Below are 54,678 nucleotides of genomic sequence, written 5' to 3' on the forward strand. Positions count from 1 at the left end.
GTGGTCGCTCTCCAGCACCCGCGAACGGCCCTTGCGCAATTCATCGAGCTTGCTGTCGACGCCGGCGCTGAGCACGCCGATGAGGGCCGACACGACGAAGATGCCGGCGAGCGTGACAAAGAGCATGACGAGACGAAAGGCCCAGCCGGTGTCGCCGCCCATCGTGCCGGAATCGAGCGTGCGCATCAGCGATTCCCAGAACGCTTCGAAGAAGTTCAGCGGTTCGCCGCCCTCCGGCGCGATGCGGGTCACCGCAAGGAAAGCCGCGGCGGCGATGATGATCAGCAGCGAAGCGACGGCGAGCCAGCCGATCAGCGCGATCGGCCCGGCCGCCATGCTCTTGTCAAACCCATAGCGCAGCCGGGTTCGCAGCGAGTCTCGTTTCTTCATGTCGCCGGCGACCCCCGCGCGCGGCCTCAAGGGCGTCGAGTTGGTTGTGTCCGACGATCACGCCGGCCTGGTGGCAGCGACCGGCGAGGTGATCCCCGAAGCCGCCTGGCAACGCTGCTACGTGCACTTCCTCAGGAACGCGCTCGATCATCTGCCGAGGAAGCACGGCGACGACTGCCTGCAGGAATTGCGCTGGCTCTACGACCGGCGCGATCTCGCAGAGGCCAGGGCTGATCTTGCCGCATGGCTTGCCAAATGGTCGGCCCGCTATCCGCGCCTGACAGGCTGGGCCGAGGATGCCATCGAACAAACCCTGACCTTCTTCAGGCTGCCGAGACAGCACCACAAGCATCTCAAATCCACCAACATGCTGGAGCGGCTCAACGAGGAAATCCGCCGGCGCACCTATGTCGTGCGCATCTTCCCCAATACCGAAAGCTGCCTGCGCCTGGTCAGGGCCTTGGCCGTCGAGACCAATGAAAACTGGATGGAGGCCAACCGATACATCAACATGGACGACCTGCGCGAGCACAAGAAGCTCGCTCTGCGCCAAGCCGCATGACCAGCATCATGGCCGCCCCATTTTGCAGAACTTGACGCACACAACCGCGAAGGGCCGGTGCATGTGTCCTCTGGCGAGACGTGAAACGGACTGCATCCGCAGTAATGGCCAGTCTGTCGCCAGACTAGCTGCGAGGTCACCGCTCATGCTACTTTGGGGCCTTCTCGTTGATGTGGGAAGAGGCAGGCCTTGCTTGGCGACGTATTCATCAACTACCGACGGCAGACCGATTCCGGCGTGGCGGGCCGCGTCTACGATAATCTGAACCGCGCGCTTCCTGATGCATCCATCTTCATGGACGTCGACAAGCTCAACCCCGGCGATGACTTTGAGGTGGCGCTTGCCCGCAGTTTGGCCAGCTGCAAAATCATGCTGGCGATCGTGGGGCCGCAGTGGGCCGCGCTTACCGATGAGCAGGGCCAGGTTCGGCTGGAGTCCCCCGACGACTTCGTGCGCAAGGAGATCCGTACGGCACTCCAGGCTGGGGTGCGCGTCATCCCCGTGCTCGTCAACGGCGCCAGCATGCCAAAGAAAAGCGCCTTGCCACCCGATCTGCAGGACTTGGCCAAGCGTCAAGCCATGGAGGTCCGCCACGAGCGCTTCAACGACGATATGGCGGCGATTGCGTCGGCGATAGCGAGCCAGCGGCGCGGCGGCCGAGGCTCTGGCTGCTGTACGGGCTGGTCGCGATGATCGCGCTCGGCATCGGCGGGACAACGGTGGCGTTGTGGCCGAGGCCCTCCCCTTTGCCGTCGCCTATCGAGCCCGCAGCGATCGAGGCCAAAGGGTGCAAGGAAGGATTCGTCTGGCGATCGGCGATCTTCGGCGACAGCGTGTGCGTGAGTCCTGCCGACTACGGCGAGGTGCAGGCGCAGAATGCCAATGCCCGCAACAATCGTTCGCCGACCGGCGGACCTTACGGCGACAGCACCTGCCGCGACGGCTACGTCTGGCGTGAAGCGTTCGAGAGCGACTTGGTCTGCGTCACCCCTTTCGAACGCGACAAGGCCAGGAAGCAGAATGCCGACAACGCATACAACCGGATATGAGACCGTAACTCCGGGCAAGCACCGATTTATCAAGAAATTGAGTGGTGGGCGATGACGGGCTCGAACCGCCGACATCTTCGGTGTAAACGAAGCGCTCTACCAACTGAGCTAATCGCCCGCTCCGGCCGGACCTTTAAGCGGTCGGAACCGGCTTCGCAAGGCCAAATGAACAGCCGCGAGCTTAGCCGCACAGTGGTTTTCGCAGGCAAAGTGCCGCCCGTCAAAAAACCTTCTCCTGTTTGCGTTTATGCTGTCCAGCTGCGCTTGACACCCGGTGGCGAACCCCTTATCCACCGCCCCAACGACGAACACGGCTGACACGTGCTCGTCCAATGCGCGGGTGTAGCTCAGTTGGTTAGAGTGCCGGCCTGTCACGCCGGAGGTCGCGGGTTCGAGCCCCGTCACTCGCGCCATTAATTTCAAGGGGTTAGCTACCGCCCCTTGAAAAGTTTCAACTCTCATTCTGCGGAGAGTTTCAACTTTCTGTATTCGTTCCGTTCCAGGCCAAGCAGCTTTCTGCCCTTGCGGCGGCTGGCATCGGCTGAGCGGACGGCGGCCAGATTGACCGGCATATAGGTCTTCTGCAGCCCCTTGTTCCCGTCGATCGAATTGCCCATCTTGGCCGAGATTGCCTCGACCGACGCGCCTCCGGCATTCGCCTCGACCGCGCCGGAACGCCGCATGTCCATCAGCCGCCGCTTCTCCGATGTCCCGAACACCAGCGTGCGCAGATCGGCAAAGTCGTCGACCAGAGAATCCTTCGTGTAAGGCACGCCGGCGCGCGGCCGGCCGCCCTTCGGGCCCGGCGCGAAACCGCGCGAGCGAAAGATCGGCGCATCGTCAAGCAGGGTGACGCCTAGTGATTCGACATAGGCCAGCACCAGGCGCTGCGTGCGTGACGACAGCGTGCCGACAGCCGCCTCGCCACTCTTGCTGCGTGCAATCAGAAAACCCCATTCCTGTGCTGTCTGCATTGCCTGCGCCGGTGTGAGCGTGCGCACGTCGACGGGTGAGAAGCTCGTGTCCCACGCAACGGCGATGATGCAGGCCAGTCCGCGGTAGCCGGCGCGCCAGGCGCCCTTGACCATGCGCACCGCCTCGCCTGCCGTCCAGGTCTGGTGGCGCGGTGGTGGCGTCTGGCGGCGGATCGCCTGCGATGGGTCGGAGCCGGGCGGGCATAGCTTCATGCCGGCCATGACATTATAGAGCGAACGCCACGTCTTTACGGCACGGTAGGCGATGTCGACACCTTTGACCCGCAGCAGACGGCCATACCAGTCGTCGAGCAGCTCGAGGGTGATGTCGGCTGGCGGCAGGTCGGCGAAGTACGGCTCGATGAAGGTCCAGCCGCGCTCCCGATCCTCGCGGGTGCGCGGTGGCTTGCGCTTCCATGCATCCATGCGGCGATAGCGTGCAAAGGCGTCTCCGATGGAATCCTTTGGCCATACATGCAGGCGCGACGGCTCCCTGCCCTTGCGGAGTTCCTGCCAGCGGTCTTCCCACTCCCGGGCTATCGTCCAAGCCTCAGGCCCGTCGATTCCACAGGAAATGCATCTGAAGCCAGCTTCGACCATCTTCGGCGTCGGCAGCGAGTAGCCGTATTTGCCCTTACGGATGACGTAGTGCTTCAATTTGATCTTACCCAAGGATCGCCAGCCTCGCTCTTGCAATGTCAATGCTAGACTGCGCGCCGGATCCTGATCCTGCAAGACCCGAGCGTTAATCGAGCCAGGCGTCGATCGCAACCATGTCGTAGTTGCCGGTGATTGGGCAGGCCTTGGGAAAGCCTTGATCCTGCAACGCGGGCAGAAATTCCATGAATTCCCGCAGCGTCAGGTGGAGATGACGCGCCGCCTTGATCGCCGGCACCAGCCGTGGTTGTACCGGGAAGCGGATAGATGACGGTTGTAATGTGTGGGTTTGGCTCATGGCACCAAAACTCTATCCACCGTCCATCGGGCAGCGGATGGGCGCCTTGTCGTTGGGCGGGTGTGAATCTCGCCCGTGTAAGCACCTCCGCCGCATAGCATGAGATTTTCCTACTCCATGATCTCGTTATTCCTGCATCGAGGGGGAATGAGGCTTAGAATAGCGGCCTTTCTCCCCCATGCCTATTCATCGAATCCTTAATCGCAGAATCGGCAGCCACAGAGCGAGAATACTTGTAATCGGCGGCTTCGAAGCCGCTACGCCCGGCCAACCCAGCATCGCCATGACAGCGTCTGGCTTGTGCGTAGTCAGAATCGCACCCTGTGCTCTGGCGAAATCACCAGCCTTCAAACGGCACCCTCGTTTGGGGCGGCGGCCCGGCGTCTCGCCTGCGGCGTCGCCATGCTGACGCTCCTTCGGCGCCGGTTAGCTGATTTCACGGTCACGAACTTGCTTCGGCAACGAAATGGACACCGCGCCGAAGCGGGAGTTCGAAGCTCTAAGCGCCATACAGCGGGCTCGTGATGCCGACGATTGCGACATCACCGAATTTGCCGTTCCTCTCCGACCCGCCCGCCCGATCGACACCCAAGCACACTGCCTTGTGACGTCACCTCAGGGCATACCTTGATCTTTTCAGCGATTACCCGTCGGCCAAGGCATCTGTTTTGAAATTCGCTTGATGGCGTCCCTGCCCTTGCCGTTCGACTCCGTCCAGTCCTTGTCTGTCAATTTGTTGCGACGAGAGCTAGTCCCCCTGTCGTGCTGGTCGGTCTCGTCTCATCTCGTGGCTCTGCAAAAACCGTAGCAGCATGTTCGCAACCTGTTCACCCATGTTGATTTCACGAGTTTCCGACTGTCGGCATATAAGAGGGAGAGGTCCGATGGATTTCATGTTGATGGTGAACATTGCCGGCGGCATCCTTCTGGCCATCGCAATCCCCTCGGTGTGTCTCGTCGGATGGCTGTTTTACCGTTCGGGATCGGGACAATTGAGAGGCGAAAGCTGTGACAATGAAAAGCCCGCCACCGTGAGCCAGACCAGAAAACTCGTATTTTAGCACCGACGAAACAAAGCTCGCTATTCTGCGTTGAGGCTCGTCGAACAACGGAGCTTCACGAATGGATCCGGCAACTGCAGCTGTGATGATTTTGCTTTCTTGCAGTCCCGCCCAGGGAGTCTGCAAGCCACTCGATACATCACCGGCCATGTTCGGATCCCTTGACACATGCCAGTTGGCGTTAGCCGTGAGGCTCGAGGGCGCTCCCAACGGGGAGATCGTCGGGCGATGCAGTTCGATCGACCCCTCCGCTACAGGTTCCGTTCCAGCCGGGTATAGCACGATTGTCGTCACGCGGGGCACAGGGGCGGGTGCGGTGAGCAGTCGCTACATCGTGCCGCACAAAAACTGAAGCCAGTCCACCGTGAGGCAGCGGGCTATTCATTCTCGACCGGACAATTATAGGCCTTGCCCTCCCTCTATGAAGCCATAATCGGCATCGTTGGCTTCGCGCTCGTCGTCCGCTTCGCCATCGTCGTCGCCTTTCCTGTCATTGGTCCCGGTGACTTCGATGCCACTGGCCAGACAGGGTTCGAGATCCGGGTCGGGCTCTACGAAGTCGAGCAGCTACATCAGGCGTTCTTCATCATCGATCGAGCGACGGACCGCCATGTCCGAAAGGCAGAGGTTCGTGGCTGGATAGCGAAGAATCGCACACGGCTTTCCCTCATTCGCATGGTTCGCAGAGATTAGCATGATCGCCTACTCTCATCTCGTCCGGCGTCGTCTGCCTCAAAGCAGCGCCGGTAAGGCTCGGCGCCCTTCTTGGTTTCTCCCCGTATGTCAAAAGGAGGTCGCCGGGCCTTACCAGGCCCCGCTGCTCATCGCTTGCGGGGTGTCCTGATGGCTGAGCTTGGCCCGTGGCCTAACGGCCAGAACCAAACGTTCCGAAAAGCTTTCCCAGGCTGGCGGCAGCCGAAGGGCTGCACAAGAGGGATCGTCAGACCGCTCCTGGCGCACCACAGCGACACCACCAAGCTGTAAGTCAGGTCCATCGGCGCTGCTGATGAGTGCCCTCAGATGGATTGCGTTTGCCACGAAAAAGGAATCGTACCGGCCCGTTCTCAGCACGTCAGCCGGAACGGGCCATGGGCAGAAGCAGCCGACTAGCTAAAATCGCAAGACGACCGAAGGACCACGTCGGCGATAGCACCGGACCCGACGGCGCCCGTGTCGCCAGTAACTACGGCAGACTCTTCTCCAGCCCCGCCGGCGGCGGCGCCGGTGGTAGTAATCTGGGTCGTAGTCTGGGTCGTAATCTTGGTCGTAGTAGCGCCGATGGTTGACCGGCTCCACTTCCGCGTGAGTACCTTCGTTGTCGAAGGCGTCTGGCGCGTCGAGTTCTTCGAGAATGCCGCTTTTGGCCGCTGGAACACCGGCCAATGCGTTGATAGGCCGGACCGCGCTTGCAAAGGCTGCTGCCCCTGCAACGCCAAACATCGCTGTCAAAAAGGATCGCCGATCCATAGTAAACCTCCCAACTTACATGAGCTGAACGAAGCGCCCCGCCTGCTGAAGGAGCAGGCCCAGCGCACGGTAAAATAGAGGATTCGCCAGCCGCTCAAGCAACTCGCGAATCCTATCAGCGCAGGAAGGGACCTGGCTGCGCCGATCCAAGACATGTCAGCTAAGGACGACCGCCATTACCAGAAAGGTAACGGCTGTTGCAAAAATCGGTGCGAGCAACCATCGCGCCTGGCCAACACTTTGATCCATTTGTTCTCTCCCGTTGTGGAGAACCAACAACCTGAAGCCCTAATCCGTTCCGCCTAGTCCAAAGGTAAGACCATTGCGTTGTACGGTCGGACTTTAGACCAATCGGATTAGACAAAGGTGCGTAGGCGGGAACGTTTACCCCGGTTCAAAGTTGGTTGCCGGGCAGTGCGGGACGATGATCGTCGTGTGCCGGTCCTTGCAGGAGAGAAGATATGAAGATGCACTTTGTGAACACCGCCGCAGCCATGTTGCTCTTGGCGGGGATCGGCTCCGCCGCCGCTGACGACATTATCATCCAGCCGGAACAGGACACGGTCATCCGTGAGTATGTCAAGAAGCAGCCCTTGGCTTCGGTGAACCTTCCCGGCGTGGAATTGAACGTCGGGACAGCTCTGCCGGAAACTGTGGAGATCCACGAGGTCCCGAACGTCAAATACCGTTACGTGGTGGTCGACAACCGCACGGTCCTGGTCGATCCGGGCACCCGCAAGATCGTGAAAGTTTACGACTGAGATTTCGAACGAACCCACGCTCGCCACCCTTGGGTGGCGAGTGTGTGCATTCAAACGCTACTCAGCCGGACAAATTCAAATTGCCACTCAGCTGGACAATGAACATGACGAACCCTGAACTCGAGAGGACGCAAGCCCTGGTTGCCCGCTTGGCTGATCTCCAAGCAAGAATGCAGGCAGCACGTCTTGTTGGAGCCGAGGTAACAACCGTCCGAAAGGTTGCAGCCATAATCGATGACGGCTTGCGACAGGCCGGCCTCACACCGTTAGAAATCGCAGAAGGTCAAGAGGAACAGTTTAGCGATACTAAATGTTCGACTGGCTATGGACAGCCGAACCCTACTCTCAGCAGATCAAGTCAGAGCAGCACGAGCCCTATTGAACTGGCCGCGTGTGCGACTTGCCGCCAAGGCCAATCTTAGCGAGATGGTGATCAGCGCTTTTGAGAACGGATACAGGAAACCGCGTCCCCACAACATCGCCGCCATCCGCAAAGCGTTTGAGGATGCCGGAATCGTTTTCACCGTCCAAGGCACTCCATCGTTAACCCGCTCAGAAGGTGATAGCGGACTAGCCGCCGATAATAGACGGTGGCGCGGCCGGGAGAAAAAAGGATAAAGGGGGAAAAGCCCGTGTACCCTCTGCACCCGATCTCTAAAGCGGCCGCTAACCACCCATTATGTCGCTCTACGGGATTGCTTTGGCGGACTGGCCACGTCACTTCCGCCATACCCAATGCAAAGCGATCCCGGCAGAGCTTGGTTACTGCTTCTGCACACGCGGCAGAAAAAGATGGACGCTTGTTCCTTCACCAGCTTCGCTCTCGATCCGAATGTGCCCGCCGGATTGTTGGACGAAGCCATAAACCTGGCTAAGTCCAAGTCCAGTCCCGCGTCCATCGGGTTTGGTGGTGAAGAACGGCTCGAAGACCTGCGCCAGAATCTCCTTGTTCATGCCGCAACCGGCATCGCGCACGGTCATACGAACGCACGAACCCGCCAGTGAATGCACGTCGTCGATGTCGTCAGGGACATCGCTAGTCTCGATTGTGAGCGTTCCCACGCCGGCCATGGCGTCCTTGGCGTTCATCGAGATTGAGCATGGCGACATCGAGCTGGTTGGGGTCGACCAGAACAGGGCCAAGCGCCGCTTCCAAGTTGCGTTCAATTTTGATTGCACTCCCGAGCGTTCGTTCCAGCAGCATCGAAAGCTGTTCGATCCGTCCGTTCAGATCAATGCCTTCGGGCGTAAGCGACTGGCGCCGAGAAAACGCAAGCAATTGCTGCGTAAGTGCCCCGCCGTTCTGTGTTCGTTTGAGCAGTTCGTCGATCAGGATGGCTGATTTCGGATCGCCGGGATTTTCGGCGAGTTGCTTTTGCAGGAGCCGCAGGCCCGAGTCGAACGCTGCTATCAGATTGTTGATATCGTGAACTATGCCGGCTGCGAGGCGGCCAATTGCTCCGAGCTTCTGGGATTGACGTCGACGTTCCTCCTGCGCACGCTGCGAGGAAACGTTCCGAAGGCTGGCAAGGAGAGCAGGTGTCCCGTCCCAGTTAACCTCCACGACCCAGACGGCCATACGGATAGTCAACGCCCGTGTGGGCCGGTAAGCATTCGAATGCACTCTGCGCGCAAGTGAACCCCTTGCGCTAACGCTTCGACGCGCCATCAAAGCATTGACCGCGCGGTAAAAGGAGCGTGCACCAAGTGAGGCCGGTTTCGTTTGGGGCCTGCGTTTGGCCTGGGGCAAGGCGGCCCCGCCTCCCGCATCAAAAAGAAGCAAGCCAGACAGGCTTGGTATCAACCTGCTGATCATTTCCGCCGCGCCACCATGGCAAAACATGTTTGGGGGGCGATCGCACCGCTGATGGTCAGCGAAGGCCAACAAGTGGTCCGGCTACCCTTGGAGCCAATCCGCATTTCTGGCGATTTTCCCCTGGAGCAATCAGTGCATTGACATGAACTCGGCCGTTTTATTGGTCCTTGCTGAGTGCAGGTAATCGTGCCGGAACTCAGCAAGAAAGGCCAGTCCTTCCCAATCATGGATGGTCAATTGGCCATTCACAAGTGATGTAAGGCGCTTCTCCCGAAGAGACTTGAGCGTGCGGTTGATGTGGACTGCCGACAGCCCTGTCGCCTCGCCAAGGTCAGCTTGAGTCACAGCAAAAGCGCAGGTTTGATCGGACGCGAGTCCGGCGTCTTCCATACGTAGCATGATTTCACAGAGAAGGTGGGCCACTCGGCCAAGCGCTTGGCGCTTCCCGACATTGACCACCCATTCGCGGAAAATCGATGCATCAACCAGTGTCGTTCGCCAAAGATTTGCCGCCAGCCTGGGGTGGCGTTCGCAGAGCAGCCGTATAGCCGAGTGATCTATGAAGCCAACACTGCAAGCGCTCACCGTTCGAACGTCGCTATCCAACAGATCGAGGTGCAGGCTCAACAGATCGGGCATGTCGCCAGGCACATGATAAGCAGTGACCTGACGCTTCCCGTCTCCTGTTACCTTCGAGGTGCTGGCTAAGCCAGCCAGGACCATTATGCACCGGGACGGCTGGTCGCCTTCGCGAACCAAGTTCTGGTTTGCGCCAATCGCAACGATCCTTATTCTTACCGCGTCGAGAGCTTGACGCTCACCTGACGTGAGGGTGAAGGCACGATGGAACTTGGCGGTTAATGGGCTTTGATAAAGCATGTCGGCTCTCCGTTTGGGCGGGAGCGCTATGGTCTCTCAGTCACCCGCGGCCAGCAGAACGCGAATGATGCCCGACCTTATATCATAAACACCGGACCGACTTAACCTGTGATAAGTCTGGCACTGCTTCGGATGGTCCTTTCCTCCATCGGCAAACACAGGCTCAACAGGATTACGAGGGAAGCGGCCCATCATCGGGCCTCGAGTTGCGCAGCTGCGGCAGCAGCTATAATAGATCGTTCTCAAATTCGAGGACTCACACCATGACCGACGCCCCCGACCACGCCCCTGAACTGGTAGAACTCACGGCGGATGTGGTATCGGCGTACGTCAGCAACAATCCCGTGCCGGTCGCGGGTTTGGCGGACCTGATAGCCTCAGTGCACGCGTCGCTGTCTGGGATTGGCCATCGCGTGGCTGCCGCGACCGAAGAACCAGTGCCTGCGGTAAATCCGAAGAAGTCAGTATTTCCCGATTACATCATCTGTCTTGAAGATGGTAAGCGGTTCAAAACCCTTCGGCGACATCTGCGCGTGGATTTCGGTCTCACTCCTGACGCGTATCGAACAAAGTGGAACTTGCCATCCACTTATCCGATGGTCGCTCCCAACTATGCGGCCTCACGGTCTGCCATGGCGAAGTCGATCGGTCTGGGTAGGAAGGCACCGCAGCCCACGGCAACTGTAACGGGCAAGGCAAGGCCGGCGGCTAAGGCTAAAGCGTAGCTTCCGCGATCACACCATTACCACTGCGGCACCAATCGACGATGTATGCATCGCGGCGGACCTGTCCGCTCTTGGCCGGTGCCCACCCAGGTTCCCCAACCCATGGCGCCGGCCATTTGTGGCCCACACCTCAGTTTCGTATTGCTGCCCAAACTCTTCTTGTTGAAGACCGCTTACGACGTTACAATCCCGTTTGGCCTGATTGCTGGGAGGCAACGCCCTGGCTGATATAATTCCAATTCGCAAAGCACGCCCTTGTGTCGAAGTTGGCGAAGCCTGTGGCGAGTGGTTTGTTCGCGTGGTCGAGGAAGACCAGGAACTCACCCGATCATTCAAGCTCGAATCCTATGCTTTGGCCTTTGCAGAAGGCCAAAGGTCGCGTCTGCATCTCAACACGTTTTCCCGGCTGTAGAGTAGCGCGATGCAGATGTCCGCAGGGTTACTGGCGAATTTGGGCGATAGCATCGAAGCCATTGCCGCCCACATTGCGACCATGGAAACGCGACAACTGCACCAATTGCTCAAGTCGTTGCCATCGAGATCGGAAATCGCCAGCGCGGAAATGGTGATGGGCACCCTGGTCTATCGCGAGATTGAACTGCGCCGCCGGCGGGGGACGGGCGGCAACGTGTTGCCCTTTCCGGGTCTCGTGACTCCACCTATTCAGCAGTAGATAGCGGCGCCGGACCTGTAAAGGCCGCCGCAATTAAGCAACGGGCCTGATGGCGGGGTAGCGTCTTGATGCCAAGAAACCCCGCCGCGCGCGCAACAGCGGGTTTTCGTAGTCACGGCTACATCCGAGGAATCGACCGCTTAAGGCAGAATTGCTTGTTGTCGTCGCGTTTCCATACCATTAGATCAACTGTGCCAGATGAAGACGTAAAAAAACCCGTTGCCAATTACGGCAACGGGCTTGAGCTACCGGGTAGGGTCAGGAAGGCAATATGTAGACCCAACAACACGATGCGCCACGCCTCATGATCGAGGTCTTAACCGAACCGCGACAATTCTAATCATCTTGTCGACGTGTGAATAACTTTGCTGACTCCAGATCATCGGCAGGGAAGACGTGATTTGACCTTGGCGGAACAGCCGCTCACGATGAGACGGCTTGGGAAGGCGCGAGATGCAAGTATGCAAAGACATGATTGTGGTGCCGCCGATCGGCGCACAGTTCGAGACGCCTGAATTCCTCGCCGAGATCAGCGCCCTGCTTGATGAGGCCTATCCCGACTACGATTTCACGATCACCACCATAAGCAAGTTTCGGGATGACAGCTTCGTGTTGATCCCGCTGCTCGGCAGCGTCGGTGGTGAAGGCTCCGTTTTAGCGGCTTACCCGGATATGACGGCAATGCAGGAGATGGGCAATCTCCTGTTCAAGCACATCATCGGCCATCACCATCGCGACATTAGGTGCCGCACGTGGCCCCAATCCGTTCCCGGACCTCCGTCTCACATCTGCCCTGGCGGCTAATCCTTTAGCGCATCCGCGCCGCTATCGTCGTCGCGATGACGTTGACGAAGGCGCTTCAGCAGATCGCGTGAGGCTTGGATCGCCCTGCGCGATTGATCCATGTTCTGGCGAAACGTGGCGCGTTCCTCCATGGACTTCTGCCACTTCAGCAAGGTGGCCGTAGTCGCAGTGGCCGCTTGAGCGATATCTATGGGCGTTGCAACCATCGCATCCTCCCAAAAAGGCAATGGTAAACGCAATCTTTATAGGCCCAACGAAACCCATTCTTCAATCAAAAACGAACATACGGCACATGGCAAAATGGCTATTCGTCGGGCCGCTCGACGGCGGCTTCGTCGACCTCGGCTTCCATCTCGTCGTTGACGGTCTTGGTCTATCCAAAACCAGCCATCGGCACACCGTCAAAACCCTGCAGCCACCCGTCGGCATGTTCCTGCCAGTAATGGCACCTCACGCTCCTTGCCATCCTTGCACGCTTGGGCGCCGTACATCCAGGCGTAGGTGGCGCGCTCCTGATCTTTCTTAGGCACGGCGATTTGTGTCATCCTCAGCGAACGCCGGCTTGCCCGCTTCACGCTCGACGCCGAGCAGATCGAACTCGTCGTTCGCAAAGCACTTGGCCTTCAGCCAGTTGGTCGACGGTATTTGCTGTCCTTGCGCTTCGACACCTTGCATTCAAGTCCGGCCTTGTCGAGCAAGTGAAAGATGGTCTTGGCTTCCCCCCGGCAGAGGCTCGCTGAACTGAATACGCCCGCCGGGCGCGATATAGCGCGGCCTCGGTCAGTCAGCCAAGCGGCATCGCGGTGCACGATAGCACCGAGAATCGCCGCGTACACGCTGCCGACCTCCTCTGCGCAGGATATGCCCAGCTTGTCCGCGCGGTCTTCCATCGCTTGCTCGGCCAGGTCGCTGATGCCAAGCGCGATTGTCTGCTGCGGATGGAAGGACGCTGACTGTAAAAGCCCGCCCAACCTTTCGGCGGGCGGGCTTCCACTGTCGGAACTGGAGAGTGTCATGTCGACAGCCCCGACAGGTCGGAAAGGGGTCGCTGGTTAGCGGCGCGAGATCAGCAGGCAGAACCGGCGCAGGTCACGATCATAGGTGTCTTCGTTGCTAAGCACTTCGACGCAGCGCTTCTTCATCCGAGTGACCTGGGCGTTCGACATATCGCCGACAACGCTAGCCAGATTCGGGTTGCTCGAAGCGGTCGGGTTGCTGGGGTTGGCGGCTGGATTGGTTCCAACGCCGACATTTACGTCGGTACCAACCCCGGTGACGACACCGACATTGGCGCTGCCGGTTCCGATGGAAGCAGTCGCTCCGCCAGTGTCGCCGACGGAGGCTGCGGCATTTGCCCCAGAACCGCCTAGGGACACGCTAGCCGTAGCGCCGCTGTTGCCGCCCACATTAGCGCTGGCGCCTCCGCTGCCGACGGATACCCCGCCGACGCCTCCGACACTAATTCCAGCTGCTGTCGCTGGCATGCAAAGAATTGCGAGAACAGATCCGGCAGTCAGACTGCCCATAAGAATTTCAAAAATTCTTGCCATAGTACGCCTCCTTGTTGCCCTTCAAAGGATGGGACATTTTTGGGCATTTACGGACCCGATAGTGACGCACTAAAGTTTAAAAACAAGCTAACGGCCCGCGAAAGATGCGTCTTGGGTCATTACTTGGTAATTAGCAAGAGTCAGATATAATAAAATTTTACTTTGACTCGGACGTGATTCCTCTACTTGTCATTCAATATCCTTGCCTAAGCACCCCATCGTCAATAATATTGTGCGGTGCAACAAGATTCAGAGATGGACCATGCGACGTCAGTAAGCGGCTAATACCGCCGATCTGACATACAATGCTATATTAGCTCCTCTTGACGAACCCGACCGGCGGGCCGAATCAGAATCCCGTCAGCGCAACCCTGCAAAATCGCACTGGTCTGCCTGAAGCATCGCGACGATGGCCGACGATTTCTTTAGGAGATTTGAATGTCGCACAACGTGCTGCCCACCAAGCCGACGGCCGCGCTGAGCTCCGCGCAGTCACCGGTCTTGGCTACGGCCGGATCTATGATCAAAGCCCTGAGCCGGAGCCATCCGGGGTCCACGCCTGCCGCCCCGTATTTATTGTCACCAAAAGGGGAACAACGGCAGCTCGGCCGTGTTGGGCCAGTTAAGCAATATTGCAGGAGCACAACATGCATTTCGTCAAAGCGCTTTTAGCTGCGATCGCCATCGGTCTCATCAGCCCGGGGGCAATGGCTCAGACCGCGACGACGTCCCCGCAGGAATTTGTCAAAGCAGCTGCGAGCTCAGATATGTTCGAGATCCAGTCGAGTGAATTGGCACTGCGGAAATCGAAGACATCACGAGTGAAGGAATTCGCTCGCATGATGATCAAGGACCACACGACCTCTTCCAAGCGGCTCATTGCGGGGCAAAGAAGGACGACGTCGCAGTGGCGCCGGAGATGACAAGCAAGCATGCTGCCCAATTGGAAGCGTTGAGCAACGACAGCAGCGGGGCGTTCGATAACGCCTATATCGACGCCCAGGTGGCAGCGCACCAGGAAGCCCTGACGCTGATGACCTCCTATGCAGAAAACGGTCAGGCAAAACATCTGGCGGCCCATGCGAAAAAGACCGCGCCGGTCATCCGGCAGCATTTCAAACTTGCCCAGCAACTGAGCAAGAGCGGTTCTCAGTGCTGAGTGGATCTGGCCACGACGTTGGTTCTTCGCGGCGATGTGGAGTCTGTGGCCAACACTGCCTCCGCCCTCAGGGACGCTGCAACCTTTAAGCGGTGGTCGATGCAGGAACTCTAAAGGTACGTCGCTCAGGTAGTCCGGCGTGCAAGCACCAGCGTCGTCGAAGTTGCCAAACGAACAGGAGACCTGACATGCCAAAGCAAAACGAGACCTCGCATTCGAGACGAAGTGACTTCGCCAATGATGAACCCATTCGCCCGGAGGATGCCGCCGTGTTGGACAGCCCCGTGGGCCACGAAGACAGGCACGGCGCGGAGCCAGGTTTCGTGGGAGCCGACGATGTCGACCAGTCGATCGGCGCAAGGCCCCGCAGCGAAATTACCGGTCGTCATGATGAAGGGGCAGGCGCCAATGAGACGATGGACGGCTTAAGCGAAACCGAGGAACTGACCCGCAGCTACGCCGAGGACATACCAAACGGTGACAATGATGAGGACGAAGAAGACATCCCTGTCTTCGAAAGAGGCCGAAGCAACACCGACCTCTGAGCGGCGCCAAGTTTGAACCCACGGTGAGGAACATGACAATGAGCACATTCGGACTTCGGATTGTGTCTTTGGGGCTCCGGGCTTTTTTGGGGCTGGGGGCCTCGCTGATTTTGGGCGCCCAGGCATCTGCGCAGACAAGTCAGCCGGCTCAACAATCCGGCGACTCATCGCAAACAGGCAAGCACGATCGTCTGCCGGCGCAAGGATCGTCGCCGACCGCCAAGGATGATGTCGGCGTTGACGTCTCGCTCGGCCGGCCGGAGGTGAAGCAACAGGTTGCAAGACATCTAGGAGTGGCTGAGACCGAGTTACCACTGGCGGTGCATGTGCCGATCGCGCTCGCTTCGCAAGTCTGCGGGCAAGAGGTATTTACCGCCCACGACAATGTAAACCGAAGCTGCACCGCGACGAAGTTCATTCCGGAAATCGCCGAGGCGGCACGCAACCATCCACAAACCTCCGCGGTACCGGAGCAGTAGCATCGAAATGTCCGAACCCGGCGCGACGGTCGCGCCATGCTTACCCTAGGATAGCGCTCCAACCCGGCGTAAATCAGCCCCACCGCCGTCTGTTGGCGGCATGCATGATGGCGTTCGCCGCCGTCTCTTAACCAATGTGAATGCTGTCGCTCCGCAGCCACGCTACGAGATCCTGTCCGAAGCGGAGGCAGGCAGATGCCACTGGAGTGCCTGATCGATCAATATGTGAGCAGCCGCAAGCGGCGGGGTCTTTTGTCGACACGGCATGCTCTCGAGGCGTTGAAAGAGGCCCTTCCGGCGCTGTCGATCGGCGAAAGCCATCTTGTCAATATGATCGCCGAGCGAGCGCTCGCCTTTGGCCTCGCCATCCACTTCGATCATTCCGGCGAGAATGCCGGGTAAGACATCCACGAGAGCGTCTGCTGATGCCACAGGACGAGGAACTCGGTGTCGCGTAGTTCCATCTTCATTGCCTGGCGGTCGGGCAAATCATTCCGAGGCTGCTCCCGTCCGTGTTCTGGGCGGGTGGTGAAGGTCGCCGACGCGATGCCACGGCGTGCGCCGACCTCACCCCGGCATTCGACAACCCTCCAGCTTTGGCCAGTTGGAGCTTTCGTCTACTTGCAGCAGCCCTAGCGAGGCTCGATCAGCCTCCGCGTTCGGCGGTTTCGGAAGTTTTGCTCCAGCGGGCGGTTCGGGCCGACGAATTGAGGTTGAAGGAGAAGATGATGACGGACAACAAAAGCGAGCGTGATTTTGGCGACAGGAACCGGGTCTCGTCCAACGAACGCAACGAACACTTCCATTTTGCCCAGCAGAACGGCATAACGCCTGAGCAGGCGATGGAGTTCATCATAGCCGCCGGGAATGACCGCGCCTCGTTGCGGCTGCGAAGGAATTGAAGTCAGTTTCCCGGGGCGGCTCGCTTACGGCATGTCGCTATCGAGGAGGACCTTGAGCCGTGGTGAGAATTTGAGTGTATCGTCATGCTGACGCACACGCGGGCAGGTCGAGCGTGAAAGTGACAATTGTACCCTGCCCAACATGCGGCAAGCACTGGAGGTTCGAGGCTGCGCAGATCTCCTATCGTGACCCCGAACCATAATCCACTCCAACCCGAGTCCTGGACGCACGGCGTAGCAACGAGCCTACTTCCTGCCGTCGTTCAACAATAATCCCGCGCCGCAGTCAGCCACGAGATCACCGTCGTCTGCCGGACGCGTGTCGGCTTCCAAACTGACAAACGCACCGCCTTTGTAGCGACGCTTTCCAGCCACGATCACCTGCGCAGCTTTGCCGCGCTCGCTGCGCACCAATAATTTCCATCTCCTTCCCTCAAACTGATCTTGCGCAGGCGGTCGTTTTGCCGCTGGCAGGCGCTGTCCTTCCGCTTCGATCGCGGTAGCGCCCAGTATCAACGCTGGCGGATCAAACCGCACAATCAGCACCTCAAAGCTGATCAGCAGAAGCAGCAGTGAATCAGGATCTTGTCGATCAGGGTCCAAAGGGGCCGAGCACATATGTCTGGGCACGGTGACCGTGGCATAGCCGGCGCTGCAATGACGGCGTCGGCGCCCGGAGCCGGAAAGCCCAACTAAGAAAATCGTCGGCGGTGCCGATCTCGAAGAAATTCTAGCCCGGCACGGTGAACAGGCTGGGGGCCGCATCGCGATATAGGGTTCAGCACAGCTCTGGCGGCACCGAGTTGATCGACCCACTCCCGCTCGACGGCCCCGACTACGTCCATGGTCAGCACGCGCAGCATGGTCAGCTGGCGCTTCATCGCGCGCAGATCGCGACGGTCGGCCTCTTTCGGCTCATGAAAACGTCACTCTGTGTTTGCTAGACGCGGTGCTGGATCGGTTACCACGCGTCAGATCTGGATCATCACGTTGCCGGCCTCGATTCTCACCGGATAGATCGCGAGATTGACGCAGACCGGCGCGCCCTGGCCTGGCCGGTGTTGTAATTGAAGCGGCCATTGTGCTTCGGGCATCGATGACGTCGTCGATCACCAGCTTTCGGCTAGATGCGCCTTCTCATGCGTCCAATATCCGTCGGTGGCGAAGAACTCGTCATCGGGCGAGCGGCAAACCGGGAGGATCGAAGCAGATGACATCCTCTTTGGAGATGTCGTCCACCGCGCACGCTTCGATCCAGTCAGCAATCTCCGGCTCCGGCAAAATTCGCTGTCGCTATTCAGCGGCCGCCGACATATCCACCTGGTGAAATTCGCCGCGATAGGGTCTGGCTGTCGGCGGCAATTTCCGCTTAAGATAGAAATCCTCATATTTCAGCTGTCGAAGCAGCACCGGCCAGACCTCGCGATAGGCATGCCACATCGACGGGTTCGCCACCGGCAGGTCGTGCTTGATCAGCTCGTGCAGTCTTGGCAGCGCATGATAGGGCACCATCGGGAACATATGGTGTTCGACGTGATAATTCATGTTCCAGTAGATGAAGCGGCTGACCGGGTTCATGTAGACGGTGCGCGTGTTCAGCCGGTGGTCGACGACATTGTCGGCCAGGCCGATATGCTGCAGCAACCCTGTCAGCACCATGTGCCAGCTGCCATAGAGGCGCGGCAGGCCGATCAGCACCAGCGGCAGCAGCGACCACGTGAACAACGCCAGCCCGACTGTCGCCGCATAGATGGCGACATGCCAGCGCGCAGCGATCACCGCCTTGTGCTGCTCCATCTCGGGGATATAGCTCTTCTCTTCATCGGACAGCTTGCCGAACGCCTGGCGCACCAGCGTCGGCAGCGAATAGCGGAAATCGAGAATACCGGTGAAGGCGAGCGCCGCCCGCAGCAGATCTGGGGGGCGCATGACGGCGATTTCGGCATCGCGGCCGACGATGATGGTATCGGTGTGATGGCGGGCATGGCTCCAGCGCCATTGCACTGGGTTGCGCATCAGCATGAAGCTTGAGATCTGGTAGACGACATCGTTCATCCAGCGCGTCCGGAACGCGGTGCCGTGGCCGCATTCGTGCCAGCGCGAGTCGCTCGACGAGCCGTAAAGCACGCCATAGACGAACAGGAACGGCACCACCCACCACGTGCCCCAGAACCATACGATGCCGGCGGCCGACACCAGGATCGCCGCGACCCAGATGATCGTGTCGCGGATCGCCGGCCCGTCGGAGCGTTGCATCAACTCCTTGATCGCCTTGCGCGGGACATCGGTGTGATACCATTCGGCCGAAGCCAATCCGGTCTCGATGGCGCGCTTGGTGCTTTCACCGACCAGGCTGTAGTCGCGCTTCCTGCTTGCCGTCATCGTCATCTCCGTTTCCCGCCTGCGCTCCGCAAGGGCCGCCTGGGGTCGGCCGGGCCGCGCCTGCTTCCGTATTCCGGCGCACTTCCCGCCCGCCGCGGCAACCGATCGTGTGTTTCAAGCCGGTCACGCCTGCAGTCTCGCAAAAGCGCCCGACGGCGCAGGGTAATCCTGTTGCGGCTGCCGGGCGATCGACCCTATCCTCGCTTCCGCTTGGGCGATCTGACCGGCACCGTCGAGCACCCGGAACACGGCGTCATAGGAGCGGCTTTCGCCATGGTCCAGCCAGATCATCTCGCCCCGTTCGCGCGCGGCGAGATTGCCCAGAACATGATGCGTCGAGGGTTCGATTCCCAACGCATATAGGCCGGCCTGGAAGTTCTGCCACTGATAGGTGCAGGGCAGCTGATCCTTGCGGGTAACGACCTCGAAGCCGAGGCCCAGGTGATCATTGACGACGGCCACCGGCACCTCGCCCGCCGCATCGGCGCCAAGCTCGTGCTCCCAGACCTGCTCACTGAATCCCAGCTGCGGCGCCGGCACGGTTCGGTAGCCGACCTTCTGAGCCTCGTAACGATCGCCGGCGTGCGCCGCCCAGACGACATCCCGGATCGGCGCCAGGTAGCGCGAACCCTCGTCGAGCAAGGGATGGCTGACGTTGACGTGATAGAAATACATGTGCGGCGTGCGGCTGAAACCATGATTGACGACGCGGTCCGACAGCCGGATCTCGCTGCCGCCGACATCGGCCTCGATGCGGCGCAGCAAATGGAGATCCTCGCCGAACACGGTTGCCTGCTGGACGATGCCTTCCGCCCACAGCACGCAGCGGTCGCCGTCCCAGGCCTCGCCGTAGCCGGTCAGCCGCGCCGGCACGGTGCCGATGCGGCCATGCAGCGAATGCAATACCCGCTTGCGCCCCGGATAATTGTAGCTTTCGGCCGGCACGTCTTCCCGGCCCAGTATATGGTCGAGGCCGCAGGTGACGAGCAGCCCCGAGAACGACCGGCCAAAGGCGAAGCCGTCCTCCCCTTCATGCTCGTGCAGTCCGGGGTGGCGAAAGCCGCTCGGCGAATGCCAGCCGATCGCCTGGCCCCGGAAGTCGCAATCGGCGATATCGAGCGCCCGGTCGACCAGCGCCGTGAAGCGCAGGCCGGAGCCGGTGCGGAACTCGAGCATCCGGATGCCGCGCTCCACGCCGTCGCCGAGCGTCATCAGCCGCACGCCGGCGAACTGCGACAGCATGCCGGACCGCTCGGCCACCTGCCTTCGCGACAGCGTCTTGCCGTAAAGCTCTACCATGCGACGTCCTTCACTTTGCCCTCGCCTCCTTGAGCAAGGCCGACATGTCGGCGCCGGTGATGATGCTTTCCACCGTCAACAGGTCGGTGTCGGCGACCGTCTGTTCCGCGACGATTTCGCCGCGGCGCATGACGATGATGCGGTCGGCGACCTGGAACACGTGGTGGATGTTGTGGGTGATGAGCAGCACCGAGTGGCCGGCGTCGCGCACCTCCTTGACGAAGCGCAGCACGCCGTGGGTTTCCTCGACGCCAAGATTGTTGGTCGGCTCGTCGAGTATGATCACCTTGGCGGCGAACTGCATGGCGCGCGAGATCGCGATCGATTGCCGCTCACCGCCCGAGAGCGTGCTCACCAGCGCATCTGCATCGAGCTTTTTCGAAATGCCGACCCGCTTCAGCAGCGCCGAGGCGGCGTTGCGAAGCTTGGCGAGGTCGAGGGGCGCGAACACGCCGAGCCAGCCGAAATTGACCGGCTCCCGACCCAAGAAAAGATTGCGCGCGATGCTGAGGTCCGGCGCGAGCGATGTGTCCTGATGGATAGTCTCGATGCCGAGGTCCATTGCGTCGCGCGTCGAGCGGATCGACGCCTTCTCGCCGCGCACGAAGATGTCGCCGTGGTCGGCCGGGAAGACGCCGGAGATCGCTTTGATCAGCGTCGACTTGCCGGCGCCATTGTCGCCAAGCAGGGCAACCACCTCGCCTTCGTTGAGGGTGAACGAGGCGTTCTTCAGCGCACGCACGTTGCCGAAGGACTTTTGCAGGTCTTGCAGACGCAGCACTTCCATCGTCAGCTCCTTGCGGCGTTCTTCTGCAGCAAAGCGTGCAGGATGAGCATGGCGAGGATGATGACGCCGACGAAGATGTTGTATGCCAAGCCCGGCACGCCGATCAGCACGATGCCGTTGCGGATGGCGCGCAGCATCAGCGCGCCGACGATGGTGCCGAGGATGGTGCCGCGCCCGCCAGTGAGCGCCGTGCCGCCGACCACCACCATGGCGATCACTTCGAGTTCGTAGCCGGTGCCGGCCACCGGCGAGGCGGCCGAAATCCGGAACGCGCTGATCATGCCGGCCAGCCCGGCCACCACCGAGGTCAGGATGAACAGCCAGATCTTGACCGCGTCGGCCGGCACGCCGCGCGCCACCGCTGCGTTGCGGTTGCTGCCGATGGCGCTGATCCAGTTGCCGAGCTTCGCGTAGCGCAGGATGTAAATCGCCAGCAGCGACAGGCCGATGAACCACCAGAGCGAGGTGTAGAACCGGAACGAGCCTACATTGAAGCTGCCGGCAAGCAGCGTGACGAAGAAGCCGGGCTGGTCCCACGACTTCAGGGGGAATCCCTGCGTGATGTAGAGCGCCGCGCCGCGCACGACGAGCAGCATCGACAGCGTGACCAGGAACGAGGAAATGCCGATCTTGGTGACGATCAGCCCGTTGATGGCGCCGATCGCGATGCACAGCACAAGCCCGGCCAGGAGGGCGACGCCGATGTCGATACCGCCATTCTGCACCAGCAGCATCACCACCACGGGCGCAAGGCCGAACACGGCGCCGACCGACAGATCGAACTCGCCCGCCGTCAGCAGCAGCGTCATGCCGAGCGCGATGATGCCGAGCTCGGGCAGGAACGCCATCATGTTGGATATGTTGAGCGGCGACAGGAAGTTGCCGTCGGCGATGGCGAACACCACGAGCAGCACGATGAGGATGACGAGCGAGGAGAATTGCGGCGAACGCAGCAGCGCAGACCTGCCCTTCGCTCGCTGCGTGTCGTCGTCTGCTGTGATTGCCATATCTGTCAGGACCATGCGTTTCGTCCGGCGCCCGCCATTTCGGGGCGGGCGCCGATTGTCGTCACTTGTTGTAGAGTTTCAGGATCGGCTCGACGCTCGAGGCGTCGTAGAGGCTGAATGTGTGAATGTCGTAGCCGATCGGCTCGCCAGAGGCCGCAAGCCCGAGCAGCGCCACCGGCATGAAGCCCTGCGCCGACGGGTACTGCCAGGCCGCAGCATTGACGAAGCCGGACTTGACCGCCTCGGCCGTCTCCTTTGAGTTGCCCCAGCCGACGACCGGGACCTTGCCGGCCGACACACCGGCCCCGTCGAAGACGCGTTTGATGCTTGCTGCCACGGAATCGCCCAGTGCAATGATTGCCGGCGGATTGTTGGCGACCATGTAGTCGGTCATCTTGGCGATGATGCCGGCTGGGTCGGTGCCGCAATCGACCACGTCGTACTTGATGCCGAGCGGATCGAAGACGCTGGCGATGCCCTCGGTCTCGAGCTGCTGGTAGCTGGCGCCCGGCACTTCGACCGGCAGGAACACCTTGTCGCCCTGCTTCACCATCTTGTGGTCGACGAGATACTTGGCCCAGATGACGCCCGCTTCCCTGAGGTCGGCCCCGACATAGGCCTGCCGCCCGGTCGCCGGATCGTCGGTGTTGAAGAACACGATCGGTATGCCGGCGGCCTTGGCGGCCTTCACCTCCTCCGTCCACAGGCCGGGCTGAGCCGAGGTGGTAGCGATGCCGTCCGGCTTGGCGGCGAGCGCCGAGTTGAAAGCCTCCTTCTGCGCCGCCATGTCGCCGCCGCTGAACGAGATCTTGCAGGTCACCTTGAGCTGGTCGCAGGCCTTGGTCGCGCCGGCATTCCAGTCGATCCAGAACGCGTCCGAAGGGCCACCATGCGACAGCAGATAGAAGGTCTTCTGGCCGTCCTGCGCGAATGCCGGCAGGCTCAAGGAGACCCCGGCTACCAGCGTTGCCGCGGCAGCCACTTTCAATGCGAATTTCAACATTCATTCCTCCCTTGGTTGGAGCTGCGCCGCCATGCTCCGGCGGCGCAACCGGCACTCACAGGCCGTTGGCGCGGAACTTCCCGTCGAGGAATTTCTTCGCGCGCGGCACGTCGTCTTCCGAGAGATGCTCGATGATGACCGGGATGTTTGGGTGCTTTTCCGCCAGCCGCTGCAGATAGAGATCGTAATTCAGCGATCCCAGCCCGGGCGCCGGCAGCTCGATCTCGCCGACGCCGCGGAACGTGTGGCTCTCCATCGCATCCTCGTCGCCGATGTCGGCATGCTTTTCCGACTTGTCGCTGCCGGAGCGTTTCACATCCTTGGCATGCGCGATCCGGATCTTGTCGGTCAGCGTGTCGAACACCTGGTTGAGGATCTGGTCCATTTTGTCGATATTGTGGATCTCGAAATAGTTGGTCGGATCCATCAACAGGCCGAGGCCGGGATGGTCGACCTGGGCGAACATCTTCACCGTCTCCTCGACCGAGCCCACGACGTTGTTGACGTAAGTCTCGAGGAGGAAGACCGCGCCGTGGTCGTAGGCGGTCTGGGCAAGCTCGGCGATCACCTTGCGGCATTCCTCGAAGCCTTCCTCGGTCTTGTTCTTCGGGTGATGCACCCAGTCGGATTCGGTGTTGTAGGTACCGGTCTCGGAGATCACGTAGGGCGAGCCGAAGCTGCGCGCATTGCGGATGATTTCCTTGAGATACCCGACGCGCTTATCGCGCTCGGCCTTGTCGGGATGAATGATGTTGGTGTAGCCCGACACGCAGCAGATCGGCAGGTTGTTGTCGCGGAAGACGTCGCGCACCTGCTTGGCCTTTTCCTCAGTGATCTGCCCGGCCGACAGATCGATATCCCTAAAATGCAGGTCGAGCTGCACCGTGTTGAAACCGAGCCCGCGGATCTTCTTTGCCGTCTCTTCGAGGCCGTACGGGAAATAGCCCGTGAAAATACCTGCCTGCATCATGATGTGAATTCCTCCCTGTAAGCGATTCAGTTGGCTGATTTTATCGAGATTTCGGACAGCTTGACGGTGCGGACTTGCGCCATCGAGCGATAGCCGGCCTCGACCAGCGCCATGGTCTTGACGTTGTCGGCCACCGATAATGCCGGCGGCGCGCCTGTCTTCACCGCATGCTGCAATTGCTCCATCACGCCGATGAAGGCATGCGGGAACCACATCGTGTCCCAGCTCGGGCTGACCCACTTGCCATCCGTCGTCTCGGTCGAGGCATAGGTCAGCGTCGAGGCCACGCCTTTCGGCCAGCCGATCGTGCCTTTGGCGACACCGTTGGTGCCGTCGACGCGCCAGTTGATGTGCTGGTCGTCCAGATAGCCCTCCTGACGTGGGCCGGACCAGACATCCTCCAGCGACACGGCGAGCACGCCGGAGGGAAAGCGCAGCGTCGAGACGGTGATGCCGTCGGTATGTTCGAATGTCGTGCGCGGGTCCTTGCGTGTCAGCGTGGTGATTTCCGAGGGATCGCCGAACAGGAAGCGCAGCACGTCGAGATGATGCACGCTCATATTGGCCAGCGTCAGCCGGTCGTAGTCCTGAAGGAAGGTCTGCCAGTGCGGGATCGCATGCATGTCGATCTGCGCAAAGACGATGTCGCCCAGCGCGCCGCTCTCGATGATCTGCTTCAGCACACGCATCGATTGGTCGTAGCGCATGTTCTGATTCACCGAGAGGATCTTGCCGGACCTGGCCGTTTCGTCGCGCAGCTTCACGGCTTCATCGACCGACAGCGCCAGTGGCTTCTGAGCCAGGATCGCTTTGATGTGAGGCTGCTTCAGCGCATGGCGGATCAATGCCGGCTGCTGGTCGGGCGGAAAGGCAAGGTCGACGATCTCAATCTCGGGATTCTCGATCAGTTGTTCCGGCGTGTCGTGGACGGTCGGGATGTCCCAACGCTTGGCGACCTTCTGCGCATTGGGACGGGTCCGCGAGGCGATCGCCATCACGTTGAACCCCGCTTCGCGATAGGCTGCCAGATGGCACTCGGCCATGATCATGCCGGCGCCGATGCAGCCGATACGGTATTCTTTCGTGCGGACCTTCACGTCCGGCTCGAAGCCTTCGCTCGCCATGTCTTCCTCCCGCAATTCTGTTTTCGCAGCCGCGATCATCTCGCCAACGCGCCTCCGTCCTGCCCGAAATAATGCACCCGGGCCGGCTCGCAGGATATCGCTACCACCGCATCCGGCCTGATGTCGGGCTGGCCGCGCAGCAGCGCCTTCAGCCGCGCCTCTCCGGCGGCGAGCGTTACCACCGTGTAACCGCCAAGTGGCTCGACCTCGAATACGCGCGCCGGGCGGCCAGCGCCCCCGTCGACCCAGGGCCGGACCTTGATGTCCTCCGGCCTCAGCCCGATTTCGATCGCGTCGGCCGGAGCAGCGCGATCGTCGATGCTGACCGTGCCTTCGGCGGCCTCGACGCCATCTTCGCCGCGAACGGATTTAAGGATGTTCATCATCGGCGAACCAAGCAGTCGCGCCACATAGGTGTTCGCCGGGCGGTCGTAGATCTCGGACGGGGCGCCGATCTGTCGGATCCTCCCATTCTCCAGAATCGCGATGCGGTCGGCGATCGACATCGCCTCTTCCTGGTCATGGGTGACGTAGATCAGCGTCTTGCCGAGTTCGCGCTGGATGCGCTTGAGCTCGACGCGCGTTTCCTCGCGCAGCCGCGCATCGAGCGCAGAGATCGGGTCGTCCATCAGATAGGCGTTCGGGTCGCGCACCAGGGCCCGGGCTATGGCCACGCGTTGCCGCTCGCCACCGGAAAGCTGCGCCGGCGGCTTGTGAAGGATGTGGCCGATATGCAGCTTGGCGGCCACATCGGCGACACGCTTCTCGATCTGGGCCTCGGCGACCTTGCGCTCGACCAGCGGGAAACGCACATTGTCGCGCGCGCTCATATGCGGGAACAGCGCCAGGTTCTGGAACACCATGGCGACATTGCGCTCGGCCGGAGAGACGGTGTTGACCGGTTTGCCGCCGATCAGGATCTCTCCGGCGTCAGGCGTCTCCAGCCCGAGCACCAGGCGCAGGATTGTCGATTTGCCCGCCAGCGGCGGCCCGAAGAAGCAGAAGAATTCATTGTCATTGACGGTGAACGAGGCGTCGTCGACGGCGAGCGTCGTGCCGTAACGCTTGCTGACATTGCGAAAGACGATATCGGCCATGTCAACCTGCCTGCATCGCGATGCCGCTGCGGGCATCGAAGACACGCACGGACGATGCCAAGGGGGCGACGACGGCAAGCTCGCCGATCGACAGTCCGACAGCATTGTCGAACACCGCCTTCACGGCGGTCTCGCCATCGCCGAGATGGACGATGGTCCTCGCGCCGATCCGCTCGACGAAGCTCACCGGCATGGCGAGGCCCTGCCCGCTCTGCACCAGCGACACCTGTTCGGGCCGGAAGCCGTAAAGCACCTCGGAGCGCGATCCGCGCAAGGTGGCGGCCAGCGCATCCGGCAGCGTCGGCGTGACCCCCAGTGGCCCGAGATCGACCACCAGGCCCCGGTCGCTCTCCGCCGGCCTTCCCTTCAGCAGGTTCATGCCCGGAGCGCCGATGAAGCGGGCGACGAAGACATTGGCTGGATTGTTGTAGACTTCCAGCGGCGTTCCCACCTGCTGCAGCACGCCGTGATCCATGACGGCAATGCGGTCGGCCATGGTCATGGCCTCGAGCTGGTCATGGGTGACGTAGACCATCGTCTGCCTGAACTGGCGCTGCAGCTGCTTGAGCTCGGTCCGCATTACCGCCCGGAAGGCGGCGTCTACATTGGACAGCGGCTCGTCGAGCAGGAAGATCGCCGGCTCCATGATCGCCGAGCGTCCGATTGCCACCCGCTGCAGGATGTTGACCGAGAGCCGGTCGGCCTTGCGGTCGAGCAGCGGCGTCAACTGCAGCAGCTCGGCGATGGCGCCGACGCGGCGGTCGATCTCGGCTGTCGCCGCACCGCGCATCCGCGGCCCGTAGGCAAGGTTCTGGCGCACCGTCATGTGGGTGAAGATGGCGTAGTTCTGGAAAACGAAGCCGACGCCGCGGCGGCCCATGGGCACGCCGGCCATGTCGCGATCGCCGAACAGGATCTTGCCGCTGGTCGGCTCTTCCATGCCGGCGATCATGTTCATCGTCGTCGACTTGCCGCAGCCCGAAGGCCCGAGCAGCGCCATGAACTCGCCATCGGCGATGTCGAGGTCCATGGTCTTCAGCGCCGTGAACTCGCCAAAGGTCTTGACCAGGTTGCGCAGCTGGATCGCGCTCATGCCGGCACCAGCCTTGCGCGCGCCATGCGCTTCATGGCCAATACCGCAACGATCGAAAGCACGACCAGGATGGCCAGCGCGATCGCCGCCACATAGCCCCAGATCAGGTCCTGCGTCGTGACCTTGTAGATGTAGACGGAGATCGTCTCCGTGGCGACGCCGGGGCCGCCGCCGGTCATGATGTAGAGCGTGTCGAAGATCTTGAAGTTCTCGATGACACGGATCGCCAGCGCGATGATGATGATCGTCTTCATCTTCGGCAGCACGATGGTGACGAAGCGCTGCCACGGGTTGGCGCCGAGCAGGGTCGCCGCCTTGATCTGGTCCTGCGGCACGCCGACCAGGCCGGCAAGCAGGATCAGGAACATCAGCGGCGTCCATTGCCAGATGTCGGCGATGATCACCGCGATCAGCGCCAGCGTCGGGTCAGACAGCCAGGCGATGGTGACGCGGGAACCGCTGAGTGCCGACAGGATGTCGTTCAGCGGCCCGCCCGACTGGAACAGCATGAAGAACATGTAGCCGGCCACCGCCGGAACCACCATCATCGGCATCAGCAGGATCGAATAGAAGATCCGCTTGCCCGGAAAATCGTCCGCGAACAGCGTCGCCAATGCCAGGCCAAGCAGGAATTCGACAGGCACGCACAAGACCATGACGATGGCCGTGCGCCTCAGCGCGCTCCAGAAGCGCGCATCGGCGGCAAGGTCGGTGTAGTTGGCGAAGCTGTTCCACATCTCCCATGCGTTCCACCAGCCCAGGCCGGATAGCGGCGACCAGTCGGTGACGCTGATGTAGAGCTGCATCAGCAGCGGGAAGACGGAGATGAAGAGCACCAGGATCTGCGCCGGCAGCGTCAGCCGGAATCCCAGCCGCGCTCCCTCGTCCCGCAGCGCGGGCTTGCCAAGCGCGGCCTTTGCGTCCTTCGAGACAGTCACGGTCACCGCGCTCATTGCTTGAGCGCGCCGAACGTCAGCCCGCGCACCAGATGGCGCTGGATGGCAATGCCCATGATGACCGGCGGCACCGCGGCGATAACACCGAGCGCGGCCTTGGCGCCATAGAGTTGACCGGTCATCGAGGAGGACAGCGAGGCCATGTAGATGGGGATCGTCACCCATTCGCGCGTCGTCAGCAGCAGCGCGATCAGATAGTCCGACCAGTTGAGGATGAAGACGAAGAGGGCGGCGCTGGCCAGCGGTGCGCGCATCATCGGCAGCGTGATGCGCGTGAAGACGCGCAGCCGCGAACAACCTTCGACAAGCGCCGCTTCCTCGATCTCGCGCGGCATGTCGTCGAAGAAGGTCTTCATGAGCCAGAAAGCGAATGGCAGGGTGACGATGCCGTAGATCAGCGCCAGGCCAAACCAGCTGTCGGTGAAGTTCAGGAAGGCCCACATGATCATGACCGGGATCATCACCGCCATTGGCGGAAACAGCCTGAGCTGGATCAGCGCCAGCGGCAGGTTCTGGCCCGAGCCGAAACGCGACAGCCCGTAGGCCGCAGCCGTGCCCGCCGACATCGCGATCGCCGTGCCGAACACCGCCGACAGCAGCGACGACAGGATCGGCTTCAGCGCGGTGCGGTCGAGCGCCACGATCAGATTGTTGTTGGATTCACCGAAGACGAACTGGAAATTGCCGAGCGTCGGGTTCTTCGGCCACCATGTCAGGTCGGCGCCGGTCGCCGACCATTCGGCGATCGGCTTGAAGGCCATCGACACCATCCACAGGATCGGCACCAGCGTCACCGCCATCGCCGCGAAGATCGCGGCGTAGCGGAATATCTCGAAGGGGACGGAACGCTTCATCTGGCTGCTTTGCTGGTGGCGTTGACTGCGGCGGGGAGGAACAGATGCTCTTCCCCTCCAGCGCTGATCCAGGGAGACGGATCAGCTGATCGGGTCGAGAACAGTCGGCCAGGCCTCCTTGTTCGTCCTGATGGCTTCGAGCAATTTGTCCTCGCCGATGCGGCGGGCGATCTTCTTCCACTCCGCTTCCGTGTCGGCCATCGCCTGTTCCGCTGTCTTGGCTTTGGTCAGCGACGCCATCAGGTTTTCGTCCAATGCGTTGTGGAAGGCGGTGGCGCCGGGATAGTTGATCGTCGGCACCGTGCGGGCGACGGTCTCGCGCACCACGTCGATGTGGTAGGCGTGGTAGGTCTGGCGCACCAGCGGATCGGAGAAATCCGAGAGCCGGAACGGATCGAGATAGCCGCCCGGATTGGCGCTCATCCAGGCATAGATGCGGGCGGAGCCCAGCCACTGCAGCAAGAGGTAGGCGACCTCCTGGTTTTTCGACTGAGACGAGACCATGCCGGTCAGCGAGAACCACAGCACGGAACGGCTGATCAGCTTGCCGTCGACTTCGCGGCCGGGCGGCAGCATCGAGCCGATCTTGCCGGTGACGGCAGAATCCTTGTTGCCGGCATTGTCGAGGAATTTCGGCAGGTTCGAGAAGGCGCAGGTCATCGCCGCGCCGCCCTTGGCGAAATTTCCATACTGCTCCGGCCAGCCCCAGGAGATCGCGTCCGGCGAGTGATGAACCAGCGAGCCGACATATTCGTTGGTGGCGGCAATGCCGTGCTCGGAATTGATCAGCGGCTTGCCGTCGTCGCCGAACAGGAACTGGTTGGGCGATGCCATCGAGACATAGCGCTGATACCAGTTGGTGTAGCCCCAGCCCTGGTTGCGCAGGTCGGTGGAGCCGAACAGGCCCTTGTCGGGCCGCTGGAAGAAGCCCGCGATGTCACTGTGCTGCTTCCAGGTCTTCGGCGGCGCCAGATCGTAGCCGAATTTGTCCTTGAACGCCTTCTGCTCGGCAGCGTCGCCGAACAGGTCGGTGCGGTAGACCCAGGTCTGGAAGTCGCCGTCCAGCGACACGCCATAGTTGGACCCGCGATATTTGTTGAGCAGCGACACGCCCTTGGCGCCGTCGACATAGCCGGTCTTGGGATCGTCCCATTCGGGCTTGTACTGGGCGACGAAGTCGTCGAGCTTGGCGATGCCGCCGGTCTCGGCAAGGTCGCCGAGGCGGTTCCATTCCGTCGAGTAGATGTCATAGGCCCCACGCTTGGTGGAGATGTCCTGCATCGTCTTGGTGAATTCCTGGCCGTTCGGCAGGCCGACGATCTCGATCTGGATGCCGGTCTCCTTTTCCCACAGCTCCTTGATCGACGGCGCACCCGCAGGGAAAGGCTGTGTGAGTTGGCCAATCGAGCCATCCGACAGGCCAAGCACGATCTTGGCCGGTGCCTTGCCAGCTCCCTTCAAGGCCTTGGCCGCCTCAACGGCACGGCCTTCCGGCGTGTCGGCGCCATATTGATAGCGCTCTGCGCCCTTGAAACCGGTGGGGCCGCCGACCATGCCTGGCGCCAGCGCGTCGGCCGCAACGGCACGGCCGGGACGGATGAATTGCGGTGCGATACCGGCCGCAGCCACGAACGCCGCGGCCTTTCCTCCGGACGCCAACAAGCCGCGTCGCGATATGCGGATCAAATCAGACATTGGAATTCCTCCCTCAGGGCCGATGTTTCCTCCACGAGCCCATTGAGGGATATTGACGGCAGCACCGGAAGGCTGTCAACATCATAAATACTCAAAATACATCGTAACACCGCAACCGCGGAGAAAATACGTCATGCAAAGGTCGACACACGGGCTCAATGCCTCGATTTGATGGGAAATCTGCCTTTCTGGCACGCGACTATCACGCCGGGCGACGCGATTTAGCCTAACCTCCTTGCGCATCGGCTAAGGCTCGATACATCATTTCCCATCAGAATCGCTGATGGCTGGCAGCTGTGGCCGTCGGACGGGCTAGCGGCATTGTGCGATCTGATGCATTGAGGAGATGAAGACGGTGCGTTCCACCTTGACTGACATAGCCCGGGAAGCCGGCGTTTCCGCCGCCACCGTCGACCGCGTGCTGAACAACAGGCCCGGTGTGCGGGCGCGCACGCGTGAGATCGTGCTCGAAATGGCGCAGCGCCTCGGCTACATCGCGGAGGGCCCGAACGGAGCGCCGCCCAGGCCCTCACCTGGAGAGGTCATTCGTCTCGACTTCGCTCTGCCGGCCGGCACCAATTCCTTCATCAAGATGCTGCATCGACACATCGAGGCGCAGGCCCTAGCGCGCCCCGATCTCGACGTCCACATCGCCACCATAGAGGGCTTCAACCCCGACCGGCTCGCCCGCCTGCTGCAAGAATTGCGTGGACAGACACAAGGCGTCGGCGTGATCGCGCTCGATCATCCAACGGTGCGCGAGGCGATCCGCTCGCTGTCAGCCAATGACGTCAAGGTGGTGACCATCGCCTCCGACATCCTGCATGTTCCGAGAGTGGCCTATATCGGCATCGACAACCGCGCCGCGGGGCGGCTGGCCGGCTATCTGCTCAACCGCTTCATGGGATCGGAACGCCCAAGCAAGGTGGCGCTGTTCGCCGGCTCGCTGTCCTATCGCGGCCATGAGGAACGCGAGATGGGATTCCGGCACATCTTGACCGAGGAGTCGCCCAATCTCAAGATCGTCGAGATGCGCGAAATGCTGGATGACCGAGAGAAGGCTTATTCGGAAGCATCAGCGCTTCTGGACCGGCACCCCGATCTTGCCGCGATCTACAATGTCGGCGCCGGCAACACCGGCATCGCTCGGGCGCTCAAGGAGCGTGGACGCGCCAAAGACATTCTCTTTCTCGGCCACGAGGTGACAGACGGCACCAAGGAACTTTTGTTGGATGGGACGCTCGATGCGGTCATAGATCAAAATCCGCGCGTCGAGGCGCGGGAAGCGCTCAACATTTTAAGCCACTCCGTCAGGCACCTGAACTATGAACCGCATCAACCACGACTTCAGGTCATCTTCAAAGAGAATATACCTGAAATCTGATCAATGGATCCGTGATCTTATCGCAAAGCACAGCGTTGGCGTCGCCACCGGTCACAAATACGAACGAGAGCCCGAATGATCTCGTCAAAGCCGCCGATCTGGCACTATTCCGTGCGAAGTCGGAGGGACGAGATCGGGTCGTGGTTGATGGTGCATGAGAAGGCCGTCGCCCGTTGCAACTCGGTCAGCCTTTCCGAACCTAAAAAGACCAAGTCCACTCATAGCACCGAGGTCGCGAACGATTGGGGCGAAGACGGTTCTGGATGTCGCCGGCACGAAGCCGACGAATGGCATACGCCCGTCCGTCCGCCACGATCACCTGAAGCATCGCCCCGATCAAAGGCGCTCGAGCAGATATGTTGCAGGCGACCTCGTGTGTTATACACGCACGCTGAGTTTTCGGGTCGGACACGAGATCGATGGATCAGGAGACGCTTCTTGCCGCAGTCCTCTTAGCTGATGTCGTGGGCAGCACGCCGCTCTATGAGCGGATCGGAGACGATGCCGCTCTACAGCAGGTCTCTGATTGCCTGGACACAATGCGCGAGATTGTCGCCAAGCACCGTGGTGATTTCATTTACTCGAAAGGCGATGACATACTCAGCCTCTTCGAGAGCCCGGAAATGGCGCTGAGGGCCGTCTGCCAAATTACCCATCAACTGACTAAAGGGCCGTTGAGCGCCCGTATCGGATTGCATTTCGGGGCGGTCATTCGCGCGCGGGGCGCGATATTCGGTGACGTTGTCAATGTCACCGCAAGGTTGTCCACCACGGCGAACCCCGGAGAGGTGCTGATCAGCCAGAGCTTCTGCGAAGCCCTTTCCCCGAGAAGCCGCAAGGGCCTGCGGCTCCTCGACAAAATGGCCTTGAAAGGGAAGCAAGAGTTCTTCGATGTCTATACCCTGTGGAGCGACGATGGGGCCCCCGGTACGCAGATCACCAGCCATGGCGCCACTACAGATAGACGCTCGGTCCTGCCGCGGCAGATTCATCTGGTCATCCGCTACAGAGATCAGCTGCGATCCTGTCGAAACGGCGAATCCGTGACAATCGGCAGATCGGCGGAATGCGATATCATCGTCGAGCGGCCCTGGGTATCGAGGCGCCACGCCGCCTTCACCATATTGAATGGCAGAGCTCGGCTTCTCGAACGAAGCTCTTCGGGCACATTTGTTTCCATGGGACTCGGCCATGAAGTATTCGTACGCCGTGAAGATATTGTCCTCTTCGGCTCCGGCGTCATCTCGCCTGGAGTGAAGTCGGCACTCGACGAAGCCCAGCTTCTTCACTACGAAATTGTCTCGGATTGACCCGGCCCGGCTACTAGCTCGACCGGTTTCGAGCTGGTTCGCTGGCGCCCTCAATGTCGCGCTGTATTCTTTGACAGCCATTGGAATCGACCGTTCATAAATGTGCCAAGGCCAATCCAGGAACGTCTGCTCTCGAAGTTGGGCTGCGAAGAGCTGACTTCCGTTCCCTCGCTGAGTTCGACGGAGCCGCGGCCGGTGCATCTCCCTCGCAGGATGCGGAGTTCTACCTGCTCCTAGGCGACATTCTGCAGGTGGATGGCTTCGGCAGCAAGCTGGCCCGCTCGATCGGTGACGCGATAGGTCTTGCCGCGAAAAGGCCGGTGCGTGGGAATTGTGCTGGACTGTCGGCCAGACAATGAGTTGGCGACGGGAGCGGCCGGCTGAAGCGGGATGCCCGGACCAATTCCCTGCCCTGTGTCGCCTTGATATCCCTAGGTGCTGAAGGTCAGCACAGGCTGTTGCAGCCCGGGGTCGACGAACGCTTCATCAGACCATTGCGCCGCAATAGCTCCTCGACCACCTGCGAAGGCTCGCGATTGGGCTACCGTCACGAAATTGGCGCAGAAGCGCAGACCACTGACATATCGCGACGTCGAGATGGAGCTCGATGCCACCGTGTTTGCAGCACCGGGGAAAATTCCTCTTGGGCCGATCGAGTTCAAGTTGCTGCGCCACATGGCTCGAGAATCCTGAAAGGTGATCAGCCGTGATGAATTCATCGCAGCTGGCTGGTCGCAGAAAGCCAGTGCGAGCGCCCAGGTGGTCGACGTTCACATGAGCCAGTCGCGAAAGTTGTTGAAGCAGTCGTCGCAGAGTTGCCATTCGCACCGTGCGGCTTGCCGGCTATTCTCTCGATGACACTGCGGGCTGACGATCTCGGCGATTGGGTTCAGAAAGGTCGCTGCGTGACGCCGCAAGGGGACCGACGCGATGGGAAAGGTCTTGGCAGCTAGGGGACTTAGCGCCACCAACATTGCAGCCGTGGCGCTGCTCTAATCGAGAGAAAGTCTGGGCGTATAGAACAAGCGACATGAGCGTGTCGGATTGTTTGCATTCAAACGACCTTTGCGACGTTATCCGTGCCTTCGCCTTGCTGGTGCCGGAGGAAATCATGACGTCGCCCGACAATTCAGTCGAACTCGTTCGCGACAAGAAGTGGACGGTCCGCATCACCGCCTACGGCAGCACCCTGACGTTTCCGTTCGAAGCAGAAAGCTATGCACGTTCTTATGCCGATGGTCAGGCATTCCGTCTCGGCGTTCAGGTGGCGGAACTGAAGCGATGCGGCTGTCACTTTGTCGACGCGTTGGCGGATAGCCTGCATCGCGATCGGAACGAATAGGTCGCTGATTGCAGCCTCGCGATTTTTCCATCAATCCCGCCTGCAATCTTGACAGCAACTCGGCAAAATCCCTCGCCGACTAGTGTTGTCATATGAGCTGGAGCTTTCCTCGCCGCCGGTGGTAGGCGGGATACGCTGCCGGGAAAGCCCTCTTTTCGCATAGACGCGAACCTTGTGCTTTTCCATCTCAAGGCTGATTGGCGGCTGGATGCGCGCGCCGTCTTTCATAGTCTGCCATCGGCCCGCGCGGAGCGTGGAATCAACGGCGGGGAAGCGGATGATGTTTCCTGTTTGCGCTCGCGTAGCGCAAGAAACGCTGCGAAGAGCATGATAGCCATGCCGATGATGTCGATCAGGCTAACCTCCTCGCCGTAGGTGATGATGCCAAGCACGACGGCAATCACGGGTGAGACCCTATGAACGAACCAAACAGCACGAGGAACAGCCACCCGACCCAGGCCGGCCAGCCCCAATCGCCTTTCAGAGCCGCGGCCGCGCCTGGCTCCACAACGAGTGAGATGAGAATTAGGAATGCGCCCCCGAAAAGGGTGGTGAAGCCGGCGATGAAGTCCGATGAATATACCTCAAGAAGCGGCCGCGCGAGCACCGAACCCCATGCATAGATTACAGCTGCCGACGCCACCGCTGTCATCGCCAGCAGCCGTAGCCCCCTGCCCTGCTGGTCTGCGTGTGTCCAACCAGCATAGGCTTCGGGCCCGAACAGGACGCACAGACCGGCCGCACCGAGCAAAATCGCAAAGAGCCTGCGGCCGTCATAGCGTTCGTCCCCCAGAAGCAACGCAAACCCAAGCAGCGTGACGGGGGTCAGCGAAAGCTCAAGAACAGCCGCGGTGCCCGTATCGATGGCTACACACTCTTTATCCAGCTCCTGCACGAAATCGGCGCCTCGCGTGTAGAGCATGCCCCAAAAGAGTGGGCCATAGCAAAGCGGAATCATAAACAACGTAACAACGAAAAGGCGCGGCCAACTCCTTTTCGCCACCCGTGGTAGAGCAGCGCCCCTTAGGCGCGCGTCGCACTGAGGATCAGCAAGCCGGCTACTGTAAAACGCGTGCCTGCGAACATCAGAGGCGGCACGGTGGCGATCCCTGCCTTGATACCGATCCACGTGGTGCCCCAGATCACACATAAATCCAAAAATGTCGCTGTGTTGCGGTTCATCGGAAGCAGCCTTCGCTGGGCGTTTGTTGGTTCGTCGTAACGGCCAAAAGACGTTTATTTCGTTACAACGGCCTCTTGCCAATACGGTTCCGCCAACCGATGTTTCCGCGGATGGATTGTGCGAAGACTATCGTCGACATGCGCATGGTTGGCGGTCACGCCTGCCTGGACTTCGTCAACACGGTCGACGCGCGACGCGATGTATGGGGCCCAGACCTCTTGCAGACCTATGCCGACCTGGTCGTCTGGGCTGGACGTGCCGATTTGATCGACGTCGATGAGGCGCGAGCACTGCTCGCGGAGGCTTCCGCCCGCCCGCTCCTTGCGGAGGCGGCATTGGAAAAGGCCAAGATTTTGCGCGAGGCCGTTTACGCGGCTCTCCAGGCCGAGGCGGCAGGCGCCCGGGTGCCGGACGATGCCTTGCAAATCGTGCGCGATGCAGTCGCCCTAGCCCTGCCGAAGCGCTCGCTTTTCCCGTCCGGCGACCGCCTCGCTTGGCAGTGGACCGACGCAGCCAGTCTGAACACGATCGGCCACCGCGTGGCCTTTGAGACAGCCGAGTTTTTGGTGTCCAGGAATGACCGCCGCCGCGTGCGCGAGTGCACCGGGCCGAACTGCGGTTGGCTTTTCATTGACACCTCGCGTGGCGGGCGCAGGCGGTGGTGCTCGGATGAGAGCTGCGGCACACGCAGCCGGGTAAGGCGCTTCAGGGCAAAAGCCGCAGGGAACATGGCTCCCAACAGCAAGAATTAGTATCTGACGCCAGGCTTGGATGACCAACGCAGCATAGTTGGCTTCACGCTATCCCTGTCGCTGTTTGTCCAACGAAGCTGGTCTCGCGAGCGACTGTGGCCAAGACTGTGGAGAACACAGCCGGCGCGGCAAGCCATCATCGCGTTCCAGAGCGGGTTGCTTCGGGGCCGCCTACCTCGCCACGCTTCGATCGGTCGATCTGCTCAAACTTGACGGGAACTCCGGTAGCGTTACGGCGTTTTTCTCAGTCCGAAACAAACAAGGATAGGTGCCATGGACTGGAACCGTGTCGAAGGCAATTGGAAGCAGGTAAAGGGCAAGGTCAAGGAACAGTGGGGCAAACTCACAGACGATGATCTGGACCGTATTGCCGGCAACCGCGATCAGTTGGAAGGCAAGATTCAGGAGCGCTACGGCATTGAGAAGGACCGCGCTCAGCGCGACATCGATGACTGGTATGGCCGGCAAGGCTGGTAGGTCGCCGGTTCCAAACTGAACTTGAAAAAGGGCTCCGAGAGGTACGGCGCCCTTTTTTGCCGCGCTTCCTGTCGCCTTTTCGTCTCACGACAATAGCGCTCACCGAGAGACGTGGAACCGCCAAAGGTGCCCGTCGTTATCTGGTTCTCGAAATTACATTGGGGGATTAGTTGGACAGAGACGACGCCTCAGCGATCGCAACTGGAGTTAGTGGGCTCGACTACATTCTTCGTGGCGGCTACGCCAGGAACCGCTCCCATCTTATCGAAGGGAAACCAGGTTCTGGAAAAACCACTCTTGGCCTCCAGTTTTTGATCGAGGGCGCCAAGAAAGGCGAGACATGCCTTTACATCACTTTGTCAGAAAGCAAGCGCGAACTGCTCTCGGTTGCTGGCCGTCACGGCTGGGACCTGAAGGGGGTGCAAATTCTTGAACTTGTGCCGCCGGAGCTCAGTTTCGATCCGGCGCAGCTACAGACCTTGATCCATTCCTCGGAATTGGAACTCGGCGAAACCGTGCAGTCTGCCATGGCCGAGATCGGACGCGTCAGACCCGATCGCGTGGTGTTCGATTCGCTCTCTGAAATTCGACTTTTATCGCAAGGGTCATTGCGGTATCGGCGCCAGGTGTTGGCATTGAAGAGCTTCTTCATGCTCAACAATGTGACGGTGCTTATGCTCGACGACCTGACGGCTGAGCAGGATGACCTCAATTTGCATTCGATCAGTCACGGCGTCATTCGGATGGAGCAGCTGTCGCCCGTCTATGGTGGAGAGCGTCGGCGGCTACGCGTGATCAAAATGCGCGGCGTGCAGATCCGGGGCGGCTTTCACGATTTCGTAATTCGCCCAGGCGGCGTTGTCGCCTATCCGCGGCTCGTTGCAGCCGAGCATGAGGTGGCCGAGCATGATACGCCGGCCATGAGCAACAACCGGATCGACACCCTGCTTGGCGGCGGGCTGGCCCGTGGTACCAGCACGATGCTGATGGGGCCGTCTGGCGTTGGCAAGTCTACCATTGCCTGCACCTATTGCTATGCCGCACTCGAGCGTGGCGAGCGTGTGCTGGTGCTTTTGTTTGACGAGACAAAGCGCATCTTCTTGGCGCGCGCCGCCGGGCTCGGCATGCACCTGGAGCCGTTTGCCGAGGACGGCACGCTGATGCTTGAATCTGTCAATCCGGCTGAGCTTTCACCAGGCGAATTATCTTCGCGCATCCAAGCGGCCGTCGAAGAATCCAATGTGCGGATCGTCGTGATCGACAGCCTAACCGGCTATCTCAATGCCATGTCCGAAGAACAGCATCTGGTGCTTCAGATGCACGAGATCCTCACCTATCTCAATCAGAAGGCAGTGGCGACGATCCTGCTGTTGGCCAATCACGGGCTGTTTGGGCAAACGGCAGCGCCGGTCGATATGACCTATCTCTGCGATTCCATCATGCTTCTGCGCTTCTTCGAGAACGCAGGTCAGTTGAGACGCGCGATTTCCGTTGTCAAGAAACGTGTCGGCCCCCACGAAGAGACGATTCGTGAGTTTAAAATCGGCGGTAACGGCGTGGCCGTAGGTGAGCCACTGGAACAATTCCGCGGCATCCTGATGGGATCTCCGGAATTTGAAGGCAAGCCGACAGACCTTCTGAGGGATAAGGCGCTGTGATGTCGTCCAGCCCCGCCGTTCTCGTGCTGGCGCCGCTTGGCCGTGACGCGAGGATCGCGGCCTCCATCCTGGCTACAAACCAGATTGCCTCGCGTGTGTGCGGCAGCTTGGAAGAGGCAGTGCCGCTTCTCGACGAGGCTCAGTGCCTTGTCGTGGCCGAGGAGGCCCTGCTCAGTTCCGATCGAACGCAGTTTGCGGCCTGGCTTGAAGCCCAACCCGCATGGTCGGATTTTCCGATCGTGCTTCTGACGATGCGGGGGAACGAAGTCGACACGCGGATGGCATTTCTGGACCGCTATCTGATCGTGCTTGAACGGCCATTTCTGGCTTCGAGCCTCGCCAACTCGGTGCGCTCCGCCTTGCGTGCCCGCGCCCGCCAGCGCGAGGTCCAGTCCTACATCGAACAGAAGCGGGAGGTCGCCGATCGGCAGAAATTGCTCATCCGCGAGCTGCATCACCGCGTCAAGAACACGCTGGCCAACGTTCGCGCCATGATGGGCGCGACGGCCAAGTCGAGCGGCAACGTCGATGATTTCGTACGCGATTTTTCAGCCAGGCTCGTTTCCCTGGCCCAGACCCATTCGATGCTTACCGACGATTATTGGCAGACTGCCTCCCTGCACAAGCTGCTCGAAAGCGAGCTTGACCACTATGAGACGCGCGACAGGCCGCGTATCGTTATGGAAGGCCCGAACGTAGCGCTAGTCGCCGACATTGCGGTCCCTGTCGGGATGGCTTTCCACGAACTGGCCTCCAATTCGTCGAAGTTTGGCGCGCTTTCGCAAACGGGCGGCCGCCTTGATGTCCGCTGGTCGTTAGGCGGGTCCGGCGATACACAGATCGTCAATCTTGACTGGCGGGAACGAGATGGGCCGAAAGTCGAGCAGCCCAGTCGCCGCGGGTTTGGCACGACACTCCTGGAAAAAGTCGTGACCGTGCAATGCAACGCCAAGATCGAATTGAACTACCATCGTGACGGCTTGCAGTTCACCATGGCCTTGCCGTTGCGAAACACGCGCCTTGTGCCGGCTTACTGAGCGGCAACGGAAAGGCAGGCTGGGCGCCGCGATAGGGATTAACTGAGCGTCACTCGGCAGGCTGGTCTAGCGCTTTAGCCAAAACATCAGTTCCGAAAAAGACCGCCTCTATATCTCCCATGTGCCTCTGCAACATTGCGAGAGCTCCGGCGTGGTCTATGCGGCCGACCTTGGTGATGAAGTCGAAATCGTGCCGCGGCGCTGTGACCCGGGTCATGCGTCCTAGACGAAACTTTGGGCTCCCGGAGCGCAGTTTTGTCGCCTTCGTGGTCACCCCCGCCATTTTGCTCACGATCCTCGTTGATAGCCGGATGCGCATCTGAATCATCTGCGACCCGTCGGGGTTCCGACTGGCGTCGTAAAAAAACAAGAGGCCCGCAGGCAGGCTCGATCGACGGTCAGCTATCCCGAACAGCAAACGAAATCACCCTCGCCTTTGGCCAACCAACTTTCGCCAGATCACCTTCGCAATGCCTGCGGCCCCAGTCCGGTCGGACAGCCCGCACCTCTGGCGGCCGAAGTGAGGCGCCGGGAACATACAACGTCGGTCGTTGTTTCTCTGATCAGGAGGAAAGATAATGGCAGACGATAAGAGCAAGCGTGATTTTCGAGATCGCAACCGTGTATCAGTCGATGAAGATTATGAGGTTCGCTATTTCGCCAAACAGCATCGTATCACGCCAGAACAGGTCCGCGAGCTAATCAGAGAACACGGCAACGACCGGAAGAGGCTCGAACGCGAGGCAAGAAACGGGCTGATATCGGCTGATGGTCGCGACGCATCACGCGGCTTTTCGACGAGCGGGTCTGAATGGCTGCGCGAGCGTGAAAACGTCTGGCCGGATGCCCGCCTCGACTTGCTTCCATGTGACCGGGTGGGCAATTGGGAAGCCGAGCCGCGCTCGCGGGGAAAAAGCGCCTATTGCGGTATTGCCCCGTCCGTTGCGGAGATAGTCGAGAAAGATCCGGCCTCCTCGGGCGGCGGGGTCAGCTGACAACAGGTATCGGTCAGGATCGGTATCAACCAGACGGTGGGCGAGCGACTTGGCCAGTTTCCGGGCGCTGTCATGGTTCATCTTCGCAACGAGTGGGGCCATCAAGTGGATGCCTTTGCCGCCAGTGACCTTTGGCCAGCTCTCCAAGCCTGCCGCTTCCAAGATGCCCCGTAGCGCCAGCGTGGCCTCGATCACAGCGTCCCATGGCACGCCTTCTCCGGGATCGAGGTCGAGGACGAGCCGGTCCGCATGTTCGATGTCGTCAATCGTCGCGTTCCAAAGATGAAGCTCAACGGCATCCATCTCGACCAAGCCAAGCAGACCATCCATGTCATCTATCCATACCCGAATGCCTTCGCCGCCTTCGCGCTTTTGAACGCGGAGCTGGTGCACGGACGCCGGTATCCGAGGTAGCGGTCCCTTGTGATAGAAGGTTGCGCCGGAGGCGTGGCGGACCAGCTTCAGCGGTCGCCGAACCAGATGAACTAGAGCTTGATCAGCGACCCGCCGCCAATAGTCTGCCAGCTCTTCCTTGGAAGGTGCAACCGCATCGGGTAGCAGTTGGAGAATGTTCTCGCGCGGGACGCCGTGTTGGCCATCCGACCTCCGCTTGGACGGCGATGGAGGCTTGGGCGGGATTGCCTGAAGGTCCTCGCGGAGTCCCTTGAAGACCGCCTCACGCAAGATGCCCCGGTCCGACACGCCACTGAATTGCACCTCGGCGAGAACGTCTGGTTTGACCCATGTCGCCTTGGGCTTTTTGATCGGCTCCGACAGCGGTGACTTGGCGACAACAAGCGGATCAAGCCGCTCCCTAACGCGCCGGGCTGCGTCCAGCGTATAGCCGGTCTGGGCCTTCCCGGCATAAAGCAGCCGGTCGCCCTCTCGCCTGCCGATGTACAACGATGCGATGCGGCGCGGCTGCGCGCCAAGTTTCTCGACGAAAGCCACGATTGGAAAAGTGTCGCTCTTGACACATTTGACCTTGACCCAACTGGTCTGGACGCCCGAGCGGTAGTGAGCATCCGCTCGCTTCGATACGATTCCCTCTATGCCCATCCGGCAGGCATGGTCGAACATATCCTTGCCGTTCACCTCCAGATGCTCGGCATAAGTCAGGGTTGGCTCGGTTTCGGTCAGCAGCTTCTTCAGCGCAGCCTTGCGCTTCACTAACGGTTGTTCCCGTAGATCACGGCCATCGAGGTACAGGAGGTCGAAAGCGTAGAGAGTCATCCGTAGCGAACTTGGGTTGCCCAGCTCCCGTTCCAGGGCTTGATAGTCCGGCAGGCCGGTGTCGCCCAGGACGACAGCTTCACCATCGATGATAGCGGATTTGACCGGCAGGCTTGCCGCGGCCTGAACAATCCCCTTGTAACGGTGGGACCAATCGTAGCCGCGACGCGTGAATGCTCGCGCCTTTCCGCCTTCAACGACCAGCTGCGTCCTGTAGCCGTCATATTTGATCTCGTGAAGCCAATCTCCGCCTTCGGGAGCTTTCTCGACCAGTGTGGGCGATTGGAACTCGATGAACGAAAGCCGGTCAATGGCACTGGTCATATGCTCGCGACTCCAGGAATCGCGACTCAAGCCCCAGCGCCCCTGTCGGTTCCGAGCCTTTTAGAAGAATTGCATCGCGACGATTGGTTATCCGCCTCACTTGTTGATGTGACGGCGCAGCAGAGTGACGTTGCGATTGTTCGCCTTAAAATAGACGTCGAAGATCGAGCCGAGAATTGGGACACTTCCTACGAGCGTATCCAGCAGCACGTTGCCTAGCATGCGAGCGACCAAGCCATTTCCGGCACCGACGTTTCGAGCTCGCAAGACGATGTAGGCCGAGACAATGCCCGTCGCCGCATCTCCGAGTACGGGGACCAGACCTACGAGCGCATCCAGTCCAAAACGAATTGATGTGCCTGGAATGCGCCAGCGGGAATCGAGTAGCGCGGCCAATAGATCCAACTCGGCAAGTACGTTTGCTGTATCACCACCGTGACCGCCCTGCCCGATCATGCCAACTCGCGCGCCAGTACGATTTAGTATCTCTCCCTGATGGATAGCCGTCACCTTAGATATCGCTTTGACCGCCTGAATTCGCTTGCGTCCTGTGCGATGGCACGTCGTCGAGCAAGGTCGTCTCACCGGAGCTTTTCGGCGCCTCAACGGGCAATTCACCAGTAGGCGTCATTTTGCTGACGGCCTCAGGCAAATCTCGCGTGATCCGGCTTATGAGCTCCTCGCGCGAAAGGCCGGTCTGCATCGAGAGGGAAGTCAGGGTGTCTTCGTCTATGGCTGCTTCCACCTCGCTTGGCTGGATCGGCTCGTTCGGCCCGGTGCCTACCCACGAATCGACCTTCGATCCGGCGCCTGCCCCTCTGAACCGGTCGAGAATATCGCCAAGCGCGGCCCCCGAAACGCCTTTTGAAAGCTGATCCAGAATCCCGCCTTGCGGATCATTTGGGTTGCGATCACCCGCTCCACGGATCATGTCGCCGATCTTGTCGCGATTTTGGTATGCCAAGACGCCGAGCATCGCGATCGCCAATTTTCCCAGGTTAGCCATTGGTACCTCCACTGTTCAATGGACAAGGGCTCAACATCACAAAAGTTCCGACTGGCGACGATCTAATTGAATAAGGGCTGGCGTATCGACACAGACGTGAGCGGTGCTGCCTAACCGGCTTGTTTCCGTTTGCGGTGCAGCTTCGGCCTCGCAGACGTTGATCGTGCAAAGCTCGTTGCCTGCCTGATCGCGCATGCGCACTAACCATCCGGTCATATCGTCATCGCCCAGATCAGCCAACAGGCCGATTCCGCAACGGATCGCTTCGGCGCGAGCGGCCTCAAAACTTGGCGTCTCGGCAGGCGGAACCTAGCGAGCCTGGTCGCCGTCGCGATAGTACAACGTATAAGCGAGATGGATTCCACGCGCTGCCTTAGAGTATGGAACTACCACCCTCATCTTTGACGGGGGTTTGGCCAAACAGCGAACATCGGCTAGGCCTAAGACGATCGATCGAGGTCGACTCGCGCGACGGCGTAGGCGCCAAGCGAGATGCTTTGATCATCCAGCGGTCTTGCGGAACTTTCCATGAAGTCGGGATCGGTTGCCGCCCGCTCGAACTGCTCGGCGCCGAGAAGAGCAATGCGGGCGCTGCTCGGCGAATCCGAAAGCCGCACAGATTGCGTCTTGGCGGTAAGGTTAGCGACCCACAGGGTCACGCGGCGATCTTTTTCAGCCGCGATCGTGGCGACGCCGTCAGCGCCGGAAGTTCCTACGGACAGCAAGGTGGCTCCGCCGAGCTTTGAGAGACCAGCCAAGACATGGAAAGCGGGATAGACCGTTGGGCCATCCTGCTGATCATACCATGGCTGCACGAAATCAGCCTTCCTATGGATTTGGCCAAAGGGGCCGGCGAAGTCACCGAACGCGACGGCCTCGATTCCTTCGCGAGCGCAGGCCGCGAAATATCCGACAGTCCAAGCCGCATTGAACAGCCCGCGCTGACGAGGATCAATGCGCGATAGACAGACGCGAGCGTTCGCTTCATTCGGCGTAGTGGATTTTCCGTATGGGTTCTCACGGCAGCCGAGCTGGATGGGACCGATACGCAGTGGCAAGCGTTCCCCCATGAAAGCATGCGCGGAGCGGATTAGATGGGGGATTGCCTGAAGTGTCTCCATCACCGAGACATCATCTGCGGCGTGCACGCTGGGACAGGTGGTGAAGGTCACGTAGTCGAGCGCTTCGGCTGGCGGACGCTTGCGGTTGAGTTCGGTGAAGTAAGCGGCCATGCCGCCGCCCAGCGCGATGCCCGGGAAAGCCCGGCGAGCGGCGGAGTAGCTTTCGTGGAAGCTGGGCATAGTCGGCCACGGTGCTCCCGGCTGTACGGATGTCATGTCCTGCGCCGGAAAGACGGAGACAGCTTCTAGTTTGAGGCCGAGTGAGTGGACAGCATCCGCGACCGGCGCCAATTCGCCGAATGGATCGCGCGTGCCCTTGGTGACAATCTCGAGGACCACGCCAGCGCCGGTCAGCCGTGCGAGCGCGGCGTAGCTTTCTAGTTCGTCCTGGCCGTGTGCGATCCGGAGATCGACCTGGCAGACCATCCACTGGGGAGCCATTCGTCGTAGGAGCTCGGGGGTTTCGAGCGCGTGCTTTGCCTCGTCGGCGGCGACGCCGACGCCAGTGCGGGGCACTCGGCCGACCGGTCCGCCGATCGTCAGGTTGATGAGTGGATTGCGATTTTCAGACGTCCCGGCAGGGAGCGTTCCTGACACGTGAAGCCGGACGGCCTGCGTGAATTTCTGGCCCCTGGGCAGTCTGTAAGGCCACGGGCGACGCAGAGGGCGGACATATGTTTTATAGGAGGCGTCAGACCAATTGCGTTGGTCCTCCATCTCAAAGGCATCACCCTCCATGGTGCATGTCGCCCAGATCCCAGGCGCGATTTCGTGCGACAACGCCCGGATGTCGGTGAACGGACATTTTGGATCGATGTGGTCCGGAAAGAACGATAGCTCGTCGTGACCATCCTCATGCAGCACCTTTATCGGCTTGCCGGCCAAGCCCTCGATCGGATGAAGGACCACGAAGCCGGTCCGATTCGTCAAAAGGTCAGTCTCGGGCTCTGCCTCCGCCACAAACGACAGCGCACCATCGCCACTGCCTGAGACGCGCGCCCGGTAAATCAGGCGGCCGGATGTTGCGGCACATGTTGCACGGTATTCAATGGCGAACGCATCCGGCCTCTCGTCGATCCGCAGATCATCGAGAACGGTGGTACATGTTCCCCAGTTTTCGTCCCGTACAAGAAACGAGATTCCGCGCAAGATCTCGATCGTCCCGATGCGGATGTAACGCAAGGCGCCATTGTCGAACGCGACCGACAATGATCCGGCGCGCAGTGTGCGCAGCGGTGCCTCGAGCTGTTCGGTGCCACACAAGCGGACTGCCAGGGAAGCTGTCGAGGTCAAATTGCCCGCTCCGTCGTGGCGTCGAAGATCGAGGCCCGGTTCATGTTGATGTCGATCGCAAGCTTCTCGCCCGGACGGCTGACATCGTGCGCCTGCAGCTCAGCCATCACCGGCGCGCCGGCCAGTCGGAATGTCGCGTAACTGCGCGAGCCGGTCGGCTGCAGCAGGTCGATCGTTGCCTCATAGCGAAACGTGCCCTGCTCCGGCATGGCAGTGTGCGCACGAGTGAGGTGTTCTGGCCTCAACCCGAGCAGCACCTGCTGTCCGTCCGCGACGCCCTTCAGCCCCCTGCCGGGCGCTAAGGGTAGCAGTGCATCTGCGAGCCGGATGGCAGCGGCGCCTGCGTCCAAGGCAAGGGTGCCTGGCAGGAAGCTCATCCGCGGCGAACCCAGGAACCCAGCGACGAACGTTGAGGCCGGGTGCTCGAACAACTCGAGTGGCGCGCCCTGCTGCTCTATCAACCCGTCGCGCATCAGCACGATACGGTCAGCCAACGTCATCGCTTCGATCTGGTCATGGGTGACGTAGATCATCGTTGTCGCAATGTCCTGGTGAAGGCGTTTGATTTCGCCGCGCATTTCGTCGCGAAGCTGTGCGTCGAGGTTGGACAGCGGCTCGTCGAACAGAAAGATGCGGGGGTTGCGGACTATGGCGCGGCCGATGGCGACGCGCTGGCGCTGGCCACCGGATAATTGGCGCGGAAAACGCCCCAGCAAGGGAGTGATGCCAAGCATGCGTGCCGCCTCGGCCACGCGCACCTCGACCTCTGGCTTCGGCATCTTGCGAGCCTTGAGGCCGAAGCCAATGTTCTTGGCCACGCTCATATGCGGATAGAGCGCATAATCTTGAAACACCATTGCCACGTCGCGATCGCGCGGCCGGAAATCATTGACCACCTCGCCGCCGATCTCGATCGTGCCTTCCGATATCTCCTCCAGGCCGGCGATGGTCCGGAGCAGCGTGGACTTGCCGCAGCCGGACGGTCCAACCAGGACGGTGAACTCGCCGTCGCGGATGTGGAGGTCAATGCCGCGCACGGCATGGAACGCGCCGTAGCGCTTGTGCAAGCCGGTAATTTTGACTTCGGCCATGCGGGAGCTTTCCTAACCGCGAACGGCGCCGAGCGTCAGCCCGCGCACCAGATGACGTTGAGCAAGGACCCCGAGGGCGATCGATGGCACAAGGGAGACGATGGCAAGGGCCGCGGCTTCGCCATATTGCGCGCCCTGGAAGCCGATGAAGGCGCGGAAGACCGTTGGCAGTGTAAAGGCAGTTCGGCTGGTCAAGATCAGAGCGAAGAAGAACTCCGTCCAGCATGCAATGAAGGCGAAGACAGCCGCCGCGACGATGCCCGGTGCTGCGAGCGGCATGGCAACGCGCCAGAACGCCTCCCATCTCGTGCAGCCATCGACGAGGGCCGCCTCCTCCATCGACTTCGGCATGCCGCGGAAATAGGCGAACATCATCCACACCGAGACCGGCAGCGTGAAGACCGTATAGGCGATGATCAGGCCGACATGAGTGTCGTAGAGCCCGACCTGGCGATAGATCAGGAACACCGGCAGCACGATCCCGATCGGCGGCAAAAAGCGCTGCGACAGCACCCAGAAAGACAGATGCTTGCCGCCGGTGTCGTAGCGCGCCAGGCTATAGGCCATCAGCGTGCCGAGCAGCGCCGAAAGCACCGTGGCCGAAAGCGAAATAATCAGGCTGTTGATGAGCCCGTCGAGACCACGATAGGCGAACAGCGCAGCTTTGTAGTGGACAAGCGTCGGAGCGGCGGGGAACCAGACAGGCGGTACGGTGAGGTAGTCGTCGCTGGGCTTGATGGAGGTGTTGAACATCCAGTAGAGCGGCCACAGCACGAACACCAGGAAGAACCCCAGCAGCAGAATTCGGCCGATCGGCAACGACCGGCGTTTCCTGCGGCGGGCGGGCGCGACGGCGGCCATCAGACCGGTTCTACCTTCAAGAGCCGACGCACCAGCAACGTCACGATGAGCGCCGTAAAGATCAGGAACAGCCAACTTCCTGCTGTTGCCTGCGACAGATGAAACTGTGTGAAGCCGATGGTATAAAGATAATAGGAGGCCGTGTAGGTTTGTGTTCCCGGGCCACCCCCTGTCATGATGAAAATGGTGTCGAACATACGGATTGCGTCGAGCAGACGGAAGGTCAGCGCCAGCAGCATCATCGGCCCGAGATGCGGGAGCGTGATCGCCCAAAAAACCTGCCAGGCGTTGACGCCGTCGAGTTCTGCCGCCTCATAGAGATTGGGTGGGATTGCGGTCAGCCCGGCGAGCAGGATGACGAACATGAACGGCGTCCACTGCCAGACATCGGCGATGATCAGCGAGACGTAGAGCCACGGGCGCTCCGTCATCCAGCCGATCGTAACCTCCTGCCCCAATAGTTGCGTCAGGATATAGTTCGTCGGTCCGAAAGGCCGCTGTAAAAGCAGCGTCCAGGCTTGGCCGACGATGACCGGACTGATGAACAGCGGCACGATCAGGATCGACATGATCACACCGCGGCCCGGAAAGCTGCGCACCATTGTCAGCGCCACCAAGAGGCCGAGAACGAATTCTATAGCGACGCTGATGCCCGACAGCGATGCTGTCAGCAACAGGGACCAACGTGCTACGGGATCGAACACGACCCGCTCGAAGTTCTTCAATCCGACAAAGGCGTGGCCCGGCACCTGGAAGTCGTAGTTGATGAAGGATACCACCAGCGAGAACAGAAGCGGATAGATCGACAGTGCCAATATCAGCAGCACAGCGGGGCCGACCAGCAGCCACTTGAAATGACGGTCTGCCCATTGAGCAAAGGCAGACAGCCGGGGCGGTGCGCCGGCTGCCTTCAAACGACGGATCGTGGCGGTGGGCTGCATAGGCGTATCCAAAATCGCCGCTTAGCGGGGAGGTGTTGCGAGCCAAGCGCCCGCAACACCGATTGCTCCAGAGAAGTCCGCCTGCCCTCAGAGGGTGACCGCCATGCCAAGTTTTTCCACCGTGTTGTCGGCGGTGGCGCCAGGCAGTTTCAAGAACTCGGTGTAGAAGCCCTTCTGCGAATCCACACCCAGTCGGTCGGTCGTCTCGTTCCACTCGGCGGCCGCCGTTTCAAGCGACGCCTTCGGATCCGCACCAGCCCACACCGCCGTGCACATGCGATCGATGCTCAAGAAGTAGTCCTGCGCGCCTGGCATGATCGGGTCGAGCAGACCGACATTTGCCGAGTTGTTGAGGTTGGCAAGGTACTCCTTGGCACTCGGGAAGAGCGCGCCGTAGAGCTCGGACTTGAAGTGCGAGATGCGGTACGGGTCGCGTAGAGCGTAGGGCAGCATGCAACGTGCCAGCGAGACGGGTGGCGAGCATACCCACTGCATGAACAGATACGCCGCCTCAGCGTTGGGCGAGTCGGCCGACAGTGCCTTGTTGTAGCCGGTGGCATGTTCCGGATTTCCCGGAACCACGGCATAGCCGACCTTGCCGGCGATTTGGGACTGCGGAATGAAGTTGATTGCCGTGGCCGACTGCGAATAGTTGGCCGCCATACGGCCGCTAGGAGGCCAGGAATAGATCATCGCGACTTTGCCGGTCAGGAAAGCCGCCCACAAGGAGACGGCGTCGAGCTCGTTGTTGCCGGGGATCGAGGCCTTGTTTGCGGCGAGCATGTTTGTCAGCGTCTTGACGCCGGCATCCGAAACCAAACCTGCCTTCATGTCGTCGCCGAAGAGTTTTCCGCCGTTGGCCCGGTACTGCTGCAGAAAGTCGAACTGATTGCCGGGGCTGCCCGCCTTGCGGAAATGTCCCGCGCCATAGACCTTTGGCGCCATCTGGTCGGTGATGAACTGGGCGATCTGGGCATATTCTTCCCATGTCTTGGGCGGTCCAAGCTTGGCGTTGAACTTCGCCTGGTAAGCCTCCACCATTTTAGGGTCCTCGAAAATGTCCTTGCGGTAGTAGAGAGCGAACATGTCGCCGTCGTCGAAGAACCCCCAGATCTTACCCTTGTAGGTCGGCAGCGCCTTGTACAGGGGATGATAGTCCTCGAGGTCTGCCGGGTTCATGTATTTGGCGATGTAGTCGTCTAGAGGGGCGATGACGCCGCCATCGGCAAGCGACGGCGTCCAGGCCGGCGAGATGTCGAGGACGTCATAGGCACCCGAGCCGGCGATGTGCTCGGCGACCGCCTTGGAGTACTGGTCCGGGTTCGACAGCTCGACGACATTCGACTTCATCCCGGTAAGCTGCTCCCACATCGGCCCACTGAAATTGCGCGGGTCGAGTGCCTGCAGGCCAGCCTCGTAGGTCATGTTGAGGGTGACGCCCGAATGCGCCTTGGCCGCCTCCGCCGCGCGAAAGGCGGAACCGTCCGCAGGCCCTCCCTTCGATGCTTTCAGGGCTGCGGCCTGCGCCTGGCCGAGCGGCGACGTGGCGTCCGCCAATTCCAATGTTTGCTGCGCCAGCGCCCAATCGGTCATTATCCCCAGCAGCGGGCCGGACACGGCCAACATACCGGTCATCTGACCGAAGCGGGTGATGAAAGTTCGGCGGGTGGTTTCGCCGCGCATGAAGGCGTCGACCTCAGCTTCGAGGCCTGCCTGAAAGTCACGTTTTTCACGATCGTTCATAGTGCTTGGTCCTCCCATTTTCCTTTTGCTTCACTCGCCGCCGGCGCAGCGGTCAAGCATTTCCTCCCGTAAGGTCGCCGCAAAGAGGCCGCGGCGGCGCGCCGAAAATCAGTCTCCTCCTAGGTTCCGAAGCGGGCGGCGAGCCCAGACAGCCTGGTCTTCCACAGCTCGCTCGAAAGCACCTCGCGATTGACCACGCCGCGCGGCTCGCGACCACGCTGCACCTCGATTACCGCTTTGACGTCGGCGGCACCGTTGCCAGCAAAGCACTGGTCGGTCCAGCAAAGCGCGTGCGGCGCCAGGATGACATTGTCGAGTTTGAGGATCGCATCGTCTGCGTCGGGAGGCTCTTGTTCCAGCACGTCGAGACCGGCGCCGGCGATGCGGCGCTCCTGCAGTGCTTGCGTCAGCGCTTTCTGGTCGACGATCGGGCCGCGCGCGGTGTTGATCAGGTAAGCTGTCGGCTTCATCAGGGCGATCCGCTCAGCATTGACGATGTGGTGGGTCTGGGGCGACAGGGGGCAACTCACCGACAGCACGTCGGCGCGGCGAAACAGATCCTCCAGCCCGACCAGCTCGACGCCCAGGTCGGCAGCGACCCCCTTGCCGGCAAACGGGTCATGGGCAATGAATTGCATGTCAAAGGGCTTCGCCAAGCGGAAGACCTCGGCACCGATGTTGCCGATGCCCAGCGACCCAAGCGTACGCCCGACGAGGCCGACCCCCATATGTTCGGAGCGCTTCTCAAAACCAACAGACCCTTTGCGGGTGAGCGCGTCCTTTGTCAGCAGCTTGCCGGTCAGCGCCAGGATGAAGGTGATGACGGATACGGCGACGGGCCGTCGCACGCCATCGGGCGTGATGACCAAGGCAATACCGGCTGCGGTGCATGCCTCAACGTCGACAGTGTCGTAGCCGACCCCGAAGCGGGCAACGACGGCCAGGCGGCCGCTCCTGGGGACACTCGTGGCATCGAAACGATGGGCGAGGAGGATCAGCGCATCGAAATTCTCAAGTTGGTCGCCGCGAAGCGGACTGTTTGACTCCAGGAACACCATCTCGACACCTATCGCATTGCGCAGCGGCTCCAGATCGAAATCTGGGTAGGTCGGCGAGCCGTCCGGCCTGCGGAAATCACCGGAAAGCGCCACCCTGAATTTCACGCTGTCCATCGTCTCTTCCGCTCCTATTGGCACCCGGCCCGGATCTTGGAAACCGCGTCGGCGATCGCGTCGTGCAGGACCCAAACGTCGCCTGAATAACATATGAAATCGAAGCCCTGTGCGTAGAACTCGTGTCCCTGGGCGACGTTGGGCACCAAGCGTCCAAGCGATTTGTTGTGCTTCTTGGCGGCGGCCACGATTTTGGCCATTGCAGCAGTGAAAGTGGGGTGGGCGAAGTCGCCAGGAATGCCGAGCGAGACGGACAGATCGAAATGCCCAACCCACAGACAATCGACCCCGTCCAGTCCCGCGATGCCGTCAATGTTCTTGACGCCGTCGGCGGTCTCGATCAGGCAGATGAACGTCGAGCGCTTGTTGGCGGCCTCGAATTTGTCAGCGACCGAGCCCGGACGGTAACGGTCATGAGCGATCTGCAGCGCCACGCCGCGGGCGCCGGCAGGGTGGTATTTCATGGAGTTGATGATGTGCTGCGCCTGTTCGACGCTGCTCACCATCGGCGCGATCAGGCCTTCGGCGCCCATGTCCATGGCGCGGGCGAGGAAATGGTAGTCCTGCGATGGCACACGAACCATCACCGGCAGATCGGCCGCCTCGAAATAACGGATCGCACTCTTCAGCGTTTCCAAGTTAAATCCCGAATGCTCCATGTCGAAAAAGACGAAATCGCAGCCAGCGGACTTCAGGATGTGACCGATTCCCGGCGTGGCGAACTCGGCGACGAGCGTACCGAGCTTGACCCGCCTGTGAGAAGCTAACGCCCTGAGACTTGGCTCCGACATGCACTTCCTCCCGTTCGCCCCAATGGGCCAATCCGCCTATGTTCGCTTCAATGCGTGGCTTCAAGAACGAGGTCGCAGGTCGTCACCAACTTGGTCACGACGAGCGGCGCGCTCTGCGTATTGAATTCGTCGAAATGAGCGGTGCGGCAGTGGTCCTCGAATGCGGCCTCGCTATCGTAAATCTCATAGAGCAGGACCCGATCCAGTTCGCCGCGCGCCTCCGTCACGTCAAAGCGGCGGCAGCCGGCCTCGGTGCGCATCGAGGCGGTCGCATTGGCGTCGACAAGTTCTCGGAATCTGTCCCGGGCACCAGGCCTCAGGCGGAAATCGACCCAGACGACAAATCCGGTCATCACTTGGGCCTCGCAAGTTGCAGATAGCGCTTGGCCACATATTCGAGATGGCTGCGCATGGCCGCCTCTGACGCGTCTGGATCGCGCGCGGCGACGGCCTCGAAGATTTCGCGATGAGCCTGGTAAGCCTTGCGGTCTTCACCCTTGGCCAATGTGGTGCGACGCTGTTCGAGCAACCATTCAGCCAACGCCGCGTGAATAGCTGTAAAGATCCGATTGCGGGTGATTACCGCCAGCACGTAATGGAAGTCTACGTCCGTGCGCTCGAAGCGCGCCAGGTCGCCGATTGATTGACGGTTGAGTTCGAGCGCCTCCTTGAGGCTCTCAATGTCTTTCGGGGTAGCATGCACAGCGGCGTTGCGGGCAAGGCCGACCTCGAAAAACAACCGCGCGCTCTGGAAGTCGTGAACTCCTCCCGGCGCCGAAATCATGTGCCGAGCCGGCCCTGAAAGGGCGTCGATCACGAATTGAGGAGTGGGTCGAGTGACGCGGGCACGCTCCCCCGATTTTACCTCGACAAGGCCCATTTTGCTCAGATGCAGCAGCGCCTCACGGATGGAAGGCCGCCCTACCCCGAACTGCCGCATGAGTTCCCGTTCAGATGGGAGACGGTCGGCTTCGGCCAACTCTCCCTCTCGGATCATCCGCTCGAGGTGCGCTGCCACCTCGTCCGAAAGCTTCCGCTGTTTGATCAGAACTCCGATCATGTGGCATACCTGTTATACCAATCAGGTACGTTATGATCCCATAGCACCCTTGTCAACGATGTCTAAGCATCCGGTAGCCGAGCCGTTTAATCACTCCGCCGATGTCGAGGCGTCCTTTGCACACGCCTTCAACGTCTTCACCAAGGATATCGGTGACTTGAGGAGCGCGAGCACACTCTGCTCGGTGTTCCGATCGGGGACCGTCTTCGAACCCTGGGTCGGGTGGTCAGTTTCAACTGCGGTGTGGACCGCAGTGAGTGCCACCGGGCCGTGTGCTGGCCGAGACCTACCCAACCGCCTGCTTATGAGCTGCAACATTGAACGATGCGCATTTGAAACTGGTTTTCTCAAGATCTTTTAGTCCTGAGGGCCTCAGGCGGGGGCGCTTGCCATTTAGTTATCGTCACCTGCAAATGCCGAACCCGCACTCGACGCCAATCTACGCGTTGGCCAGTTTGCGACATCTGGTTTCGGCGATTCCGCTTTCAGTAGCGACGATCATGCTGGACGGCTGATATGAGGCGCGTTCCCGCCTGGCAGCTTAGGGGCAGCAAGCAGGACGTCGGCTTTCTTGCCTCGACCTGGCCTAAGCAGTCATTCAATTCGTGGCCTCAAGCAACTCATCCACGCTCCTCCTGACGCGGCGTGCCAACCAGCCGATCTCGGGCTGATGTGCGTGGACGGCAGTCGTCCTTTGACCACCGCTTCTGGCGGCGCCGATTGGCGAGCCGCCTCGCCATCATTAGCTATGGAACGGAAAAGAAACCATTCAGCATCAGACTACCGCTTTTCGACGCACCTTTTCGAATATGTCGGAACGAGCGCTTGTCGCGCAGCCCACGATGCCCCCCATTGGTGAACCGGTTCCATGAAGAGTCTGACAATA

At 60.6% G+C, this 54,678-nt stretch carries 62 protein-coding genes, 2 tRNA genes and 4 pseudogenes (2 of these 68 running past the window's edge); 27 read left to right on the forward strand and 41 right to left on the reverse strand.

Features of this window, described 5'->3' with window-relative positions; translation table 11 throughout:
- Positions 1–390, reverse strand: partial view of a hypothetical protein gene (locus NLY33_RS29690; protein ID WP_245261150.1) — the 5' portion only. Its footprint begins 231 nt before the window's first position; only the first 390 of its 621 coding nucleotides appear in the window; its start codon is at positions 388–390; its stop codon lies off the left edge, out of view.
- Between the two features lie 19 nt (positions 391–409).
- Between NLY33_RS29690 and NLY33_RS29695 the strand changes: the two are divergent.
- The 3 genes and pseudogenes from NLY33_RS29695 to NLY33_RS22515 form a co-directional block, all read left to right on the forward strand.
- Positions 410–952, forward strand: a pseudogene (locus tag NLY33_RS29695) (transposase); the annotation flags it as partial.
- 189 nt (positions 953–1,141) lie between these two features.
- A complete protein-coding gene (locus NLY33_RS22510; protein WP_023704340.1) occupies positions 1,142–1,645 on the forward strand; it encodes a toll/interleukin-1 receptor domain-containing protein in 504 nt (167 codons plus the stop codon).
- Complete coding sequence (locus tag NLY33_RS22515; protein ID WP_023704339.1) at positions 1,642–2,001, forward strand: hypothetical protein; 360 nt, start codon at positions 1,642–1,644, stop codon at positions 1,999–2,001. Before NLY33_RS22510 ends, NLY33_RS22515 begins: the two co-directional genes overlap by 4 nt.
- 42 nt (positions 2,002–2,043) lie before the next feature.
- Here the strand turns inward: NLY33_RS22515 and NLY33_RS22520 are convergent.
- Positions 2,044–2,119 (reverse strand) — tRNA-Val (locus NLY33_RS22520).
- Between the two features lie 218 nt (positions 2,120–2,337).
- Between NLY33_RS22520 and NLY33_RS22525 the strand changes: the two genes are divergently transcribed.
- Positions 2,338–2,414: transfer RNA gene (locus NLY33_RS22525), tRNA-Asp, on the forward strand.
- A gap of 45 nt (positions 2,415–2,459) precedes the next feature.
- On the opposite strand, the gene NLY33_RS22530 is transcribed toward NLY33_RS22525, so the two are convergent.
- Together NLY33_RS22530 and NLY33_RS22535 are read right to left on the reverse strand one after the other, a co-directional pair.
- Entirely contained in the window at positions 2,460–3,647 is a 1,188-nt protein-coding gene (locus NLY33_RS22530) for a site-specific integrase (RefSeq protein ID WP_050590903.1), read from the reverse strand.
- Between the two features lie 73 nt (positions 3,648–3,720).
- Positions 3,721–3,930, reverse strand: coding sequence for a hypothetical protein (locus NLY33_RS22535; protein ID WP_156932495.1), 210 nt, complete (start codon positions 3,928–3,930; stop codon positions 3,721–3,723).
- Between the two features lie 884 nt (positions 3,931–4,814).
- On the opposite strand from NLY33_RS22535, the gene NLY33_RS22540 reads away from it, so the two are divergent.
- From NLY33_RS22540 to NLY33_RS22560, 5 genes are all read left to right on the forward strand, one after another.
- Positions 4,815–4,991, forward strand: a complete 177-nt coding sequence (locus NLY33_RS22540; protein ID WP_023708898.1) for a hypothetical protein — start codon at positions 4,815–4,817, stop codon at positions 4,989–4,991.
- A gap of 408 nt (positions 4,992–5,399) precedes the next feature.
- A complete protein-coding gene (locus NLY33_RS22545) occupies positions 5,400–5,684 on the forward strand; it encodes a hypothetical protein (RefSeq protein ID WP_023708899.1) in 285 nt (94 codons plus the stop codon).
- 585 nt (positions 5,685–6,269) lie between these two features.
- Entirely contained in the window at positions 6,270–6,536 is a 267-nt protein-coding gene (locus NLY33_RS22550; protein ID WP_156932494.1) for a hypothetical protein, read from the forward strand.
- Positions 6,537–6,919: 383 nt separating this feature from the next.
- Positions 6,920–7,219, forward strand: coding sequence for a DUF1236 domain-containing protein (locus NLY33_RS22555; protein ID WP_023669226.1), 300 nt, complete (start codon positions 6,920–6,922; stop codon positions 7,217–7,219).
- Between the two features lie 324 nt (positions 7,220–7,543).
- Positions 7,544–7,837, forward strand: coding sequence for a helix-turn-helix domain-containing protein (locus NLY33_RS22560; protein ID WP_081726104.1), 294 nt, complete (start codon positions 7,544–7,546; stop codon positions 7,835–7,837).
- A 144-nt stretch (positions 7,838–7,981) separates the two neighbouring features.
- Here NLY33_RS22560 and NLY33_RS22565 read toward each other — a convergent pair whose 3' ends face one another.
- From NLY33_RS22565 to NLY33_RS22575, 3 genes are all read right to left on the reverse strand, one after another.
- Complete coding sequence (locus NLY33_RS22565; protein ID WP_196814989.1) at positions 7,982–8,308, reverse strand: sensor histidine kinase; 327 nt, start codon at positions 8,306–8,308, stop codon at positions 7,982–7,984.
- Positions 8,256–8,798, reverse strand: coding sequence for a hybrid sensor histidine kinase/response regulator (locus NLY33_RS22570; protein WP_023750619.1), 543 nt, complete (start codon positions 8,796–8,798; stop codon positions 8,256–8,258). The genes NLY33_RS22565 and NLY33_RS22570 overlap by 53 nt, the downstream gene beginning before the upstream one ends.
- Positions 8,799–9,164: 366 nt before the next feature.
- A complete protein-coding gene (locus NLY33_RS22575; protein ID WP_023708903.1) occupies positions 9,165–9,914 on the reverse strand; it encodes a Crp/Fnr family transcriptional regulator in 750 nt (249 codons plus the stop codon).
- Positions 9,915–10,177: 263 nt separating this feature from the next.
- Between NLY33_RS22575 and NLY33_RS22580 the strand changes: the two genes are divergently transcribed.
- The 3 genes from NLY33_RS22580 to NLY33_RS22590 all read left to right on the forward strand — a co-directional run bounded on the left by NLY33_RS22580 (position 10,178) and on the right by NLY33_RS22590 (position 12,116).
- On the forward strand, positions 10,178–10,639 hold the full coding sequence (locus NLY33_RS22580) for a Ros/MucR family transcriptional regulator (RefSeq protein ID WP_023708904.1): 462 nt from the start codon (positions 10,178–10,180) through the stop codon (positions 10,637–10,639).
- A gap of 421 nt (positions 10,640–11,060) precedes the next feature.
- Positions 11,061–11,312, forward strand: coding sequence for a hypothetical protein (locus tag NLY33_RS22585; RefSeq protein WP_023708906.1), 252 nt, complete (start codon positions 11,061–11,063; stop codon positions 11,310–11,312).
- Between the two features lie 471 nt (positions 11,313–11,783).
- Positions 11,784–12,116, forward strand: a complete 333-nt coding sequence (locus NLY33_RS22590; RefSeq protein WP_023708907.1) for a hypothetical protein — start codon at positions 11,784–11,786, stop codon at positions 12,114–12,116.
- Here the strand turns inward: NLY33_RS22590 and NLY33_RS22595 are convergent.
- The 3 genes from NLY33_RS22595 to NLY33_RS22605 all read right to left on the reverse strand — a co-directional run bounded on the left by NLY33_RS22595 (position 12,113) and on the right by NLY33_RS22605 (position 13,666).
- Positions 12,113–12,322, reverse strand: a complete 210-nt coding sequence (locus NLY33_RS22595; RefSeq protein ID WP_023708908.1) for a hypothetical protein — start codon at positions 12,320–12,322, stop codon at positions 12,113–12,115. The genes NLY33_RS22590 and NLY33_RS22595 overlap by 4 nt on opposite strands.
- Positions 12,323–12,739: 417 nt before the next feature.
- Positions 12,740–13,132 (reverse strand): hypothetical protein, encoded by a 393-nt coding sequence (locus tag NLY33_RS22600; RefSeq protein WP_023708909.1) that lies wholly within the window; start codon positions 13,130–13,132, stop codon positions 12,740–12,742.
- Between the two features lie 36 nt (positions 13,133–13,168).
- Positions 13,169–13,666, reverse strand: coding sequence for a hypothetical protein (locus NLY33_RS22605; protein ID WP_031196803.1), 498 nt, complete (start codon positions 13,664–13,666; stop codon positions 13,169–13,171).
- A 647-nt stretch (positions 13,667–14,313) separates the two neighbouring features.
- Between NLY33_RS22605 and NLY33_RS22610 the strand changes: the two genes are divergently transcribed.
- The 6 genes from NLY33_RS22610 (at position 14,314) to NLY33_RS22635 (ending at position 16,751) form a co-directional block, all read left to right on the forward strand.
- Entirely contained in the window at positions 14,314–14,589 is a 276-nt protein-coding gene (locus NLY33_RS22610) for a DUF4142 domain-containing protein (RefSeq protein ID WP_023708912.1), read from the forward strand.
- The gene (locus NLY33_RS22615) at positions 14,586–14,825 is read left to right on the forward strand and encodes a DUF4142 domain-containing protein (protein ID WP_023709413.1); all 240 of its coding nucleotides are present in this window, start codon (positions 14,586–14,588) and stop codon (positions 14,823–14,825) included. Before NLY33_RS22610 ends, NLY33_RS22615 begins: the two co-directional genes overlap by 4 nt.
- A gap of 188 nt (positions 14,826–15,013) precedes the next feature.
- A complete protein-coding gene (locus NLY33_RS22620; protein ID WP_023708915.1) occupies positions 15,014–15,370 on the forward strand; it encodes a hypothetical protein in 357 nt (118 codons plus the stop codon).
- A gap of 38 nt (positions 15,371–15,408) precedes the next feature.
- Positions 15,409–15,849: a hypothetical protein gene (locus NLY33_RS22625; RefSeq protein WP_023709414.1), complete on the forward strand. Its 441-nt coding sequence runs from the start codon at positions 15,409–15,411 to the stop codon at positions 15,847–15,849.
- A gap of 195 nt (positions 15,850–16,044) precedes the next feature.
- The gene (locus NLY33_RS22630) at positions 16,045–16,251 is read left to right on the forward strand and encodes a hypothetical protein (RefSeq protein WP_023708917.1); all 207 of its coding nucleotides are present in this window, start codon (positions 16,045–16,047) and stop codon (positions 16,249–16,251) included.
- Positions 16,252–16,361: 110 nt separating this feature from the next.
- Complete coding sequence (locus NLY33_RS22635; RefSeq protein WP_286439031.1) at positions 16,362–16,751, forward strand: hypothetical protein; 390 nt, start codon at positions 16,362–16,364, stop codon at positions 16,749–16,751.
- Positions 16,752–16,997: 246 nt separating this feature from the next.
- Here the strand turns inward: NLY33_RS22635 and NLY33_RS22640 are convergent, their stop codons facing one another.
- The 14 genes and pseudogenes from NLY33_RS22640 to NLY33_RS22705 form a co-directional block, all read right to left on the reverse strand.
- A complete protein-coding gene (locus NLY33_RS22640; protein ID WP_156932493.1) occupies positions 16,998–17,354 on the reverse strand; it encodes a hypothetical protein in 357 nt (118 codons plus the stop codon).
- A gap of 368 nt (positions 17,355–17,722) precedes the next feature.
- Positions 17,723–18,017 (reverse strand): annotated as a pseudogene (locus NLY33_RS22645) (Rieske 2Fe-2S domain-containing protein).
- A 27-nt stretch (positions 18,018–18,044) separates the two neighbouring features.
- Entirely contained in the window at positions 18,045–19,139 is a 1,095-nt protein-coding gene (locus NLY33_RS22650; protein ID WP_023709721.1) for a fatty acid desaturase family protein, read from the reverse strand.
- Between the two features lie 117 nt (positions 19,140–19,256).
- On the reverse strand, positions 19,257–20,432 hold the full coding sequence (locus tag NLY33_RS22655; RefSeq protein ID WP_023708922.1) for an aldose 1-epimerase family protein: 1,176 nt from the start codon (positions 20,430–20,432) through the stop codon (positions 19,257–19,259).
- Positions 20,433–20,442: 10 nt separating this feature from the next.
- A complete protein-coding gene (locus tag NLY33_RS22660; RefSeq protein ID WP_023693351.1) occupies positions 20,443–21,225 on the reverse strand; it encodes an ATP-binding cassette domain-containing protein in 783 nt (260 codons plus the stop codon).
- Positions 21,222–22,226 (reverse strand): ABC transporter permease, encoded by a 1,005-nt coding sequence (locus NLY33_RS22665; protein WP_050588831.1) that lies wholly within the window; start codon positions 22,224–22,226, stop codon positions 21,222–21,224. The genes NLY33_RS22660 and NLY33_RS22665 overlap by 4 nt, the downstream gene beginning before the upstream one ends.
- A gap of 61 nt (positions 22,227–22,287) precedes the next feature.
- Positions 22,288–23,229 carry a sugar ABC transporter substrate-binding protein gene (locus NLY33_RS22670; RefSeq protein WP_023689426.1) on the reverse strand — a complete coding sequence of 314 codons (942 nt, stop codon included), beginning with the start codon at positions 23,227–23,229 and terminating at the stop codon, positions 22,288–22,290.
- Positions 23,230–23,284: 55 nt separating this feature from the next.
- On the reverse strand, positions 23,285–24,199 hold the full coding sequence (locus NLY33_RS22675; protein ID WP_023707408.1) for a sugar phosphate isomerase/epimerase family protein: 915 nt from the start codon (positions 24,197–24,199) through the stop codon (positions 23,285–23,287).
- A gap of 26 nt (positions 24,200–24,225) precedes the next feature.
- The gene (locus tag NLY33_RS22680) at positions 24,226–25,323 is read right to left on the reverse strand and encodes a Gfo/Idh/MocA family protein (RefSeq protein ID WP_286439036.1); all 1,098 of its coding nucleotides are present in this window, start codon (positions 25,321–25,323) and stop codon (positions 24,226–24,228) included.
- Positions 25,324–25,358: 35 nt separating this feature from the next.
- On the reverse strand, positions 25,359–26,420 hold the full coding sequence (locus NLY33_RS22685; protein ID WP_023705645.1) for an ABC transporter ATP-binding protein: 1,062 nt from the start codon (positions 26,418–26,420) through the stop codon (positions 25,359–25,361).
- A 1-nt stretch (position 26,421) separates the two neighbouring features.
- A complete protein-coding gene (locus NLY33_RS22690; RefSeq protein ID WP_023705646.1) occupies positions 26,422–27,513 on the reverse strand; it encodes an ABC transporter ATP-binding protein in 1,092 nt (363 codons plus the stop codon).
- Positions 27,510–28,466 carry a carbohydrate ABC transporter permease gene (locus NLY33_RS22695; RefSeq protein WP_023708924.1) on the reverse strand — a complete coding sequence of 319 codons (957 nt, stop codon included), beginning with the start codon at positions 28,464–28,466 and terminating at the stop codon, positions 27,510–27,512. The genes NLY33_RS22690 and NLY33_RS22695 overlap by 4 nt, the downstream gene beginning before the upstream one ends.
- Entirely contained in the window at positions 28,463–29,323 is an 861-nt protein-coding gene (locus NLY33_RS22700; RefSeq protein WP_023705648.1) for a carbohydrate ABC transporter permease, read from the reverse strand. Before NLY33_RS22700 ends, NLY33_RS22695 begins: the two co-directional genes overlap by 4 nt.
- Before the next feature lie 81 nt (positions 29,324–29,404).
- Positions 29,405–31,018, reverse strand: coding sequence for an extracellular solute-binding protein (locus NLY33_RS22705; RefSeq protein ID WP_023705649.1), 1,614 nt, complete (start codon positions 31,016–31,018; stop codon positions 29,405–29,407).
- 355 nt (positions 31,019–31,373) lie between these two features.
- On the opposite strand from NLY33_RS22705, the gene NLY33_RS22710 reads away from it, so the two are divergent.
- Together NLY33_RS22710 and NLY33_RS22715 are read left to right on the forward strand one after the other, a co-directional pair.
- Positions 31,374–32,402 carry a LacI family DNA-binding transcriptional regulator gene (locus tag NLY33_RS22710; protein WP_023669472.1) on the forward strand — a complete coding sequence of 343 codons (1,029 nt, stop codon included), beginning with the start codon at positions 31,374–31,376 and terminating at the stop codon, positions 32,400–32,402.
- Positions 32,403–32,821: 419 nt separating this feature from the next.
- Complete coding sequence (locus NLY33_RS22715) at positions 32,822–33,712, forward strand: adenylate/guanylate cyclase domain-containing protein (protein ID WP_023705650.1); 891 nt, start codon at positions 32,822–32,824, stop codon at positions 33,710–33,712.
- Positions 33,713–34,143: 431 nt separating this feature from the next.
- On the opposite strand, the gene NLY33_RS22720 is transcribed toward NLY33_RS22715, so the two are convergent.
- Positions 34,144–34,389 (reverse strand): hypothetical protein, encoded by a 246-nt coding sequence (locus tag NLY33_RS22720; RefSeq protein WP_156932624.1) that lies wholly within the window; start codon positions 34,387–34,389, stop codon positions 34,144–34,146.
- Positions 34,390–34,742: 353 nt separating this feature from the next.
- On the opposite strand from NLY33_RS22720, the gene NLY33_RS22725 reads away from it, so the two are divergent.
- Positions 34,743–35,054: a hypothetical protein gene (locus NLY33_RS22725; RefSeq protein WP_023705651.1), complete on the forward strand. Its 312-nt coding sequence runs from the start codon at positions 34,743–34,745 to the stop codon at positions 35,052–35,054.
- Between the two features lie 224 nt (positions 35,055–35,278).
- On the opposite strand, the gene NLY33_RS22730 is transcribed toward NLY33_RS22725, so the two are convergent.
- From NLY33_RS22730 to NLY33_RS22740, 3 genes are all read right to left on the reverse strand, one after another.
- Positions 35,279–35,458, reverse strand: coding sequence for a hypothetical protein (locus NLY33_RS22730; protein ID WP_050587705.1), 180 nt, complete (start codon positions 35,456–35,458; stop codon positions 35,279–35,281).
- Positions 35,455–35,976, reverse strand: a complete 522-nt coding sequence (locus NLY33_RS22735) for a DMT family transporter (protein ID WP_050587706.1) — start codon at positions 35,974–35,976, stop codon at positions 35,455–35,457. The genes NLY33_RS22730 and NLY33_RS22735 overlap by 4 nt, the downstream gene beginning before the upstream one ends.
- 101 nt (positions 35,977–36,077) lie before the next feature.
- Positions 36,078–36,236 (reverse strand): EamA family transporter, encoded by a 159-nt coding sequence (locus NLY33_RS22740; protein ID WP_198020364.1) that lies wholly within the window; start codon positions 36,234–36,236, stop codon positions 36,078–36,080.
- Positions 36,237–36,374: 138 nt separating this feature from the next.
- Between NLY33_RS22740 and NLY33_RS22745 the strand changes: the two genes are divergently transcribed.
- The 5 genes and pseudogenes from NLY33_RS22745 to NLY33_RS22765 all read left to right on the forward strand — a co-directional run.
- Positions 36,375–36,989, forward strand: a complete 615-nt coding sequence (locus NLY33_RS22745) for a CGNR zinc finger domain-containing protein (RefSeq protein WP_031198225.1) — start codon at positions 36,375–36,377, stop codon at positions 36,987–36,989.
- Positions 36,990–37,262: 273 nt separating this feature from the next.
- A complete protein-coding gene (locus tag NLY33_RS22750) occupies positions 37,263–37,466 on the forward strand; it encodes a CsbD family protein (RefSeq protein ID WP_023682266.1) in 204 nt (67 codons plus the stop codon).
- A 170-nt stretch (positions 37,467–37,636) separates the two neighbouring features.
- Positions 37,637–39,124: an ATPase domain-containing protein gene (locus NLY33_RS22755; RefSeq protein ID WP_023705654.1), complete on the forward strand. Its 1,488-nt coding sequence runs from the start codon at positions 37,637–37,639 to the stop codon at positions 39,122–39,124.
- Positions 39,124–40,161, forward strand: a complete 1,038-nt coding sequence (locus NLY33_RS22760; protein WP_023746308.1) for a sensor histidine kinase — start codon at positions 39,124–39,126, stop codon at positions 40,159–40,161. The genes NLY33_RS22755 and NLY33_RS22760 overlap by 1 nt, the downstream gene beginning before the upstream one ends.
- A 578-nt stretch (positions 40,162–40,739) precedes the next feature.
- Positions 40,740–40,889 (forward strand): annotated as a pseudogene (locus NLY33_RS22765) (DUF3606 domain-containing protein); the annotation flags it as partial.
- A gap of 54 nt (positions 40,890–40,943) precedes the next feature.
- On the opposite strand, the gene ligD reads toward NLY33_RS22765, so the two are convergent.
- From ligD to nanR, 13 genes and pseudogenes are all read right to left on the reverse strand, one after another.
- Positions 40,944–42,713, reverse strand: a complete 1,770-nt coding sequence (ligD, locus tag NLY33_RS22770; RefSeq protein WP_023705656.1) for a DNA ligase D — start codon at positions 42,711–42,713, stop codon at positions 40,944–40,946.
- Between the two features lie 96 nt (positions 42,714–42,809).
- Positions 42,810–43,169 carry a DUF4112 domain-containing protein gene (locus tag NLY33_RS22775; RefSeq protein ID WP_032891802.1) on the reverse strand — a complete coding sequence of 120 codons (360 nt, stop codon included), beginning with the start codon at positions 43,167–43,169 and terminating at the stop codon, positions 42,810–42,812.
- Between the two features lie 55 nt (positions 43,170–43,224).
- A complete protein-coding gene (locus tag NLY33_RS22780) occupies positions 43,225–43,719 on the reverse strand; it encodes a YidB family protein (RefSeq protein WP_023705658.1) in 495 nt (164 codons plus the stop codon).
- A gap of 36 nt (positions 43,720–43,755) precedes the next feature.
- Positions 43,756–44,004: pseudogene (locus NLY33_RS22785) on the reverse strand (hypothetical protein); the annotation flags it as partial.
- Positions 44,005–44,159: 155 nt separating this feature from the next.
- Positions 44,160–46,133, reverse strand: a complete 1,974-nt coding sequence (locus NLY33_RS22790; RefSeq protein WP_023705659.1) for a D-apionate lactonase family protein — start codon at positions 46,131–46,133, stop codon at positions 44,160–44,162.
- On the reverse strand, positions 46,130–47,224 hold the full coding sequence (locus NLY33_RS22795) for an ABC transporter ATP-binding protein (RefSeq protein WP_023705660.1): 1,095 nt from the start codon (positions 47,222–47,224) through the stop codon (positions 46,130–46,132). Before NLY33_RS22795 ends, NLY33_RS22790 begins: the two co-directional genes overlap by 4 nt.
- Before the next feature lie 12 nt (positions 47,225–47,236).
- Positions 47,237–48,085 carry a carbohydrate ABC transporter permease gene (locus NLY33_RS22800; RefSeq protein ID WP_050586890.1) on the reverse strand — a complete coding sequence of 283 codons (849 nt, stop codon included), beginning with the start codon at positions 48,083–48,085 and terminating at the stop codon, positions 47,237–47,239.
- The gene (locus NLY33_RS22805; RefSeq protein ID WP_023705662.1) at positions 48,085–49,026 is read right to left on the reverse strand and encodes a carbohydrate ABC transporter permease; all 942 of its coding nucleotides are present in this window, start codon (positions 49,024–49,026) and stop codon (positions 48,085–48,087) included. Before NLY33_RS22805 ends, NLY33_RS22800 begins: the two co-directional genes overlap by 1 nt.
- 87 nt (positions 49,027–49,113) lie before the next feature.
- Positions 49,114–50,769, reverse strand: coding sequence for an extracellular solute-binding protein (locus NLY33_RS22810; protein WP_023705663.1), 1,656 nt, complete (start codon positions 50,767–50,769; stop codon positions 49,114–49,116).
- Between the two features lie 119 nt (positions 50,770–50,888).
- Positions 50,889–51,941 (reverse strand): NAD(P)-dependent oxidoreductase, encoded by a 1,053-nt coding sequence (locus NLY33_RS22815; protein WP_023705664.1) that lies wholly within the window; start codon positions 51,939–51,941, stop codon positions 50,889–50,891.
- Positions 51,942–51,955: 14 nt separating this feature from the next.
- A complete protein-coding gene (locus NLY33_RS22820; RefSeq protein ID WP_023705665.1) occupies positions 51,956–52,732 on the reverse strand; it encodes an HpcH/HpaI aldolase family protein in 777 nt (258 codons plus the stop codon).
- A 47-nt stretch (positions 52,733–52,779) separates the two neighbouring features.
- Positions 52,780–53,085 (reverse strand): putative quinol monooxygenase, encoded by a 306-nt coding sequence (locus NLY33_RS22825; protein ID WP_023669450.1) that lies wholly within the window; start codon positions 53,083–53,085, stop codon positions 52,780–52,782.
- A complete protein-coding gene (gene nanR, locus NLY33_RS22830; protein ID WP_023705666.1) occupies positions 53,085–53,792 on the reverse strand; it encodes a transcriptional regulator NanR in 708 nt (235 codons plus the stop codon). Before nanR ends, NLY33_RS22825 begins: the two co-directional genes overlap by 1 nt.
- Positions 53,793–54,660: 868 nt before the next feature.
- Between nanR and NLY33_RS22835 the strand changes: the two genes are divergently transcribed.
- On the forward strand, positions 54,661–54,678 hold the beginning of the coding sequence (locus NLY33_RS22835; protein WP_023705668.1) for a methyl-accepting chemotaxis protein. 1,620 nt of this gene lie beyond the right edge of the window; only the first 18 of its 1,638 coding nucleotides appear in the window; the start codon lies at positions 54,661–54,663; the stop codon falls past the right edge of the window.

It is taken from the genome of Mesorhizobium sp. C432A (genome assembly GCF_030323145.1).
Taxonomy (GTDB): Bacteria; Pseudomonadota; Alphaproteobacteria; order Rhizobiales; family Rhizobiaceae; genus Mesorhizobium.

Coding starts and splice junctions, on each gene's coding strand:
- NLY33_RS22575 (WP_023708903.1), bottom strand. CDS start 9,914: ATGCTTTATCAAAGCCCATTAACCGCCAAGTTCCATCGTGCCTTCACC.
- NLY33_RS22565 (WP_196814989.1), bottom strand. CDS start 8,308: ATGAACGCCAAGGACGCCATGGCCGGCGTGGGAACGCTCACAATCGAG.
- NLY33_RS22535 (WP_156932495.1), bottom strand. CDS start 3,930: ATGAGCCAAACCCACACATTACAACCGTCATCTATCCGCTTCCCGGTA.
- NLY33_RS22795 (WP_023705660.1), bottom strand. CDS start 47,224: ATGGCCGAAGTCAAAATTACCGGCTTGCACAAGCGCTACGGCGCGTTC.
- NLY33_RS22555 (WP_023669226.1), top strand. CDS start 6,920: ATGAAGATGCACTTTGTGAACACCGCCGCAGCCATGTTGCTCTTGGCG.
- NLY33_RS22695 (WP_023708924.1), bottom strand. CDS start 28,466: ATGAGCGCGGTGACCGTGACTGTCTCGAAGGACGCAAAGGCCGCGCTT.
- NLY33_RS22815 (WP_023705664.1), bottom strand. CDS start 51,941: ATGGACAGCGTGAAATTCAGGGTGGCGCTTTCCGGTGATTTCCGCAGG.
- NLY33_RS22515 (WP_023704339.1), top strand. CDS start 1,642: ATGATCGCGCTCGGCATCGGCGGGACAACGGTGGCGTTGTGGCCGAGG.
- NLY33_RS22675 (WP_023707408.1), bottom strand. CDS start 24,199: ATGATGCAGGCAGGTATTTTCACGGGCTATTTCCCGTACGGCCTCGAA.
- NLY33_RS22610 (WP_023708912.1), top strand. CDS start 14,314: ATGCATTTCGTCAAAGCGCTTTTAGCTGCGATCGCCATCGGTCTCATC.
- NLY33_RS22550 (WP_156932494.1), top strand. CDS start 6,270: ATGGTTGACCGGCTCCACTTCCGCGTGAGTACCTTCGTTGTCGAAGGC.
- NLY33_RS22600 (WP_023708909.1), bottom strand. CDS start 13,132: ATGACACTCTCCAGTTCCGACAGTGGAAGCCCGCCCGCCGAAAGGTTG.
- NLY33_RS22680 (WP_286439036.1), bottom strand. CDS start 25,323: ATGGCGAGCGAAGGCTTCGAGCCGGACGTGAAGGTCCGCACGAAAGAA.
- NLY33_RS22590 (WP_023708907.1), top strand. CDS start 11,784: ATGATTGTGGTGCCGCCGATCGGCGCACAGTTCGAGACGCCTGAATTC.
- NLY33_RS22750 (WP_023682266.1), top strand. CDS start 37,263: ATGGACTGGAACCGTGTCGAAGGCAATTGGAAGCAGGTAAAGGGCAAG.
- NLY33_RS22825 (WP_023669450.1), bottom strand. CDS start 53,085: ATGACCGGATTTGTCGTCTGGGTCGATTTCCGCCTGAGGCCTGGTGCC.
- NLY33_RS22805 (WP_023705662.1), bottom strand. CDS start 49,026: ATGCAGCCCACCGCCACGATCCGTCGTTTGAAGGCAGCCGGCGCACCG.
- NLY33_RS22715 (WP_023705650.1), top strand. CDS start 32,822: ATGGATCAGGAGACGCTTCTTGCCGCAGTCCTCTTAGCTGATGTCGTG.
- NLY33_RS22690 (WP_023705646.1), bottom strand. CDS start 27,513: ATGAGCGCGATCCAGCTGCGCAACCTGGTCAAGACCTTTGGCGAGTTC.
- NLY33_RS22780 (WP_023705658.1), bottom strand. CDS start 43,719: ATGGCTAACCTGGGAAAATTGGCGATCGCGATGCTCGGCGTCTTGGCA.
- NLY33_RS22820 (WP_023705665.1), bottom strand. CDS start 52,732: ATGTCGGAGCCAAGTCTCAGGGCGTTAGCTTCTCACAGGCGGGTCAAG.
- NLY33_RS22625 (WP_023709414.1), top strand. CDS start 15,409: ATGAGCACATTCGGACTTCGGATTGTGTCTTTGGGGCTCCGGGCTTTT.
- NLY33_RS22760 (WP_023746308.1), top strand. CDS start 39,124: ATGTCGTCCAGCCCCGCCGTTCTCGTGCTGGCGCCGCTTGGCCGTGAC.
- NLY33_RS22705 (WP_023705649.1), bottom strand. CDS start 31,018: ATGTCTGATTTGATCCGCATATCGCGACGCGGCTTGTTGGCGTCCGGA.
- NLY33_RS22720 (WP_156932624.1), bottom strand. CDS start 34,389: ATGTGGCGCAGCAACTTGAACTCGATCGGCCCAAGAGGAATTTTCCCC.
- NLY33_RS22585 (WP_023708906.1), top strand. CDS start 11,061: ATGCAGATGTCCGCAGGGTTACTGGCGAATTTGGGCGATAGCATCGAA.
- NLY33_RS22605 (WP_031196803.1), bottom strand. CDS start 13,666: ATGGCAAGAATTTTTGAAATTCTTATGGGCAGTCTGACTGCCGGATCT.
- NLY33_RS22670 (WP_023689426.1), bottom strand. CDS start 23,229: ATGTTGAAATTCGCATTGAAAGTGGCTGCCGCGGCAACGCTGGTAGCC.
- ligD (WP_023705656.1), bottom strand. CDS start 42,713: ATGACCAGTGCCATTGACCGGCTTTCGTTCATCGAGTTCCAATCGCCC.
- NLY33_RS22650 (WP_023709721.1), bottom strand. CDS start 19,139: ATGACGATGACGGCAAGCAGGAAGCGCGACTACAGCCTGGTCGGTGAA.
- NLY33_RS22615 (WP_023709413.1), top strand. CDS start 14,586: ATGACAAGCAAGCATGCTGCCCAATTGGAAGCGTTGAGCAACGACAGC.
- NLY33_RS22540 (WP_023708898.1), top strand. CDS start 4,815: ATGGATTTCATGTTGATGGTGAACATTGCCGGCGGCATCCTTCTGGCC.
- NLY33_RS22595 (WP_023708908.1), bottom strand. CDS start 12,322: ATGGTTGCAACGCCCATAGATATCGCTCAAGCGGCCACTGCGACTACG.
- NLY33_RS22800 (WP_050586890.1), bottom strand. CDS start 48,085: ATGGCCGCCGTCGCGCCCGCCCGCCGCAGGAAACGCCGGTCGTTGCCG.
- NLY33_RS22745 (WP_031198225.1), top strand. CDS start 36,375: ATGCGCATGGTTGGCGGTCACGCCTGCCTGGACTTCGTCAACACGGTC.
- NLY33_RS22630 (WP_023708917.1), top strand. CDS start 16,045: ATGCCACTGGAGTGCCTGATCGATCAATATGTGAGCAGCCGCAAGCGG.
- NLY33_RS22560 (WP_081726104.1), top strand. CDS start 7,544: ATGGACAGCCGAACCCTACTCTCAGCAGATCAAGTCAGAGCAGCACGA.
- NLY33_RS22665 (WP_050588831.1), bottom strand. CDS start 22,226: ATGGCAATCACAGCAGACGACGACACGCAGCGAGCGAAGGGCAGGTCT.
- NLY33_RS22570 (WP_023750619.1), bottom strand. CDS start 8,798: ATGGCCGTCTGGGTCGTGGAGGTTAACTGGGACGGGACACCTGCTCTC.
- NLY33_RS22810 (WP_023705663.1), bottom strand. CDS start 50,769: ATGAACGATCGTGAAAAACGTGACTTTCAGGCAGGCCTCGAAGCTGAG.
- NLY33_RS22725 (WP_023705651.1), top strand. CDS start 34,743: ATGAGCGTGTCGGATTGTTTGCATTCAAACGACCTTTGCGACGTTATC.
- NLY33_RS22655 (WP_023708922.1), bottom strand. CDS start 20,432: ATGGTAGAGCTTTACGGCAAGACGCTGTCGCGAAGGCAGGTGGCCGAG.
- nanR (WP_023705666.1), bottom strand. CDS start 53,792: ATGATCGGAGTTCTGATCAAACAGCGGAAGCTTTCGGACGAGGTGGCA.
- NLY33_RS22735 (WP_050587706.1), bottom strand. CDS start 35,976: ATGCTCTACACGCGAGGCGCCGATTTCGTGCAGGAGCTGGATAAAGAG.
- NLY33_RS22700 (WP_023705648.1), bottom strand. CDS start 29,323: ATGAAGCGTTCCGTCCCCTTCGAGATATTCCGCTACGCCGCGATCTTC.
- NLY33_RS22775 (WP_032891802.1), bottom strand. CDS start 43,169: ATGATCGGGCAGGGCGGTCACGGTGGTGATACAGCAAACGTACTTGCC.
- NLY33_RS22740 (WP_198020364.1), bottom strand. CDS start 36,236: ATGAACCGCAACACAGCGACATTTTTGGATTTATGTGTGATCTGGGGC.
- NLY33_RS22620 (WP_023708915.1), top strand. CDS start 15,014: ATGCCAAAGCAAAACGAGACCTCGCATTCGAGACGAAGTGACTTCGCC.
- NLY33_RS22685 (WP_023705645.1), bottom strand. CDS start 26,420: ATGGCCGATATCGTCTTTCGCAATGTCAGCAAGCGTTACGGCACGACG.
- NLY33_RS22580 (WP_023708904.1), top strand. CDS start 10,178: ATGACCGACGCCCCCGACCACGCCCCTGAACTGGTAGAACTCACGGCG.